The organism is Chitinophaga sp., assembly GCF_019236475.1.
GTDB lineage: Bacteria > Bacteroidota > Bacteroidia > Chitinophagales > Chitinophagaceae > Chitinophaga.
The window spans coordinates 173,015-230,685 of record NZ_JAFAIX010000005.1 but is presented as its reverse complement, the minus strand read 5'-3'; the positions used below and the strand labels follow the sequence as shown (position 1 = coordinate 230,685).

Sequence of the window (57,671 nt, the reverse complement as noted above, 5' to 3'; positions counted from 1 at the left end):
AGAAATCTTCAGAGCTACCATTCTTCTCTGGATATTGTTCGTATACTTCATAGAGCTTTGCATCTTTATCCGTTCCTTGCCGTAGGGTGTTATAGTAGTCCTCGTCCATCTTATCATCGATCTCCTGTAGGTTCTCTTCACCTGCTTTGGGTATCAGTCGCCTTACGGCTGCATGAAAGATGGTCGGGTAGTATTCTTTAAATTCAGTATTGTGTACCTCCCCAGCCGATTTGTCTATTTCCATCGTTTTCAAATCATCGTTCGTCCATTGCTTCGCTGTTTGTAGTGGGAAGTGAATGATCTTCCTGATCTCGTCTTCATTATTGTCTTTAACAGCTTGCTGAAAAGCAGTAAAGGCTATACGGAATTGCTGTTCGTCCGTAATTTTAGTGGCTGCACTATTACTTCGACTTTGTGATACCTGTGGGCGTGTCGAGGGGATCGTGTCTCCCGTTATTTTCTTTCCTACTTGCCCATTATCGCAGGATGTCAGCAAAGCCAATGTCAATACAACTCCATATGCCAGTGTAGCGCGCTTGCTTTTGTTCATATCAAAATCTTGGTATATAGATGAGACTCCGTTCCTCCATTCGCTTCAATATCACCGCAGATCCGCACTGAGCAGATACTGCCTCAGAATCGAATTTGCCATCCTTCACATATTTTCCTTTCGTGTACTGATTGGAATAGCTCCAGAGGTAAGGGGAGTTCATACTATGAAATTTAAAGTAGCCGAAGCCGTTATAGGCTTCTAGTTTACGCAGGATAAATGGCAGCTTCCAGCTACTTACTTTATCGAAACCCATTAGTTTCAGGGCATCTACAGCGCTTTCTTCAAATGTAAACGGTGGCTTATGCCCCACTTGTGGGCGATTTGCAGGTACCTGTACCGTATATCCCGTGAGTGGGTCCCCATTATGTAAATGTTTACTAAAACTGAAGCCGCATTCCAGGTAATGTACACAAGCAATGAAATACCATGGAATCCGACCGTTGGAGATAAACGACACATCACCTGGGAATTGGTTCACAAAGCCCAGTCCGAAAGGATTCGACTTTGAGGAGAACCCAAGCGAAAAATCTGGAAGTCCGCCAGGCTCTGGCTGGAAGGAAGGTTCCGGAGAAGTAGACAAGGGGTTGAGCCATTGTTGTGCATTTCCAGGAAATGCATTGAACAGCGGGCGACTTCTAAATAAAGACGAGCTACTGAAAGATCCTTGTTGTTCGAGCATGCCGCCAGCCTGTACCATCGTGGAGATATCGTCGTATCTTTTACGATTGGCGACCACTTTAGTATCTATGATTTTATCTACCTCTGCTACCTTTTCTTTTGTGATGGTACAGGTATCAAAAAGATGTTGGTACTCCACGTCCGAAGGCGAGGAAGGTACAGGCTTATGTTTAGCCTTCCCTTTGCCTTTTTGCTTGGGCTGTACAGTAGGTGATATGTGTTTCTTTTTCTTCATGTTGGCGTTAACAGGAATAACAGATGTACTGCCCGAAGGCAGTACACGCTGTGTGGATTAATTGATGTTCTGATAAGGAACGCATTAACTTCTGCCTGGCCAATCGTTCACATGTTCTGCATTACCCAATTTGAGGGTACGTGCAGAGATCACGAAACTCAGCGTCATGGGGTGGTTGCCCACCACGTTGATGCCTTCGTTGTATTGGATGATGTAGCTGTCAGTGAAGGTGAGTTCTTTCATTTTAGCATCTTCATCTGTTTTCTTGATGATGATTTTGCCGCTGAAAGGTTTATATTGATTATTCACCATAGACTCAATCACAGAAGTATCTTCAGTAGATTCTACTTCCACGTGAATAGTACCGCCGTATACGCCAGAAGAAGGACGACCTTTTGCGTCTACATCGCGGTTTAATGAGAAACTGCATTGCAGTACATCATATGTTTTTGAGCCTAATTGAATTTTTGCGTTAAATGCCATTGTATTCCGTTTTAAAATATTTCGAAAGTTGTTTGTATGCATGTATACACCATGCAGGCAAGCTGCAATGGGGTTTCATCATGCATTAAGATCAGGGGAGGAGTGGGGTTACGCCTTATCCCTGCCTGGCCAATCATTGATGTGCTCGGCATTACCGAGTTTCAATTTGCGAGCAGAGATGGTAAAGCGCAGTTTCATTGGATCTGATCCAACAACGCTGATACCTTCGGAATACTTGATGATGTAAGCATCTTCAAAAGATACTTCTTTCATTTTGGCATCTTCCTCAGATTTTTTAATGAGGACTTTACCAGCAATAGGTTTAAACTGATTGTTTACCATTGCTTCTACGATAGAGGTGTCTTCAGTGGATTCTATTTCCACGTCAATGGTACCACCATAAACGCCGGACGCCGGGCGGCCCTTGGCGTCAACATCCCTGTTCAGGGAATAGTTGCAACTGAGTACATCGTACTCCTTGCCTGCCATGTTTAATTTTGCATTGAATGCCATAATGATTAAAATTTATAGGTAACAAATAAAAAAACAATGGTTCGCCAAGCACAAAAAGGTGCAAGGAACGGGTCGAACAAAACTTCGTATGGTTACTTAATAAAACTGGTTCTTCTAATAAAACTGGGCTTTCTTCGGCACAAACAATTCTCTGCTGATGGTTCAGTTCTATTCGTAAAAATAAATAATTTTCTATTGATTAGGGCTTTCGTATAGGCATTTCATGCAGCGTTAACATACCATGTGTACTACATAAATTTCTCTCCGAAAGCGATCATTTTTGCGATCCATTTTTTCGCGTAATCATTCTCTGGTGAATGCACATACCCAATGGTACATGTTCTTACAGGCATGATCCGACAACGCTCTAATACCGTTCGTTTGATGGCGTGATAAGTAGGTGTCTTATTCAACTGCCATTCTTTCCAACTGGCTTCATCAAGGACGGACACGATGCGCGCAGATTTACCGGCATAACGTTGTCCTGGTGCAAACAGTCGGTCGAAAAAACCTGAGAGTTTGGCAGGAATGGAATCATGATCCACCGTACAGAACAGTACAATATGATTCGCCCATTTGACTTTCTCCGCGGCATCGAGCAGATCTGGTTCCAACGGAGTGATCTGGTTATTGAACTGTTTGTTGGGGAGGAATTTAAGGTCCATGATCGCTATCTCTTTCACTGTAGCGCCGACCTTTTCCGCTCCCTGCCTGTAGGCTTTCGCAAACTCGTGGGTAATTCCTGTCTTCTCTGTATCTCCGTGCAGCAGTAATAAATTCTTCATACTCTCCTAAAATAGGGCATTCAGAAGAAAAAATCAAGATGCTGGAGGTAGGCTTACTTCTGAGCTGCGTATTCCGTATTCCACGTGCGCTGTTCATCTTCTCCTTTATACCCATCCAGCTTCACAACAAAGCTTTTAGCAGGGAAATAAGGGGTAATATGAATATCCAGGTGGATACGATCTTTCTGTACGTCATCCTGTTCAAAACGAATTATTTTGAATCGTTCGATGAGGGCGTCTGGGCCTTGAATGCTGTCCAGGAACTTCACGATCTGCGCGCGCAGGTCATGTTCTGTTTTGGAGTTCCAGTTCTCAAAAGCACGACGGTTCAGGAAATCAAACAGCACTTTGGTGATATAGTCGAATACGCGTACAACAGAATATGTTTGTAGGCCGATATTATCGCCGTTGAAGAGGGTCTTCGCGGAGAATGCCATCACCTTACCGTATTCATTTACCATGGGTACCAGGCCGATACGTTCCAGTTGAGAAATTTCACTTTTCTTAAGATCGAAACGTACGCCGTCTGCTTCGTTCATGGCGCCATGTTTCTTACCCGCAGTCACCTGGCTCATTAAGGTGTAATACATTTTTCCTGCCAGCGATGCAGAACCCGGAACGTGCAGGTCATCTTCTTCGCCAGCCGCTTCCACTTTGCCGCGGCCTACCAACCAGTTACAAGTCATGATGACATTGGAACGATAGGCATCTCCGCCAGTAAGATTAGCAGAGGTAAACAAATCGATTACATCATCTGGTTGATCCAGATTAGCGAAGTCTGTTACCAGCATAGCCTTGTTGCTATGTGCAATTTTTGCCCACCTTTCTACTATTTTATTGGCGCCCAGATAACCTGGTATTACCAACAGGGAATAGTTGTCCCGCAGATCTAGGCGATCATAATTATGTTTGAGCTCTTCGGCCACATGCTCAATGAAACGAGGATTATCCAGGTCTGTGAGCTGCGACATAGAAGCATTTATAATATTCACATTGGTGAGTTTATCACTTTCTGTGTTCTTATAGAACTGATGTACCGTGCGGTAAGCCTGCTCCAGATTGCGGGTGGCTTCCAGCGCTTGCCCGATATTCTTTTGCAGTAGGGCTTCTGATTCTTCTGCACGGTGTTGGCTTTCATCTTTCAGTTCAGACACGGTTGCCTCTTTACTGAGAAGATCCTGCCAGAGTTGTATTTTTTTCAGGAGCTCTTTTCTTTCATTCACTTTATCCTGATCAGTGAGAAATATCTTTTTGCGCGCTTTACGCTCGGGGTTAAGGTTCTGCAATCCATCTACAATCGCTTCCAGAAAATCATATCCGCCCACTTTTACCAGTTTCTGCAAACTGTCTTCCAGGGACATGGGAGCTGCTGTCGAAGCTGCGTGCTGCAGTGCAGGGCGCTCTTGACGAGTATCCTGCATTCTTTCGTTTGATGATGACATGCGTTTGATTTTATAGCCACCAAACGGTGGTAAGGATTAATTCAGTTTTCAATCTATGGTTAAGTGCTGTCGGGTCCTATCGTAAACTATATATTCTGCTGCAATTCTTTTGCAAGGTTTTCCAATGCAGCGGCAAATGCCTGGCGGGTTTCTGGGTTTTCCAGTGTAGCCTTTAACGTTTTATTGGATTTAAGCTGCCGTATGATGTTCAGATACATTTCACTTTCCACATTCAGGTCTCGCAGTTGGTTGCTCTGCTGTATCATACTTTTTACGGAAAAATCACCCAGGTGATTAAAGTGTAATGTTTCATGAACAGTAGACCCGCCTTTCTGCTCGAAATCTACGCTCACTTTAGGTTTGAAGTGCTTAAATACTTCTTCTACAGTTTTTAGGCCTTCAACAATTTCTGGTTTAATGGGTTCCTGTTCGGTTAACTGCTGAACGAATAAAGTCTTGTTTGGAGAGATGTCAACAAACGCTTCTGACGTATCAATTCTTCGTTCATTTCCCCCGATTTCATAATTAAACATAATCGGTACTTTTTTTTGATGATAGATATTCAGTGTTATAAAACTAATGATTTTTCCGATGAACTCGGCACACCTAACTATTAATTTTTTAAACCTCGGTGATCTGCCAAACCAACTCTTCCATTCCATCCTTTAATAATAGTGCGATCTTTTTTCCAGGAGATACCTCCCCTGAGATGATTTGTCTGGATATAGGTCTTCTCAACTGATTCCTGATGACACCCGAAATCTGTCTTGCGCCATAGCGCGGTGTAAACCCACTGAGGGCAAGCATCTTCTTCGCCTCGTCTGATATCTCTAAGGTGATGTGTTGTTTCTGTAACGCCTCGAGTAGACTCTTTAATTGTATATCGAAAATTTTTATTACGTTCTCTTCTGTGATTGGACCAAAAGGTACGATCTCGGATAAACGCGCTAAAAACTCTGGCCTGAAATGTCGCGTCATCAATTCCATTAATTGATTCGACTGCGGCATTTTCGCATTGTTGAATTGCTCCGTGATCCAGTCACTACCAATATTTGATGTGAACAATATCAACGCATTGGAGAAGTCGCCTTCCTTTCCCAATCTGTCATGTATCAGTCCTTCATCCATTATCTGGAGGAAGATATCAAATACAGATGGGTGGGCCTTTTCAATTTCATCGAACAGCAACACGGTATATGGTTGCTGTCGAATCTTATTTACAAGTAATCCTCCTTCCTCATATCCCACATAACCCGGAGGCGCACCGTATAATAATGCTGCAGAGTGCTCCTCCTTGAATTCACTCATGTCAAAACGGATCATGGCCTTTTCATCATTGAACAAGAATTCAGCGATTGATTTAGCTAATTCCGTTTTACCTGTACCCGTAGGGCCCAGTAAAAAGAAGGATCCTATAGGTTGTCCCTTTTTGCCCAGCCCACTGCGCGATTCCAATATCGCTGCAGAAAGGGCTTTCAACGCATGATCCTGGCCTACCACTCTTTGTTTGAGCTGAGCCTCCATGTTCATCAATTTCTCCCGTTCCTGCGTCTGTATTTTGCCAATAGGAATACCTGTTTTAAATGCAATCACCGCAGCGACATCCTGCTTTCCTGTCTCCTCTATTTTTTCTTTCGCAAGATTACTCAACTTATCAAGTGTGTCTTTTAGATAGGAGTACAGACCTTCTTCGCCTTCTGGTGCCTCCGCATCCAGGCGGCCAAGCAATACAGGACTGAGCTTACGTCGCAGGCTAATGAGCGTATCTTTAGGTGATAGCTGTAATGCTTCCTGTAACTGCTGCAACTCTCTTTCTGATGTATCGTTCATCATACGGATGGCAGCCATCGTTCTATCTAACAAATCGAACGCCGCATCGGGCAGCCGCCTGTCTTTCATATATCGCTTGGCTAGGCGTACACATTCTTCTACCGTTCCTTGCTGCACTTTCAGCTCATGATGCGCTTCATATCGTTCGAGCTGACATTGCAGCATTTTTACCGCAGTATCAATATCTGGCTCTGAAACTTGTACCACTTCGAACCGGCGACTGAAAGCCTTTTCCGGTTCTATTATCTTCCTATATTCTTCTATGGTAGTAGCACCTATAACGGTGATCTCTCCACGCGCCAATTCCGGTTTCAATAAATTACCTGCCCCAGAACCAATGGAGCCTTTCGAATCAAGCAAGGCATGTATCTCATCTATAAACAAAATCACCTTACCGGATTGCTTAAGCTCCGCAATGATCTTCTTCAAACGATCTTCTATTTCCCCTTTATAGGATGCGCCAGCGATAAGGGCCCCCGTATCCAGTTCCAAGATCTTTGCAGTCTTCAAAGCGCCTGGCACTTCCCCCTTCACAATCTGTTGCGCAAGTCCATCAATAAGTGCAGTTTTCCCCACACCAGCATCGCCCGTAATGATGACATTCGGTTTTGACCGCCGACATAGTACCTCCATGACCATACGTAATTCCATATCTCGGCCTATGATGGGATCTATCTTTCCTTCACTTGCCTGCGCAGTACGGTCTATACAATATCTCGACAAAGCCCCTGTGCTTTTCTTCTCCCCAACAACGGTATCTTCTTCATTTATGGATTGATGGATGGTTTGGTCATTGAGATATACCTCGAGCAGCTCCCTTTCTTTTACTGGGAAAGATCTCATCTGCTCAGCAGGGAAACCAATATTCGGTTTGGAAAGTGCGGTGAGTACGCAAACGGGTGTAATCAAATCAAGACCCATCTTCAAACGTACGTCATCCGCTTCTTCGAATACCAATGCTACTTCCGGTGTGCTTTTTACATCTGGATGCAATTGCTTCGCATTGGGAAATTCATCCATGCGTATTTCCGCCCATTCCTGCAAGTATCCGGGATCCTTATCCAATGCGGTCAACATGGGCCGTAAACCGGTTTCTTTGTGCATCAGGCCTGCCAGCAGATGCGGCGGGCCATAACTGGCGTGATGCCGTTCCTTTGCTAAGGACTCGGCCACATGCACGGCATGCTTCACGGATTCAGAGAGATTGAGCATGTTCATAACTTCCAGTCGCTTTGCGAAATGTAGAAATAAGGTTTGCCGTTAGAGCTGAAATAATCGGCCGTTTGTAACTGTTTCTTCACTACTTCATTACACTTGCGTAAATAAGTAATGAATTTCTCGAAGTCCTGTTCATTCATACCCCGTTTCAGATCACTTACAGAATAACGGTTAAATGGCTCAAGGTCCTGTGGCATACCTGTTACCTTTTCAAGATATACCGGGAGCTTCATCCCACGAATGGCGGACTTGCTATGCATATCTTTCCACTGGCTCCGACCATACGAGATATAGGTATTCACCAGTTTACGACGGAAATCTTTGCGATCTTGCTGGAGATTATCGCCCGCCAGGCGTGATAGGAGATCAGACAATTGCAGTACCTCATCTTGGCTGAGGAGTATCTGGTATTCCATTGGAGAATTCTTGTCCACCAGTGGATCTTTCGTCTCCATATCAAAATAATACTTAAATGCATTATGTGGCAACTGCTCTCCGAGGTTATTCGGTAATACAATTTTTCCTGTATTGATCGAAGCCATCACCGGTAGCGTGATCTTTTCCTTTAACCGTCCAGAAATCATAAATACGCTATCCAGCGATTTGATGATCTGCTTATTATCGGTGTATACTTCACCAAGAAAGCGATTCAATGCCATCATCATTTCACGGTTTGTTTTTACCGCACCTCGTCCTGGGAAAACGATGGCGCCTGGTATCAGGCTTCCATCTGGATAGTTCAGGTAATAAGATACAGAATCCGTGTAGGCGGTATTGAATTGTTGTGTTACTGCCAGGCCTTCTCCTTTCACCATGCGGAGTTTCTTCTGATCGGCCTGCAATTGTGCGGCCCTTTCCAGCAGTTGTCTTGATTGTAATACGAAATTATTGAACGATGGATCGAACTTGTTATACACTTGAAATACGAGCATCCTGGCATCTACTTCTGCGAGTCCGCGAACTAACTGATCTTCAGATGGGCCGTTTGCATTCTTAACATTATTCCCGGTGCTACCAGCTACGATAATGATATTCGTTTGCATCGGGTAATGCTTCAGGATTTTCACCGCTTCGAGTAGCCCTTCATAGTAAGGCTGATCATAAACTAATCCATTACAACGTTGCGTGATGCTAGCTTGTTTATTGATGAAATCCACCAAACGGCTGAAGTTATCCGTAGGCTCAAAAACATTCATTCCCCGCGCCTGTACGCAACCCTCATTGCCGCGGTACACAACGGCGCCGAAACGGTAATTATAATTGGCGTATCCTTTCTTTCCAAACACATCTTCGAAATTCTGGATGGTATTGGTAATGCCTGGAAGATAATCACGCATAGCACTGCCGCCATCTACCACAAAGACCACATTCACATGGTTACCAAATCTGCGTAAATGGAGGTAATTATTGTAATCGATGCGGGAACCTTTGATGTTGATAACCGTATTGGAAGATTTGTCGAACACATTGCCGGCTACTGCTGACTTATACGGCATATTCAGCCCGAGGCCGCGTTGCTGTACCACAGGTACTGTGCGGAATACCGGGTTTCCTGGCTCCAGCAACGGATCATACTCAAAATTGCCGCCATCTGGTGAAACAGGTTTTAAGTGTTCTCTGAAATATCTTGCTGCAATGGAATCCTCATCGAATGATTTTGTTTTACCTGTTCCCACGTATAGGCGACTGCCCCAGAGATGTACTACATCGGCAGATACCCATCCCGCGGTATTGGCTGCGGCGCCGTCGGCCGTAAGCTGACTGGCATGGCCAACAAGGGCTTTCTTGCCATCTTCCGAAAACTTATAGATATAAATGAGATCATTCAGCTTCAATTTCTCCGCTGCTGGCGTTTGTAATTCAGGCGAGTTATATACAATAATAGAATCGTGTACGAAATAGTATTTGGGTTGCATGATAGGACCCGCGCCGCTGATGATTCCCACCGCCTTGTAAGGGAAGCGGGTACGTTCATCTACGAGGGCTTTTTGCCACATCAGCACTTTACTGCGAAGGATCCAGCCATAACTGACTGCTTTTCGTTTATCCCCTATGCGTGAGCCTTTCTTCAGGATGGAAGGGTCATACTTTACTAATCGTAAGTATCCGCTTCTCTCATCACTAACGAAAAAGGGTTGCATGAAATTGAGCTTCTTGAAAACAAGGGTGCCACCTGGAGTAGTAGTGGTGTAATTTCCTTCGCTATCGGAGAATACAATCCAGGCACCGGCATCAGTTTTACCGGAAGGGTCTTTAGTTTGCGGTGTTGGGTACCTGAAGTTGACAGGCATCTTCTCTATACGTTTACCCGAATAAAACTGGGCTTCCGCATGGAAACAAAACAATGTGGCGATTAACAATACGAGAACTCTCATCTGCTTTAACAAGATATGATTAGCAATTACTTTTCTGTTCTATGTTGCTGCACATTTACCATACTTACACATTTCTTAGGAGACATAGTCAAACCTACTTCATCTATCACGATATTCTTACTGAATGTAAGCCCAATGCAATAGGAGTAGAAGTCTGTCTTTTTGTTCCCGGTTTCATCTGCTGCCTGTGCGGAAGTCTTTTCACCATTGCAGAGATATTTCTTCACGAGATAATAATAATGCTGGTTGAAATTCTTTCCGCCGGCAATGGCCTGTAAATGCAGTTTGAAATCATTTTTCATGGCTTCACCACCTGCGCCTGGATCAATCATTTCTAAGTCGTCGAATGCAGTGATATTGAGCGTATAAAATACCGGTGCGGCACTTTTATCCGTTTTGAGTATCACATTATATCTACCTGGACTACGATACGTGTAAAAAGCGGTACGGCCTTTCGCATCTACACGGCCAGTTTCTCCGAAGCTCCACTCAAAGATGTTGGCATCTCCTTCGGCTTCCAGGCGTAGTTGCTCACCAACGGTACCGGCTGTAGGGCCAGTGATGCGCATACTATCGATTGTCACCACAGGTACAGTATCCTTCACTATTACTGCAAATTGCTGTTGCATTTTTCCATCTACTGTAAGTCGGACAAGGTAAGTGCCGGCTGTACGGAATTTGTAAAAACCGCTTTGTTCCTTTGTTTTATTACCATCGCCAAACTCCCACTGCCATTGCTTTGCGCCAGGCGTATTGTCTGTATATACTAGGCTCTCGTTGAGGAAAATCTCGCTTTTCAGTAGATGTGCGTTTATTTCACGATTACTGAAGAGGAGTTTTATCAACAGGAATACTACTGCTAGTACAAGTACAGCTACAACAATGTATATGTAGATACGGCTACTATTGCCGGTTTTAACTGATTTATTTTTAGTTGTACTTTCCACTAGTTCCTGCTTTGGTTGATAATCGCCTCCTGTATACCGCGTTTAGAGAGTTTGCAGCGGTCTAGGTCGCTGTTGAGTTTCTCTATGTTACGGTAATTCCCACGCAGCTCTTTTTTGTCGTAGAACATTACTTCGAGTAGTTGTGCTTCTTGAAGGAATGCTTTGTAGCGTACGTCGTAAGACTTGCGCTGATAGGCTGCCTTGATACTACCGATGGCATTCAGGATATCCGATTCCAGAAAGAGCGCTTGCACAGAGGGGTCAAAGTCCATGATCTTCTTATAGGTAGAATCCACTGCCGGGCGCATTTCTGCCGCCACCGACTCGAATTGTTTTTCCGAAGTGATTTTCTGCGCCAGCTTATCTTTCATGGCGCTATTGCCAACATCACTGCCGGAAAACAACAGCCATGCGAGGAGTACAATGGTGAAGAGACTAAGCAATAGCAGGAATACGAACTGCTCTTGCCGCTCTTTAATGCTAAGATGCGCCATATGATCTAACGTCTAATATCCGTTTAACTTTTTCATCGCCTTTTTGGTGGAGGTACCGCAAGCATCCAATTGTTCACGTAGACTTTCCATCTGAAAGCGGGTTTGTGACAGGGAATCTTTCAAGCTGGCCAATACCATTACATTCTTGGTCATCTTACCATACAGTTCATAGCTCGGGACCACTTCTAGCTGTTTACGCTCATCCAATAATCCACGGACACGATTATTATCTGACTGTACGCCGTTAATAAGCAATGCCTGATTGCTGAGCTCTTGCGCATCAGCATTGACATATTGCGCAAGGGACCTGAACTTCAGCAGCACATTGTCGAATCGAGTGGTCACTTCCTCCCGGTAGTAGGCCAGTTGATCATAGGAACGCGACTGCTCTCCCAGCAATTGCAGTTCATGCCTGCTGGTAAAGAAAAAGCATGCAACACCAACTAAGACAAACAGAATCAGAATAACGAAATGAATGATGAATTTAAAATAGGCTCTATTCAATTCGTGTAAATTGATCGGCTTCATTTGTTATGGCTCCACTTTAAGGATCGGTTCAACAATATGGTTTATACAGTATGGTTACACCAAAGCAACAGGGTTAAATGTTGCCGTGATTATGCGTTTTGTCGGGCTAAAAACGTATCATCTAATATTCATATATCACATAATCACGGGTCGAATATACTTACAAATACCATATGAAAAAATGTTTTTTATTGATTTTTTTTTAGTTTTATGATAAGTTAATATGTTAACCAATGGCCATTTCTTATTATAAAAAACCTTTTGATTTCTCTCGTATATTTTCTAATAATCCGCTGGAAAGCTGTGATAACGGGGCTTCCATCGCCCAACACATCGAACTGATTATCTTTACCCGTTTTGGAGAACACCGCTTTGATCCCGACTTCGGCTGCGAAGTGTGGGAACTGGACTTTCAATTGATAGTAAATCAATCCATGTGGGAAGATCGCATGTGCCAATCATTGTCGCAGGCTATAACCCGCCAGGAACAACGTTTGTACGGGATTGACTGCGAAATTAGGATCACTGACGTTGAGAAAGTTTTTCCACTGCGGAGAATAACGGAGATCAAAAAACGTGTAGACATTATTGTGAGTGGTAAATTGACAACAACAGGGGAGAACTATGTTTTTAACACTGCCTTGTTTCTCAGTCCATTATCTTCTGAATAAACCACTTTCATTGGTAGAATATTTTTTATGCAGTATCCATTACATTATAACTCCAAAGATAATATCCGTGCGCGCCTGATGCAGACGGCGGCAGACTTCTGGGGAATCCGCTCTACAACTGATTTAGATCCGCTTGTTCGCCTGCTGATAGAAGCCCTCTCCGGCGAATTATATAACCTCGCCAACGATCTTAAAAATACAGAAAGTAGGTTACTCAATAAACTGGCTGCCTTGTTAACACCAGACCTACTGACTGCGGCATTGCCCGCCCATGCATTGATGCAGGCAATCCCGTTGGAAGAAAGCGAACTCCTGCGAGAAGACCGTCACTTTGTATATAGTCCGAAAAAAGAAAGTGGCACTCAGGAAATTTTCTTCTCTCCAGCAATGCCAGTGCAGATCTACGATGCCCGCATCGCTTACATGGCAACAGGATCTCATCTTTATATGAATGATCCTCAACGTGGGAGAATGTTGGTAGGAGCAGGGAAACATCTTCCATTACAAACACTCTGGTTAGGACTTCGTATCAATGATCAATTGTCTGATCTAGATAATTTTACACTTTATTTCAATTGGCCGCACTTTGGGTTCGATAATGAATGGTACCAGTTGCTCGCACTTTGCACCGGAAAGATCAACGGCCAGGAAATTCAATTGCAACACGGCTTTCCATCTCGCCCTTCCAAAGGAAATGAGAATATCCTGCAACAGACATTAGCCTTTGACGTGATGCCAGTCATTACCCGAGATGTTATACATTATTATGATCCTCACTTCCTACATTTTTCTATCCGACCTCATGCATATGATAAAATGACCTACCCAGCGGTTTTCCATTCCGCTTTCGACGAACGTACCCTCCATAATATGCAGGAGCAGTTATTATGGCTGGAAATCAAGTTCCCGCCTGCCATTCAGTTGGATAACGTGGAAGTATACACGAATGCTATACCAGTAATGAACCGGCGATTACATCAGATCACCCATCGATTTAAAGGTATTGGTAATATCATCCCAGTGAAACCTGGCGTGCAGGAGTTCTTCCTCAGCGTCCATCAACTGAGCGACAGCCAGGGGAAACAATATTTTCCCGTTTCTTATAATAATGGTCAGGAAAACGAGCAAGATTCCTATTCTGTTCGACTAGGTGGCGCCGAACGCTTTGATAGTCGCAATGCCCGCGAAATCATCAATTACTTATTTGAATTGCTGCGCGATGAAAGTGCTGCGTTTTCAGCCTATGGGTATGATTTCCTCAACGATATTCTAAAGAATCTCCAGCAAAACTTAGCACTGGTAGAACAGAAGGCGCGCAAATCATTGCATGCACTGACGGAATCTACTCGCTACGTGATCGTAAAACCCTCTTCTCCAACCGAGACGATGCATCTTTCCTACTGGACCACACAGTATGATGTAGCGCATCAATTACGCAGTGGGATGCTCTTAACGCAGTTTGAAGGATCTGGTACTCGCGCGGACTCATTGGTGCTGCTTACAAAACCCGCTGGTGGCAGGCAGGCAGCCGACCGTGGTAACTTACTACAAGCCTACAAATATGGGCTAATGACGCGAGACCGTATTGTAACGGAAGATGATATACGAAATTTTTGTCGCCATGAATTGGGTGGACGTATTGCAGAAATAAAGGTGCAACGTGGAGTGATGGTATCGCCGCATCCCAAAGAAGGATTAAAGAAAACGACAGATATACTCATCAAACCTGCACAACCATTCGAACAAACGGAATGGGAGTTTACGCAACAATCGCTGTTACGTAAACTGGAATCACGTAGCGGATTACTGGTGACGTATAGAGTGATGTTGGCCTGATCATTTAATCCAGTAAGCTCCAGGAATTGCGCGCCCTCGTTTGTTCGATGGTGCGTTGTTCTGCTACTACTATGTTTTCCCTACGCTGACCGATGAATTCAAGGCTGCTCAGTTTATTCCATAATGCAGATAATACCTGTATGCAGTCCTGCACTTGTTGCATAGACTGGCGGATATTGTAATGGTCATAGACGATATCTACCGTTTTGGAGAGGAGGTCTTCGAAATTACCAGGAGTGACGTCTTTCCACTCATAAAAATATTTCAACATCTCTTCTTTGTCACGGGAACCTGGATAATTCAACCCTGTATAAAAAATATGTGCGAGATTAGAAAATACACCTATCATGACCACCGGTGGTTGTTGGTGTACCATGTTTCGATAAGAGAAGAAGGTCTGGGAGATGTAGTCCAGCATCCGTTCGCACAGGGCTTTTATGTTCTTGGCAAGATCCGTGCTTTGATCGCGGGCTGTCACTTTTTCGATGATGCGGAAACTGCTCATCTGTATATCATTCAACAGTATGCTCAATTGCTCATAATACCGTATTAATGCTGGATGGCTAACAATGGCGGTGCTAGGAGGAATATATTGATCATTGACAGACACGCGTCCGTTTTTACGAACCAGTTGACCAATCACCAAATGATGCAGGCTCATATCTGAGGCCGTTACCTGTTCTGCAGGTAGTACCACGAGTTCTACTCCGTTCAAGACATGTGGATGCCGGGGCGGTGTTTCCATGGGATCGGGTGCGCCCGCGGGGATGCGTTCATATGGATTTACACTGAGTACTACGCTATAATAATTCACCTGGTTTTCATCTTGGGGCTCTTCTTCTGCGAAAGAGTAGGAGCGCACCAATTGTTCCGCATAGGCTTCTGGTAGGATATGAATACGCACCCCACCAGCAGTAATGGCATTGCATTGACGCAGGCGGATTTCTACCTGACGGGTGACGCGCTCATTTATTTCGAAATCACAACTGAGTCGCTGACCGCGGAAAGGTGGCAGCAATCCGAAATCATAGTTATGTAAAAACAGGGAAGTGGTATCACGTATGGCATCAGTAAAGTGGTCTTCTGTTTCCATGAAGTGGCGGCGGGAGATCTTCATCCCGTCTATCCAATTGACAGCAGCGTGTTTGCGAGGAAATAACATAAGAATCTTTTAATTGATCACAAAATGACAACCCTGTCTTCGCCTCCAGCTTCTTGTTGCAGTCGGGTTACTCTGCGCGCAAAAATGATATGCTTTTCATTTACCTGGTTTTGTGCAATGCTTTCAGCAGGATCGATGAATTGCTTACGGGAGAAGAAACTTGGCTTGAGATAGAAGATCCAGCCGTAAGGTTCTTCGCCTGCGGCAAAGTGGATGCCATTCCGTGGGAACTTAATATTATAGTCGTCTATGAATTTCTTGAACCATACGCCAAAGTTCATTTCTGGTGGCGCTTTTACTTTTACTTTCAGCGGGGAAGGATCATTGACGGCTTTGAAAACCTCCACCTCCAGGACTTTCAGTTTGTCAATATCCACATCAAACATATCGAGTGGCTGTGTACCATGAGGATAATACCATACTGTATAAATTTCCGATGGAATACTGATCATGGCCATGTATGTCCACCAGAAGAGCAGCGGCACCATAAATACCAACACAGATGTAGCTGCGAGCCAGCCATATTCCAAATCATTCAGGCGGTTGAAAATCAGCTTATATAGATAGAAGCCAAGCAACATACTGATAACGCCCATCAGTATGGTCATTCCTTTTTTAGTTTCCAGTGCAGCCGGATTATGACGTGCCAGCAGGAATACCGCCAGGATACCAAACAAAAGGTAACTTAACTGCGATAGGAGGTACCCCCAGGGCATGAAATACAAGCCTAGTAAGCTAAATAGACCAGGTATGGCCAGCACGATACTAGTGAGTAATATAGTAACGATGAGCTTACGACTGCTCATCAGACGGTTCTTCTTATTTACAATGAGCATTACAGCCCCCATAATGGCGGCCACGAGCGGAAAGAAAATATAACTTACAAAGACAGACTTTACATCCATAATTTACGATATGGTCAACGGCGGTTAATCTAATTTTTCACAGGCAAGGGTCAAAATTTTAGGGTTTTGCCTGATTTTTGTGCTAATTTAAGGACTACAAATTAAAGAGAATAATTAATTTATGGAGGACTCCCCATCATTTAACGTCAACAATTTCCATACCGATTACAAGGCAGCCGTACTGGCGGCGGAGTTAGTGGAAGCCGGATTTGATTTCAATCGTTTATTTATATGGCCGTCAGGCAGCAACAGGCGCAATTTTGCGAAAGATGTACTGAGTGTGGAGTGGTATGCCCCTGATGGTGGATACAAGGATTATCTTTGTATTAAGAGTAGTAGAGAAGGGATGTATGATATGTTGCCCGAAGGAATTTTCCATACGGCTGTTCCTTATTCCTCTACTAGAAGTACCGAAGAGCTGATTGATCAGATAAAACTACATAAAGAGCAGGAAAAGCATGCGCGCAAATTCTTTCTCCCCCTGGAAGCGGAAATAAATCAATTCCGCGTACTCATCGAACTATACGAAAACAAAATCGATAAGAAGAATATCTACAACGACCTGGTAGAAATATTCCGACCAGGCTGGGAAATATTTGAATTATTAGACCAACAACAAGCAAATATATTCTTACATCTTATACCAACACTACACGATGCAAAAGGCAACCTGGAAAAGCTAGAGCAAGTATTGGGATTGATGTTGCAAATGCCAGTTAGTGTGAAAGTAACCAATGGACAAGTAAGAACTGCTGCTGTAGATAGCATCCTGGGTGAAAGTAGACTTGGTATTGACTTGGTAGCCGGAAATGCCTTCCTGGAAGGAGATAACGAGGTATTGATACAAGTGGGGCCAATATCTCCTACAGCGGTCATTCACTTAATGCCTGGTGAACGGCTGGAACAAATAGTGCGGTGGTTGGTCAGTTATTTTGTTCCTGCAGATATGGAAGTGCGTCTAGAAACGGAGATTTCAGAAAAACGGATGCAGTTGGAGGAAAGCGTGTTGGGCTATACTGCATTTATCTAAACGCTTCTAACTGCCGTCCATGCCCATCGGGCATGGGACGACGAAAGAAATAAAAAATCCACCTTACTTTTTCTTCTTAGACCAAATCTTTTTGGTTAATTCGAAAAAGTCTATTATTGGTTGCTGAGTACAAATATCTGCATAGTCATACCAATACTCATACGCCTCATGCCGCGAGCCCAGAACGATATCTTCCGATAAGAAACCTGCTGGAGGGGTATGTCTTTTTTTAACAATCTCCGCAGGTAAATATGGGTTGACTGCAATCGCATCTGTTAACAATTGTTCTGCGCTTTTTTGCTTTCCATCCAAAACGGCCAACAATAATTTTCCATATGAAAATTCGATGGAATGTTCATGCGGATAGGTATTTAATAGTGTTTTTGCAGCACTATAATCCCTTAGTGCAAAGAGACATTCCAGCTTCAAGTGCCTGGCTCCTTGGTTATCCGTTGGATTTAATTGAAGCATTTCATTAAACACTTCAATAGCTCTGTCAAATTCATCATTAAATTGCAGCTCTAGACCCCATAAATGGCATGCCCTCAGATATGGCCTGTTATTAGTCACATACCAGGAAAGCCGAGCGTTTTTTACCTTGAATTCTTTTGGAAAGCACTCTTTGCCTAGTCTGTATGACTTTTCAGCGACCAGATAGCTCTCAAACTCCTTTTCCTGGTTCCTAAAAGCGACAGACAAATGGTTGTAAGCATCCAGGTGATAGGGGTGCTCCTTTATGATTTGCTTTAGAATTAATTCAGAAAAAACATCATTTGTATCCAGCATCCCAATGGCGGCGGTATACTGTTCCAATGTTTTATCATTGTAAAAGTCTTGTGGATGAATGAATTCCCATTCATTCTCCATGGATTTCTCAACTCGTGGTTTAAGGACCATAACGATATTGGTAATTTTGTAACAAGATAGGGAACTTAAGTATGGAAACATGAACATATTGTCATATTTTTCCGCCCATGAATATGCATTTGTTTGAAAAACTGCAGCGCGACGGAAGTTTATCCCCAGCTTCCGCGGAAAAAATACATAGTGCCGCTGCAACAAAATTGTTTAGCCTCCACTGGGAACTGAAGACCATTCTTTACCTGGGCGTATTGTTGTTGAGCGGCGGTTTGGGAATCCTCGTGTATAAGAACATCGATACAATAGGCCACCAGGTGATATTGGCTGCCATCGCTGCCGCCTGTGCGGGATGCTTCTATTATTGTTTTAGACACAGAAATCCTTTCTCATGGCAAAAAGTGGCATCTCCTACACCGTTCTTTGACTATATCTTATTACTGGGCTGCTTGCTTTTTGTAACCTTTATTACCTATCTCCAAGGGGCCTACGCTGTATTTGCCCACCATTATGGAACGGCTACCTTCATCCCCTTAGTAGTGCTCTTATTCAGTGCTTATTACTTCGATCATATAGGCGTCCTGAGCTTGGCTATTACAAACTTTGCCGCATGGCTGGGCGTGAATGTTTCGCCCTATGCTTTGATCAACGGCTTCTCTTTAGAAGATACGCATCTCATCAATACCGGTGTCTTGCTTGGCATAGGTCTGATCCTTGCAGATTTCCTGAGCAACCATTATAATAAGAAAGCACACTTCGGGTTTACTTACCGCAACTTCGGTACGCATGTATTCATGGTTGCTTGTCTGGCTGGGATGTTTAGCAGTCGTACAGGATCTATGGGAGACAACAAGTACTTGTTCTGGTTCATGTTATTGGCAATAGGCTGCTGGTGGTTTCTCAAAGAAGCTTTCAGGCATAATAGCTTTTATTTCCTGCTCATCGTCTCACTCTACGCTTATATCGGACTGAGTTACGTCGTGCTTCGCCTGCTTTTCCAAGGAGATAATTTGGAAGGGATTTATGCAGGCTTTCTCTATTTTATCATCTCCGCCGTTGGGCTGATCATCTTCCTTGTAAAAGCCAATAAAAAGATCAAAAATGCTAGCGTATAATAAAACACAGTTGGATAATCTTGAGATTATCACAGCTACCGAAAAAGCTTTCAAACAGCAATACATCACCGGGGAGGAAAGGGATAGCATTGTCGCGGCGCATCCGGTGAACTTATATACACCGAATATATTCCTGCGCGTAGGCATCTTCATCCTTACCACGATCATTGCTGCATTTTCACTGGGATTACTATCCCTGATGTTGCTCCATGGGGGATCGGAAGAGATATACAGAGGGTTACTGATTATCTTTGGTATCCTATGTTATGGTGCCGCTGAATGGTTGATAAAAGAAAAGCATCACTATAAGTCCGGTGCAGACGATGCGCTCATTTACTTTAGTAGCATCTGCATTTTCTGCGGCATTACGTTGATGAATCATTATATTTTATCGGACCGTATAATGGCGCTTATTATTGTGATACTCGGCACTTACTTTACTCTTCGTTTTGCCGACATGATCGCCACAGCGGCTGCTTTCGTAGGAGTCATGTATCTGTTGTTCAGCTATCTTCATAATCCTTGGATAATGATGGTGGCATCGCTAGGTATCTATCTGCTCGTTATCAAGCTGAAAAATAAATACTATGCAAATAATAGTATTGTCTTACAAGCCCTTTCTCTACTCACCTTATATGCCGCGGGGAACTATTTCATCGTGAGGGAAGTGACAGAGCAAAATCAGCAAATCTTCTGGGTCAGCACTGTATTGATACCGCTTATTTACCTCTTCTTGGGTATCTATAAAAAAGACAGAACCCTGCTCCGTATTGGACTTATCCTCATCGCTGCGATGGTATTTACAATCAGGTATTATCACAGCATTGCGCCACTGGAAGTGGCGATGACCTTTGCCGGTGCAGGTATGATATTGATCGCGTATATGCTTCTACGTTACCTGAAAACGCCAAAGAATGGCTTTACTTCGGAAGAAATAGATGATGAACAAACAGGTGCTATACAATTAGAATCTTTAATTATTGCCCAGACATTTCACAAAACTGGAGCCCCAGAAAAAGATCATTTCGATTTCGGTGGCGGTTCTGGTGGTGGGGGAGGAGCGACGGGAGATTATTAAGGACATTCCAATATTTACCTAAGAAAAATTTTAAATAAAAATGACAAGGGCACTGAGTACGTCGGTGCCTTTGTCATTTTCTTTGAATCGCTATCCTAGCAAGTTCTTTCTTCAGTAAATGAATACCTTTGCTCCTTCCTTGTTCTGTAGATTGATCAATTAGAGAAAATATGAAGAAAGACCCTCAGTACATTTTTTTAAAAAGCATATTCGGGATCAGTAGTGTTCTTATTTTGGGTATTACATTATATCTCAGGGCAGGATTAAATAAGGATGAAATTCAAAAGATTACTGGTAGAATAGCCTATCTGGAAAAAACTTATGGTAGCTATCCTCTTGCTAGAGAGATGGGGAAATGCCGTTATATCAAGCTTGACAATTATGCTGATGTGTTTGAAATTTTTATAGGGAAAGATAGAGGGGACTTTACACCGGATCTTGAAAAGATGGATAGTCTCAGAGCCGGGGATGAAATCACGATTTATTTTGATAACCAGGTGGGGCCTCAAGATAATAATATCAATGCCGCGGTGAGGTTTATAGATAAAGGTAATGAAGTGGTGTTTATCAGAGGAACCTGGATGAAAGCAATTGCTGGCGCAGTTCTAGGAATCGCTATGATTGCGTTGATGCTGGTATGCATACTTAAAGTAAAAGGAAAATTAGTATAAGATGCTTTAGAAGTTCTGTGAAGAAGGGTAGATAGTAGGTATCCTTTGTCGGAATTTGGATAATAGAATAAAAAAAACGCATCAATATCGTGATACGTTTTATTATTCTATTACAGCCTTACTCAACATTTCTATAAAAGGTAGTGCCCCCTTGTAATCTAGACTATCATATTCCAACCCAAGCAACCGTATGTTGCTATAGTATTCCTGATGATGTAAATAATAATACTTCTCTGATTGTACAAACCACGCCTTCGGCCCCAAATGCTGCGCAAGAAACCATTTTTCGAGCAACCTGCCACTTCTACCATTGCCATCATTCCATGGGTGTATTTTTACAAATACAAGGTGAATCATGCTAGCAAAATAAAATACAGCCTGTATATCTAATGGCTGTTTCAAGAGTGTCTCAATATCGTTATATAACTTTCCCATTTCTGTATTCACAATAAATGGAGAAGCAGCTACATACTCGATTCTACCATCTTCGGTAGTAACATACATATTTTGATTTCTGAAACGTCCTTGCCAGTTTTTAGATACAATATGCTTAGCCAGAATTCCATGTACTTTTGAAATATTATCCTTAGTAGGAGGATGGTCTTTGGCAAATTGATAAGCAAGATATAAGTCGTCAATCTTTCTGGTATAGTCTGGTTGAAATGCAATACCAAACCTTTTATGTTTAATGTAAGAATCTAATTCAATAGGTTCCCCTTCAATTTTACTGGAGTAGACGGATGCGACTGAAGTGTAAAAACTGAAATCTGCATTGGATAATTCAGCATCCTCCAACTTTGAAAATGCTGTAGTGAGCGATCCTTCACCAACCTTATCCCTGAAGTTCTTCAACAGGTCATCATTTAATATTTGAAGCTGGTAAGTACTCATAATTATGCAAAGAATGGTTAAGGAAAACGGGTCTCTGTAAGAGTAGAAATATACAGATTAAATAACAAACAAAAAAGGCACCGCTCTCGCGATGCCTTTTTAAATCATTCCAGAACGCCAGTTCTGATCTGTACCCCAGATGGGAGTTGAACCCACACTCGCATTGCTGCGAACGGGATTTTAAGTCCCGCGTGTCTACCAATTCCACCACCAGGGTATCAAGGTGTTAAACCTTAGAGCGGAAGACCGGGCTCGAACCGGCCACCCCGACCTTGGCAAGGTCGTGCTCTACCAAATGAGCTACTTCCGCTTATCTTTTAAGAACTTTCCCAAGAGCCTTACCCAGTGTGGGTTTTTTCGTTGGGATTGCAAAGATAGGAATCTTTTTGAATTTACAAATTTTTTTTCAAATGATTCAAAGAAATTTATGCATTAAGGATTAAAAGTATAATTATACTTTACCATCCCCAACAGCTCTTTCCCTTTACCATAGCAGCTTTCCCGGTCAGGAAGGCCGTTCCCCTGGTAACTGTATTCCCATACAGTATAACTGGAATTAGCAGTATTAATGGACGTCATTTTCTTCAATTGCTTCCCTTCATACTCAAACATATAGTCCGGCAACATACGTTTCTTCGCTGCATTATAACTGTATATGTCCGTTAATTGACCATCCTGGTCATAGTTGTAATAGGTGCGTTTACCCACTGCCGGCTGCTCCTCCACTACACGTCCTTGCTCATCTGTCTTGAACTTCACTACCAATGAATCATTACTAACACTCTTTTTCCGTACCATCAACTGCAATCTACCTGCAGTGTCGTACTGATAATTACGGGTCTCTTCAAACTTTAACTTGCTGTCCAACGCCTGTGAACTGCTGTTCACCGCCAATAAACGACCACTCTCATCATAACGGTACTGGGTAATCGTAACGCTGGCAGTAGTACTGTCTACCGTCTTGGTCAATAAACCTTTACTGGAAAAACTGCTGATTAATACCTCATACCCGGTAGCACTGCTGTTGGTAATAGCCCGCAGTTGATGGTAGGTTGGACTTAACAACCGTACACATTTAAAGTCCCTGTCCACCTGCATAGAGGGGTCAAAGGTCTGTACCATCTGGGAAGATACCTTCTGTTGCTTCAGCAGGGCCAGATTGGCAATCGTACGCTGAGTATTCACTATGTCCTGGAAATAATATTGACTGCTTGCTACTTTGGCAATGCCCAGCAAACATACCAGTATGGTCATTAATCGCTTCATGTAGAGATGTTCGGCTTTTGCGTTTGCAAATTAAACGTAAAATTCAATTTAAAATTTTTCAGATGTTTGTTTTTCTGTCGCAAACGCTGTCTGAATTATTTTTATATTTTTGTCCCGCCAATAATCTAAATCTAAGTGAAAACGCAACCTTTACGTTCAGATAACCACTGCCTTAACTGCGGATATGTAGTACCCGAGAGATTTTGTAGCCATTGTGGACAGGAAAATACCGTACAACATGAGACTTTCGGTCACCTGGTAAAACACTTCGTGGCGGACATCTTTCACTATGATTCCCAGTTTTTCCTTACCCTCAAATACCTGCTTTTCAAACCAGGATTCCTCACCAGGGAGTATATGGCTGGCAGAAGAGTCAGATATGTAAACCCAATTAAATTATACGTATTTGTCTCTTTCGTCTTCTTCCTGACGGCTTTCAGCGTGTTTTCTAATAAAATCATCAATATTAATTCTGGTGAATCGAATTCCTTCAGGAAACATAAAAATAAACCTGTAGCGACCCATGTAACTGATTCTACAGGGAATCTGCAATCAGACAGTTCGGATGCCCCTAAAGATCCTAAAAAGAAATCGGCTCATATAACAGTTGCTACTAGTAATCAGCTTTCAGACAAAAGGGAGGAGGCAGACGATACTGACGATGCGGAAGCTGGCGCTTATAGGTATCATGCGAAGGTAGATACCAACGCTTCAATCAATAGTCCAACTCATACTGCTGCTGCTACACAAAAGAAAGCCCACGATACGCCACTAACAAAAGCACTCGCCGCGATACCACATGATTCGACCGCCGAAGAACCGGATGAAGACAGTATCCATAAGGACGAAGTAGCAAAAGAAGGAGATAAGGCTACCGCCGATGCGCTGGGAGAGGAAGGACACGGTCCAAGCAAAGACGAAATGTTACAAATGAGTCCTGGTGTGAAACAGTACATGGCTGGTCAAGCAGCCCTGGAGCCAGCAAAGCGAGACAATAAAATTCTAACCAGTTTCCATATTAGAGTACTTTTCATAGTAGACCTGTTTACAGGCAACCTTCGCAATCAAAGTGCTGTCGGGATGAAAATCAAAGAAAATCTGATTCATAACGCACCTAAAGTAATGTTCGTCCTGCTGCCATTATTTGCACTGCTCATGAAATGGAGTTTCCGAAAAGACAAGAAATTGCTCTATGCAGATCATGCGATTTTTGCATTGCACTTCCACGCTTTTATGTTCATTGCAATGCTGGTAGGCGCCTTACTTTTCTGGATATGGCCTTCATTCGATGGTTTCGGATGGTCCCTTTGGGCTTCATTCTTTTACCTAGTGCTGGGATTATATAACAACTACGGACGCTCATTCAGAAGAACCCTCTGGAAAGCTTCCGTAATCTGGTTAACTTACATCACATTGGTGGTGTCGGTGTTATTTGTGGTTGGGACGTTAATTTTTGCAGTATTTATGTAACTTCCATCTATGCAACCAGAACTAATTATCATACACCAACAAGTGGCGCCCTATGTTGCGCACATCCAGTTAAACAGACCCAAAGACCTCAACGCGCTGAACCTCCAACTTATGGGAGAACTCCGCGATGCACTCAAACAACTGGAGGCCGACAATCAAGTGCGCGCCATCGTGCTCAGTGGCGATGAAAGAGCCTTCGCCGCTGGCGCTGATATCAAACAAATGATGGGAAATTCCGCCATCGATATGTATAATATCGATCAATTTTCTACCTGGGATACCATCAAAAAGATTAAAAAGCCCATTATCGCTGCAGTAAGCGGCTTTGCCCTCGGCGGCGGCTGCGAACTTGCCATGCTTTGTGATATGATCGTTGCCAGCGAAACCGCCCGCTTCGGCCAACCTGAAATAAAACTAGGCGTGATGCCCGGCGCCGGCGGTACCCAACGCCTCACCCGCGCAGTTGGTAAAGCCCTCGCCATGGAAATGGTACTCACCGGTCGGTTTATTACTGCCCAAGAAGCCCTCCATGCCGGTTTAATCAATCGTATCGTACCCGTAGAACTCTTCCTCCAGGAAGCCATTAAACTGGCCGCAGAAGTTGCGGCGATGAGCCCCCTGGCCCTTAAAATGGCCAAAGAAGCGGTCCTCAAAGCATTCGACTCCTCCCTGGAAGAAGGCCTCGTTTTCGAACGCAAAAATTTCTACCTCCTCTTCGCCTCCGATGACCAAAAAGAAGGTATGAAAGCTTTCGTAGAGAAACGACAACCCGATTTTAAAGGCAAATAATAAAATAATATTAAACTTTTTATTATTTGATTTGTTAACCCTCCAGAAACCAGACAATCAGGATGGTGGTACCTGTTTGATCATGGTCATTCACCTTTTATGCTAAAACTTCATCCACATTTTGCCAGGCTGTTATTGGTACTATTGCTGCTGCCCGGCGCCGTTACCCATCAATCCTGCAATAGCCGTGTCCAACAGGTAAGAGCCATCGTTTTTTCTGAGGAACTCACCCCGCCAGAAATGGATACCATGCAAACCATCAAGGATACCATCCATGCGGAAGTCGTCAATTCCTGGCATTCATTCTATATCCTAAACGGCAAATACCCGGAAGACATTGAACTGTTGGATATGGAACCCCTGAGAACCAGACTTACCAAACTGCTGGGAGTTAAAATGCAAGAAGATTTCCTGGAACGCTTCGATGTAACACCCCCACTGGAAGTGGAAGATCATATCCTCTTCGATGAAGGCTATGAAGTCGGACATAAAGATGAAACCGCAGCAATAGCGGTAGATATGAGTGATGATATCATTTACGTAGGCATGTATATAGGCCACCATCTCCGCATCTTCAGTGAGAAAGGAGATACCCACTATCCCCAGAAATTCCAGGCCTGGATACAGCAATACAAGAAATAACAGGCTAACTATTTTCTTGCCTCTCGTCCCCAAAAGTAAAAGATTGTATCAAAAGGGCATGTTGGGCAATCATTCATCAATATTGCCCAATGGGCATGAAGGCAAAAATTCTACTGTCTGTTGTCCCTGCCCGCAGGGCAGGGACAACGAAAAAATAAAAAACCGGAATTGACGTCGACAGACGTCAATTCCGGTTTTTTGATACAGTTATTTATATCGGAAGATACTAATTAAACTTATTCTTCAACGCCGCCAACTTCGCCTGGAAATCATTCAGTGGCTCTTCTTTACGGGCAGGTTTATCTTTACGCTGCTCTTTACGAGGACCAGACTGCTGCTGTTGATGTCCACTAGCTTTCTCATTGCTATCTTTCATAGACAGTGAAATACGCTTGCGCATTGCATCTACCTCCAGTACAGTTACCTGCACTTTCTGATTGAGTTTCACTGCTTCGTTAGGATTGCTAATGAATTTGTTGGAGAGATGGGAGATGTGTACCAATCCGTCCTGCTTCACCCCAATATCTACAAAGGCGCCAAATGCAGTGATATTCGTAACTACGCCCGGTAATACCATGCCTGGTTTTACATCTTCTATTTTGTGGATACCTTCTGCATATTCGAAAATGCTGATCTCATCCCTTGGATCACGACTAGGTTTTGCCAGCTCTTTCAGGATGTCTTCCAGGGTAAGCAGCCCCACTTCTTCGTTGATATAATCTTTAGCATTGATTTTCTTACGCAGATCGTCCTTGCTCATCAGCTCCTGGATAGTACAGTGCTGCTTAGCTGCCATCTCGGCTACAATAGCGTAACGCTCAGGGTGTACAGCAGAGTTATCCAACGGGTTATCGCCATTTTCAATACGCAAGAAGCCCGCGCACTGCTCAAATGCTTTATCTCCCAGTCGGTGTACTTTCTTCAACTGCATACGGTTGCTGAATGCGCCGTTTTCCTTACGATATTTAACGATATTCTCCGCCAGGGATGGACCCAGACCGGAAATATACGCCAACAGATGCTTGGACGCAGTGTTCAGATTCACACCTACATTGTTCACACAGCTTACTACTACGCGATCCAGGCTCTGTTTCAGGTTCGACTGATTCACGTCATGCTGGTATTGACCTACGCCAATGGATTTCGGATCAATTTTCACCAATTCTGCCAGCGGATCGATCAATCTGCGACCAATAGATACCGCTCCACGAACAGTTACATCCTGGTCAGGGAATTCCTCACGAGCTACTTCAGACGCAGAATATACAGATGCACCGCTCTCATTTACCATGAAAACGTTGATCTTTTTACCGAAATCTATTTTCTTTACAAATTCTTCTGTCTCACGACCTGCAGTACCATTACCCACTGCGATAGCCGCGGTGTCATAACGATCAGCCCATTTTTTCAACAGCGCTTCTGCATCATCACGTTTGTAGTTCTTTTCCAGTGGGAAAATAACATCGTGATCCAGCATATTACCCTGGTTGTCAAGTGCTACGATTTTACATCCAGTTCTGTAACCTGGGTCAATGGCGATCACAGCTTTAGGCCCCAATGGAGCTGCCAGCAGTAACTGACGGAGGTTCTCCGCAAATACGTCGATGGCTTCGCCGTCTGCTTTTTCTTTCGCGCCAGCACGGAATTCATTTTCCAAAGACGGACGCAGTAAGCGTTTGTACGCATCTGTTGCGGCTTTGCCTACTTGCTCAGCAGCAGCGCCTTTACCAGTAACAAACTGTTTGTTCAGAATGTCCATGGCATCTTCTTCTACTGGTGCAATGGAACTGAACAGAATTCCTTCGCTCTCTGCACGGAGAATAGCCAACACCCGATGGGATGGCATCTCCCTTAAATCTTCTGCAAACTCGAAATAATCCTTGTATTTGTTTCCTTCTTCTTCCTTGCCTTCCACTACTTTGGAAGTCAACTTACCAGTGTGGGTAAAGAGTTTACGCAGTTTGTCCCTGCATTCCGCGTTCTCATTGATCCACTCTGCAATGATATCTCTGGCTCCTTTCAGTGCTTCTTCTGAAGTAGCTACCTGTTCGTTGATAAATGTTTCTGCTGCAGCAGTGTTCCCGTCTTGTTGGTCAAACAACAGTTTGGCCAGTGGTTCAAGACCTTTCTCAATTGCAACAGTGGCGCGGGTCTTGCGTTTTGGTTTGTACGGGAGATAAATGTCTTCCAGTTCTGCAAGTACCCACGTCGCTTCCAGTTTTTCCTGGAGCTCTGGGGTCATCTTTTCCTGCTCAGTAATGGTTTTGATGATGAACTCGCGGCGTTCGTCTACTTCTTTGTAACGCTTCTGCAAATCCTCGATCCTGCCAATCTGCACCTCATCCAAACTGCCTGTCACCTCTTTACGGTAACGGGAAATGAAGGGTACGGTAGAGCCTTCAGACAACAGATTCATCGTATTCTCCGCCTGCCTGGACGAAATACCCAATTCCGATGAAATAAGTGCAATGTGTTTCGGATTCATGTCTAATTCATTTTGGGATGCAATTCAATGCTGCAGGCAAATCAATCCTGCCCTCACAGCAAAAACAAATCGCTAATTTATAGCTCGCAAATGTAACTAAATTGGCCTTTTTCCCAAGAAAAAGAAATTCACAGTTTCTGGCTTGCTTATTGCTCGGTTCAGCCCTCTTTTGATGGACTTTTTTTATTTATTTTTACGGCAATATGGAAAAGATAGCCACTTTTGACAGATTACTCCAGATCATGGACGATCTGCGGGAAAAATGCCCCTGGGACCGGAAACAAACCATCCAGACACTCCGCCAGCTCACCATCGAGGAAACCTATGAACTGGCAGATGCCATCACAGATGAAGACTGGAAGGGAATTAAGGAGGAATTAGGAGATATCATGCTCCATATGGTGTTTTATGCTAAAATAGCGTCTGAAAAGCAGCTTTTTGATATAAATGATGTCATTAACGGAGTGTGCGATAAGCTGATCGCCCGCCATCCACATATCTACGGCGATGTTATCGTGGCCGATGAGGAAGAGGTAAAACAGAACTGGGAAAAACTGAAACTGAAAGAAGGAAAGAAATCTGTTCTCGGCGGTGTGCCTAAAGCCCTCCCTGCACTGGTGAAAGCCATGCGTATCCAGGAAAAAGCCAAACAAACCGGCTTCGAATGGGAAACCAATGACCAGGTATTCGATAAAATCCAAGAAGAACTGAAGGAACTGGAAGATGCCGTGAAATCCGGTAACCAGGACCACACAGAGGAGGAGTTCGGAGATGTGATGTTCTCATTAGTGAATTATTCCCGATTCCTGAATATCGATGCGGAAAACGCCCTGGAACGTACCAACCGTAAATTCCAACGCCGCTTCCAGCATATGGAGGAACTGGCCCTCTCCCAAGGAAGACGTCTCAACGATATGTCTCTAACGGAAATGGATACACTATGGAACCAGGTAAAAAAACTGGAAAAAGCTTAGTCCAAATATTTGTCTCTTGATCGACGCTAAAGAAATACGCCTCTTCTTCCTGCGGCACGGTTACCTGCTGATTATAGCGGCATGGCTGTTCACCTTCGCCTTCCTCTTCAGCAACTACTGGTCTTATTACTCCTCGCCACAGGGAGTGCAACACAGCCTGGAAAAAAGTATCCGGGAAAGAGAATCTGCATTCAATACACTGCTGAAAGATACAGCCGTCATTAATGAGCTGTTTAGCAGAACCTATTCCGAAGCCACTATCAAAAATATGGTGGATAAGGAATACCAAGTATTTGCATATGACTCCACCACTACGGAAGGCTCCTGGCTTACTTTCTGGAGTTCCAATACGGTCCAGTTGGATAATGTGCCCAATAATTTCCGTACAGGCGACTATTTCCTGAAACTGAAAAATGGCTATTATGAAGTGCTGGTTCGCCCGGTGATGGCGCCGAAAGGACATGTGCGCCACCTCGTAGGATTGATCCCTGTACGTATGGAATATGCCCTGCAAAACCATTACCTGGTCAATCATTTCTACGATAAGCCCGCCCTTGGTCGCGAATATCAGATTCATATTTTCCCGCAGCATTATATGGCTTCTGAACATATTGTGCTGCCCGTCATCAATAGCAATAATAAAACGCTCTTCTTCCTGGATTACGATAAATCCTCGTACTCCCGACCGCCGAACCTCTTCAGCGTTATATTCCGGGTGCTAGGCAGTATCTGTGTCCTCATTTTTATCAATCTGTTTGTTACCCTGCTGGCTAAAACCACCAATCCACTTTACGGCTTCCTCTTCTTACTGGCTGTGGTAGTTGGTCTACGTGTGCTCAGCTACGTATATGCCTTCCCATTCAATATGCGGGCGCTGAATATCTTCGATCCCAGCATCTACGCAAAAGACGAAATATTCCGATCCCTCGGCGACCTGGCCATCAACGTTATTCTCGCTTTCTGGATGATTGTTTTCTTCCGAGAACACGTGAAAACCATTAACCCGCCAGTGATCAAGAAACGCTGGCAACAAAGTCTGGTCATTATTTTCGCCAGTCTCGTGCTCTATGTGGTGGAACAATTCTTGGCAGATCTCATCCAGTCATTGGTAATTGACTCTCGTATATCCTTCGACGTTACTAATTTCTTCAGTCTAAATGAATATAGTGTCATAGGCTTTGTGGTATTGGGTTTCATCTCTTTTACCTTCTTGTTTTTCTCACAGATCATCAACTATCTGCTGAATGAACTGACCAACTTCCGCTATCGTACTAAATATATCTGGCTCGCTGCTGTAGGGATTCTCTGGATATTATTCCGACTGAACAATCCGGATATTCCTTTCACGGTGACCATGGTAATATGGCTCCTGCTGTACATCGTACTGTTGGACTTTATTGCAGACCGGTTCGAAAGTACAGTGGCCACGGTGCCTTTCCTCTTTTGGTTATTCCTACTGACGGTCACCACATCGGGAACCATCGTCTACTATAACAATCAGAAGGAAATCACTGCACGTGTGAGTTTGGCGAAAGATCTTTCCAAACAAAAAGACCCTTACTTAGAAATTCTCCTGAATGATATAGGTAAGAAAATGGAGCGCGATGAATACCTGCAGGCATTCTTTGATCACCGGGAAACCGTGCCTAGTAAGTCGGAGCTGGAAAATGACCTGATGCAGAAATATTTCCAGGGATACCTGAGTCGTTTCAACGTCACCTTTTATCCATATGACGAGAATGGTGATCCAATCTATGCATCAGATACGATCAGTTACATCACGTTCAACCGGCATATGCTGTATGACTCGGAAGCAGCTCCGGTGCAGTTGGGAGGTAACGACTTATATTATTACGAAAAGAGCTTCAAGCAATATAGTTACATCGGGAAGAAAGAATTTTATAGTCCTGTAGATCATGCTGGTGTTGGTTGGTTATTGTATGTCATTACTCCGAAACTAACTACCACAGATCGAATATATCCTGAATTGCTCGTAGAAGGGGAGATGACAGATGCAGGTAGAGAAAACGTGTCTGCCTACTCCTATGCCATATACGATAAAGGTATATTGGTCAGCAATAACAATGATTTTCCTTTTCCTATCCGGTTATATGCCCATGATCTGCCACCTTCGGATGTCTTTGAGCGCCGCGATAGAGGCCGATCTGAGCTGATTTACAAAGCCTCTCCAGATAAGGTAGTACTGGTAGTTAAGGAGAATAGGGCTTTTGTAGAATTCATTGCGCTCTTTGCGTGTATGTTCTGTTTGTTCCTGTTGATTATTGTCATCTATAAACTCTTTGACCTCCTCATCAAAGCGAGGATGCGTATCAGTAATCTACGTACGCTTGTCAAGATCAGTATCCGCAGGAAAGTACATGGAACCATTATTTTCATCGTTGTATTTTCCTTTATCATCTTGGGTCTTACCACTATCAAATTCTTTATTTATCGCTCAGAAGTGCAGAATAAAGAGAAGCTAAGCAAAGCGATGGGAGAGGTGGCCAATGATGTAGAAAAAGTTTTTGATAACCAACAAACCCACGATCAAGTAGGAGATATATACGATTCTCATCTATTAGTGCAACTCAGCAATTCCCTGGCGAATATCGCAGATGACCGCGCCCTTGATATCAACGTATATGATCGCGATGGCAATCTGCAAATCACCACGCAGCCGCTAATGGTAGAGAAGGGGCTCATTTCCAAGAAAATGGACCCGTTGGGATATTATCAACTCTATAATCAGCAGTGGATACAATTTATTCAGTACGAGAAAATCGGCACTATGTCGTTCCTTTCCGGTTATATGCCGCTCAGAAACGACAATGGGGAAGTATTTGCTTATCTGAATGTGCCTTATTTCGCTACCCAAACGGAGTTGAAGCAACAGATATCAAGTTTCCTAGTAGCGTTGATTACGTTCAATGCCTTTATATTCCTGATTGCAGGTATCATTGCATTATTGATTACAAACTCGATTACCCGTTCTTTCTCGTTGGTAACGGAGAAATTGCGTCACGTGAATCTCGGACAGCGTAACGATGAAATTGAATGGGATAAGGATGATGAGATCGGAGCATTGGTGAAGGAATATAACAAGATGGTGCGTAAGCTGGAAGTCAGTGCAGCCCGACTTGCCAAGAGTGAGCGTGAGGGTGCATGGAGAGAAATGGCGCGTCAGGTGGCGCATGAAATCAAGAATCCACTGACGCCAATGAAGTTGAGCATTCAATATTTACAGCGGGCAATCGTGGAAGATCGTCCTAACGTGAAGGAAATGTCCAAAAACGTGGCCAATACCCTCGTTGAACAGATAGAGCACTTGGCCAATATTGCGTCCGATTTCTCGGCTTTTGCACGCATTGGAGAGCCTAATAATGAAGTGGTGCTTGTGAATGAAGTGGTGCATAGTTTAACGGATCTATATCAGAGCGACCCGCATTGTGAGGTGATTTACCAGGAGCCAGACAAGAAATATTTTGTGTATGCAGACAAAACTCAAATGAACCGGCTGTTTACAAATCTATTGCAGAATGCGACACAGGCGATTCCTGAAGAGCAGGAGGGACGTGTATTGATTCGGTTCCAGGCTACCTATGATAAGTTCTTAATCGTGAGTATTGCGGATAATGGGGGCGGTATTTCTCCTGAAATCCAGTCTAGGATATTTGTACCCAACTTCACCACTAAATCCTCCGGAACAGGTCTAGGATTAGCGATGTGTAAGAACATTGTGGAACAGATGCGTGGCGAAATCTGGTTCGAAACCAAGTTGAACGAAGGAACTACCTTCTACGTAAAAATGCCTATCTACGAGGATTAGATAATATCGGGAGACAGCCAGGCCTTTGCCCACAGAGCTCTCGCAATATCTCCGCACACAGCGCTTGCGGCAGTCAGAGCGGAACTCTTCACGGGCATCATCTCCGCACTAGCCCCGCGCAGCGGCCACCCGTCAGGCTATCAACCGGCATAAAAAAACGAAAGGCGCTGAAACCTCAGCGCCTTTCGTTTAATAATTTTATAGCAGATTAAGCTTCTTTGTTACCAAAGCTGGCAGTAATCTTTTCCAACAGTTTAGTTTGTAGCATTTGCTCAGAGAGCGCCAGCATATTTTTAAAGGCAATGCCTTTGGAGATACCGTGACCGATTATAACGGGCTTGGATACACCGAGAACGGGGGTACCACCATATGATTCGAAATCAAATTTGTTGAGATAGTCGTCATTGATACCACGATTTTTAGCGATATCATAGAAAGACTCGGCCATTTTCAGGATAATATTCCCTGTAAAGCCCTCACAAACGATTACATCAGCTTTGCTAGTGAAAACATCTCTGCCTTCTACGTTACCGATGAAATTGATTTGTTTGTTTTCTCTTAAGAGCGGATAAGTCGCCTGTGCTAGCAGATTGCCTTTACCTTCTTCTTCACCAATATTCAGGAGTCCAATTTTTGGATTGGGTCTTTTTAAGATATACTCAGAATAGAGGGAGCCAAGTTGGGCGAATTGTGCTAGGTTTTCTGGTTTGCAGTCGGCATTGATACCCACGTCGAGCAGGAGGCCGTAGCTACCGTCTTCGCGGGGAACAGGAGTAGATATCGTAGGACGTTGCACACCCTCAATTCCCTTAATAGAATAATAGGTACCCACCATCATTGCTCCAGTATTACCGGCGCTAATGAAAGCGTCTACCTTTTCATTCTTTAATAAGTGGAAACCAATAGAAATAGAGGATTGTGGTTTCTCTTTCAGTGCCTTGGTAGGGTGTTCATTCATCCCAACAATTTGAGATGAATGAACAACTGAATATTTTGATTGGTCCAGTTGTGCTTCGGCGAGGAGTGGCGTGAGTTGTTGCTCGTCGCCAATCAGTACCAGATGCACATCTGATGCAACAGTGTCTAAATATAATTTTACTCCTTTTACTGCTTCTGTGGGTGCGAAGTCGCCGCCCATCATATCAAGCCCGATTCTCATGTAACTCAAGTTTGTTCTTGTTAGCTCGGGTAAAATAAGTAAAATTAATTATTTAGCTGCACTCTGTTTTTCCAACACTACTTTACCTTTGTAGTACAGTTTGTTTTCTACCCAATGAGCACGGTGTCTCAGGTGCACTTCTCCGGTTGCGCTGTCTGTGCTTAATGTATCCGCTACCGCCTTATAATGCGTTCTTCTCTTTGCTGATCTTTGCTGAGAATGTCTGCGTTTAGGATTTGGCATTTTATTTAATTTTTAATTGTCCTTAAATTTATCCAACCCTTTCCAGATTGGGTTATCTTTCTCTTTTGCCTGCTGGTTCATACGTTCCAGCATTTCTATCACCTTTGGATCACATCCGCTTTTGCCATCGGCAGTATCGGGATGTATGTGCTGCATCGGAATACTCAAATGTATAAACTCATAAATCAGGTCCGCCACATTTAAATGCGATTCCGTCCTCGATATATAAGAAACATCCGGATCTTCCTCACTCTCTGCCATTTCCTCCGGATTATCCACCAGTTTTACTACATGATGAAAATCGTCCCACAATTGCAGCTCGAAGGGCTCCCCACAACGATCACACGTTACCGTGGCCGTTCCTCCTATCTCAAACTTCAGCAGGAAGAAACTACTCTTCTTGTCCAGGCTCAGATTAATCGTCGCCTTCACATTGCTGAAGTCCCTCGGTCCCTCGTAGTTATCAAAGAAACTATCATCCACCTCATACTGAAATGAATGCACCCCAGGTTTTAATCCTACAAAGGCTATCTCATATTCTCGGAGTGGTTTCATAACAATATCCTCACTTTTAGAGGGATGCAAAGGTAATTAAATATTTGCAATTGCAAAAATTTCCTAAATTTGTTCACTATTGATATTATATTTATATATATATTTATATAGTAATAAAATATCAGCCATATTTCTGCTTTGCGGCACCTGGCGAGGATTACAAAGGTAGTCTTTTAAACCGGTATTCCACCCCCAATTTCGCAAAGTTTTATAATTGAAAACCCTTAGTCCCCCTATTCCATCAAAAAAACGATGAAGTCGATAGGAAAAAAAGCTAACAGAACAACTGCACCACCAGCGGGAAATACCACCAGTATTCCCGATCTGTTCGCTATGCCCATCAGCGCCTGGCTCCAGCAAACCAATGCCGGAATAATGGTGAATAACGAAAAATACCAATGCATATGGGTGAACGATGTCCTGAAACAACATATCGGCGATATCATCCCCTATAAAGCTGCCTGGTCTACCGTTATCAATATCCTGGCGCCACTACTCGCCGATCCAGAGGCGTTTAAAAAACAATTACGCACGCTCAGAAAAGATAAAAAACCTTGGTTCGGATGGGAACTTCCCTTCGCCGATGGCCACTATCGGGAAGTGACCCACTTGCCCCTCTTTGAAGGCTCCCAGTTTATGGGCAGCATCTGGCAAATCGTGGATATCACCCGCCGAAGAAGCGTGGAAGACGCCATCAGATGGAATGAGGAAAAATTTAGATCCGTTCTCAATAACCTGAACGCGGCCATGTGCGAAACAGACCTGGAAGGGAAAATTACCCGGGTCTATGAAAGCTTCTGCCGCCTCTCGGGATATAAAGAAGAGGAACTTATCGGCAAAAATATCACGGAAGTATTCGTGCCGGCAGAGAAAAGAACCTTTGCCAGAGCCCTCCGGAAAAAAAGATTAAACGATAATGTCCCGCTACTATACGACCTGGAAGTAGTCCTCAAAGACGGCTCCCGCCGATGGGTGCTCTGTAGCTCCACCAACGTATACGACCGCAATGGTCACATCACAGGCGGCGCGGCGGTTCACATGGATATTACCCGCCAAAAAGTACTGCAACAGGACCTGGAAAATGCCCGCGCCGCAGCGGAAGAAGCCCGCCAGGCCCAAAAAGAATTCCTCGCCAGCATGAGCCACGAAATCCGAACGCCCCTCAACGCGATCATCGGTATGGCCCACCTCCTCGAGGAAACACAACTGGACAACCAACAAAAGGAATATATCAACCTCCTGAAACATTCTTCCGGAATACTGCTGGGTATTGTCAGCGATATTCTCGATATTTCCCGCATCGAAGCCGGCGAATTACAGGTAAACCAACGGGAATTCCACCTGAGGGAACTGATTCAATCACTTAGACATACCTTTGAACTAAAACTAGGCCGCCGACCAGTGAAAATTACTGCGGAACTAGACCCTGCTATCAATACCTGGCTGATTGGAGATAATATGCTCCTGAACCAAATATTACTCAATTTGTTAGGTAATGCAGAGAAATTTACAACAGAAGGCCAAATCGCGATTCGAGTACAACAGGAAAGCTGGCTCAATAATAAAATGTGGATCAGCTTTCGTGTATGCGACACCGGTATAGGTATCAAAAAAGATAAATTGGAGCATATCTTCCGCAATTATAAACAAGCGGAAGGGGATATTCGGGAGAAATACGGCGGCACCGGACTCGGACTGGCCATCGCTAAGCAATTGGTGGAATTACAAGGCGGCACGATCGTAGTGGATGATGTACCAGGCTTTCAAACTGCTTTCTGCTTTACCCTGCCCTTCATGGATACCGGCAAACCACTGGCCGCCGGCAATCGCAATACAGGCAGAAAACTGCAACAACGCACTTTTGAAAATGCAAACATCCTGGTTGTAGAGGATAATCAAATGAACCTCCGCTACATCATGAGCCTGCTGCAGAAATATAAAATCAATTACAATGTAGCTACAAACGGACCAGACGCTATTTATTTCCTGGAATCCAGACAATATGACCTTATTCTCATGGATATCAGAATTCCTGGTATGAACGGCCTGGAACTGGCCCAGAAAATTAGGGCAGACGAAAACCTGCCAAACGTAGCCACCCCCGTGATCGCAACTACCGCCGTTGCTATGGAAAGCACCGCTACCATGGCCCGCGAAGCCGGCATCTCGGATATATTAACCAAACCTTATACTCCTGATCAACTGTTGCAGTTGTTCAACAAATATCTCAACGAAGACGAAACAGAAATTATAATGGAAGAAGTGCAGAATATCAGCGGCTATGATTTCAATCCCGACTTAAATGTCCAGTTCCTCAACGGACTGTATGAAAATAATATCTCCTATGCCGCCGATCTCTTCGAAATATTTATCCGTATCATCAAGGATGAAATGGCAAAAGTGGGGGAACAACTGGAAAAATCCGACTGGACTACCATGAAATTCAACCTCCATAAACTGAAGCCAAACTTCGCCATGGTCGGACTTACATGGATCACCGAAAAAATTCAAACCCTGGAAGGCATCCTCGTCACCGACCAGGATCAACGCAAGGACGAAATCACCCGCCTCTACAACGAGATTGTAAGTGAAATGAACAAATATTATCCGATAGTGAACGAGGAATACGAGAAAATGCGCAAATTCATCGAAACCAACGGCCTTTGATTTAATTAATAAGCTGCTAATATCTCCCTGACAGAACTGTAGTAGTTCCCTCCAAACAATAGGGTATGCACCAGCAACGGATATAACTGACATATCCCTATTCGCTGCTGCCAGCCCGGAGCTAAAGGATATATCGACTGATAAGCATAATAAAACCTGGTATCAAAGCCACCGAACAGTCTTGCCATGCCAAGATCCATTTCCCTGTGCCCATAATACACAGCCGGATCAAAGACACATGCCTTGCCATCAGCACCTATCAGGAAATTACCTGACCATAGATCGCCATGCAATAGTGCTGGCTTCTCCTGTGGAAATAACTTCGGTAATTGACGACATAACCGTTCCATTTGCTTTACTACACTGCTTTCTATGATGCCCTTGTCATATCCCAGTTTGGTGAGTGGCATCAATCGGTTAAAGGCATAAAATACCGACCAATTGGTATAAGGGGTGTTGTATTGCTTAATTGTTCCGATGTAATTAGGTGTAGGAAAACCAAATGTTTCGTGGGTTTGCATATGCTGACGGGCTAGTCCGGCCGCGAAATCTTCCCAGAAATCGCCAATTGCATTCCCTTTTTGTACAAATTCCATTAACAAAAAGGTCTTATTGCCGGCCGTTCCAGTGGCCATAGGGCGCGGTACAGCCAATGCCCTAGCTTTACGCAGCACTTCCAATCCTGCAAATTCCTGACGGAACATTTCAGGATACCTGGCGGCATCGTTTAGCTTAAGGAAAAAATACCCTTCGTTGGTGTTTATCCGGAATGTTTCGTTTATATCTCCGCCACCAACGCTTTTTGCCTCATTAATGTGTATTTTCACCTGCAGTTTTTCAGATATGGCTCCGCCAAGCAAAATTTGTAAAGATTCATCTATCATGCTCCTTCTTCTATGGAATTAAAAACCAAAATTAGAGTAAAGGTTATCCGTATTATACTAACACTGACGGCTATACTGTTGTTAAAAGGATTAATGGGCTGGAGTTCCCGGTTCGGATACTTCTACTTCAGTGGGTGGTATAAGTGGACCAGCGCGGTTTTCAGACAACTTACAGGTATAGTGCCTTTTAGTGTTGGCGACGTAATTTATACAGTGTGGATTATAACAGGAATATTTTATTTGTTAAAACTATGTTATAAACTGATTCGCGCGGAGTGGGGAAGGGCAGGTTATCAATTGCTGAAAGGCATTCATGCCCTGCTAAACCTCTATTTAGCCTTCCTCATACTCTGGGGTTTAAATTACGAAAGACAGCCACTGACACCGGATACAAAGCTTGTTTCTGGCCCTTATAATACGGATCAACTCTATCGTTTGTCGGATACACTGGTGCAACTGGTGAACCGCGACAAGCTCCTGCTGGGTGATACGCTGGAAGTCACTGGCGCTGACACCAGCAGCATTCCTGTTTTTAAAAGGGCTATTATGGCGTATGATGCTGCTTCCGGGAGATGGCCAGCTTTCAGGTATGAACATCCCAGCGTCAAAAAGGCGCTGTTCGGCGAGTGGCTGAATTATACAGGTACTACCGGTTATCTCAACCCATGGACCAATGAGGCCCAGGTCAACACGACCTCTCCGGATGTCATGCTCCCCTTTATTACCTGTCATGAAATAGCTCATCAGTTGGGCTACGCGTCAGAAGAAGATGCCAATTTTGTAGGCTACTTAGCCGCTACTAGTACTACGGATAGCCGTTTCCGTTATTCCGCTAACCTAGAAATGTTGCTGTACAGCGTTCGCCAATTATCTTGGAGAGATACCACCCTGGCCCACGAAGTATGGCATAAAGCAGTACCCGGAGTAAGAAAGGATTATAAGGCGATCGTGCAGTTCTATAGAAGGTATGAAGGGAAATTGGATGACTACAGTAGCATGTTCTATGATCAATACCTGAAGGCTAATAAGCAACTGAAGGGAATTCACTCCTATAGTGAAGTAACCGCTTGGCTGATTACCTACTTCGATATAAAATAAGACCAAGCTTTTCTCTTTTTTGTCGCCCCTGCCCGCTGGGCAGGGCGACAAAAAAAAGAAAATGGGATAACGTCGCAGACGTTATCCCATTTTCTTTTTTTTGATAGGCAGTGATGCTGCGCTGAGCATTTGGCCAGCCCATTGCATTATGTAAAGCCTGTCACACGAGGCCTGGCTGTCTCCCTAATTCATCATCAGCACATTCACACTACGCTGCAGGATATTAAATGCTATCTCCGCCATCAAGTTCTCCCGATCCAATGTAGGATTGACTTCCGTGATTTCAAAACAGCAAATCTTCCGATGCTGCATAAACTTCGAAATCAAGTCTTCTGCTTCTCTTTCACGTAACCCATTGCTCACCGGCGTTCCAGTACCCTTGGAAATGGAGGAATCCAGACTATCCACGTCAAACGAGACATAGATGTAATCACAATCACTCAGATAGCGGAAAACAGACCTGGAAATCGCTTCCGGTCCCTTTCTGCGCACTTCGCTGGTGGTGATCACCTTCATGCCATACTGTTTGATCAGATGGTCTTCTTCCTTTTCATAATCCCGCAGGGATATGAATACAATGTCCTCCGGTAATACCTTCGGCGCGATCTTACCAATATTTTTCAGGGCATTCCAGCTCTTGGCGGTCTGCTCATCAATTTCATGCACCTTACAGTCGATGTTATCTTCCGCAATAGCAGTGGCCAGCGGCATCCCGTGCATATTGCCGGAAGGCGTAGTATATGGCGTATGCAGATCCGCATGGGCATCGATCCATATCACGCCCAGCTTGGACTTAGGATGCGCCATCTTCAAACCCGCAATAGTGGCACCTGCGGTACTGTGATCTCCGGATAATAACACCGGGAACCAGTTGGCTTTCACAGTTTCAGAAACACTCTTGCTGATACGCTCATACATCGTGAGCAAACCTTTGATTCTTTTGGCGTAAGGCGATTCAATGGGTTCAAACAGCAGCTTGTTCTCAGTTTCGATGGCTTCTGTAGGAAAGTGAACAAAGAAGTTACTCATGAAATCCAGGGCGGCAATCTTTATCGCTTCCACGCCCAGACTGGCGCCGCGAGTACCTGCTCCTATCTCTGATTTTACTTCTATTATCTTGATATTCTTCATAAAAAGGGAATATGCTATATGGCAAGCTAAGGGATTTTACCTGAACCCCCAAAGCAGAGAGTCGCCCTGGAGGCAAAAAAGAAGATCGGTTTAATAAACTATATCCAATGTGGTAGCGTTATTGTAGCGATTTATTCAATAATCCCATCGATCTGGTATACAACATTGAATTTTATGAAGGGCATTTTTTTAGCTCCTTATTTATGGATAATTTGTGCGTATCACACTAAAACAACCAAACTTACATGGATTATCAAATCACAGAAGAACACCTCATGATACAGAAAGCCGCTCGCGACTTCGCTGTAAATGAGCTCTTACCCGGTGTAATAGAGAGAGACGAAAAACAACAATTTCCTGCAGAACAGATCAAGAAACTGGGAGAACTCGGGTTCCTTGGAATGATGGTAAGTCCTAAATACGGCGGCGCCGGTCTGGATACCATTTCCTATGTGATTGCAATGGAAGAAATTTCAAAAATAGATGCTTCTGCATCCGTAGTGATGAGCGTAAATAACTCCCTCGTTTGCTGGGGCCTCGAAACTTTCGGCACAGAAGAACAAAAACAAAAATACCTCGTTCCCCTGGCCAAAGGTGAGATCATTGGCGCCTTCCTTCTTAGTGAGCCGGAAGCCGGTTCAGACGCTACTTCCCAGCGTACCACCGCAGAAGATAAAGGAGACCATTATCTCCTCAATGGAACTAAAAACTGGATCACCAACGGTAACTCTGCCAGCGTATACCTGGTAATCGCCCAAACACACCCGGAAAAAGGTAGCAAAGGTATTAACGCCTTTATTGTAGAGAAGAAAAGTCCTGGTGTAACCGTTGGCGCGAAAGAAAATAAACTCGGTATCCGCGGTAGCGATACCCATAGCATCATGTTCCAAGATGTAATCGTGCCAAAAGAAAACCGCATCGGCGAAGATGGTTTCGGTTTTAAATTTGCCATGAAAACATTGGCTGGTGGTCGTATCGGTATTGCTTCCCAAGCCCTCGGTATTGCCAGCGGCGCCTATGAACTGGCTTTGAAATATTCTAAAGAAAGAAAAGCTTTCGGTAAAGAAATTTCCCAGCACCAAGCTATCCAGTTCAAACTGGCAGATATGGCTACCCGTATCGAAGCTTCCCGCCTGCTTTGCATGAAAGCAGCCTGGGAAAAAGATCATCACCTGGATTATACCCTCAGCGGTTCCATGGCCAAAGTATTTGCTTCTGAAACTGCCATGTGGGTGACCACAGAAGCCGTTCAAGTACACGGTGGTTACGGATTCGTGAAAGAATACCACGTAGAACGCCTCATGCGTGATGCTAAAATTACCCAGATCTACGAGGGTACTTCCGAAGTGCAACGCATCGTTATCGCAAGATCAATCCTGCAATAATCTGCCATAATTGCCCAAACGCTTCTACCTATCGTCCCTGCCCAGCGGGCAGGGACGATGAAAAAAATAAAAACGAGCGGAGTGACGTCGCAGACGTCACTCCGCTCGTTTTTAAGCCATATCTGGCATATCCAGCCAATCTTCCCTATTTTTGCCAAATGGCAATTAATCTTACGGCATATAATCAAGTCCTGGCCGAACTGGCCCCTTATAAAGCAAGACTGGTAGCAGTTTCCAAAACAAAACCTGTAGAAGATGTAGAAGCCCTCTATGCAGCAGGGCAACGTATCTTCGGAGAGAACTATGTACAGGAACTAGTTGATAAACAGGCCGTACTCCCTGTGGATATCGACTGGCACTTCATCGGACACCTGCAATCCAATAAGGTAAAGTATATCGCGCCGTTTGTAAAAATGATTCATGCAGTAGACAGCGGGAAACTGTTGACAGAAATACATAAACAAGCACAAAAAAATAACAGGGTCATTGATTGCTTGTTACAGTTGCATATTGCAGCAGAAGAAACTAAATTTGGACTTGATGAAGCCGAGCTGTACAGCCTGCTGGATACCTGGCAGCAAGAACAGGAACAATTCTCAGGTGTACGCATCGTAGGACTGATGGCCATGGCCACCAATACAACAGACGAAAAACAGATTCGAAAAGAGTTCCACCAGCTCCATGAAATTTTCGACGCTGTAAAAAATAAATATTTCAGCTCACTGGACTATTTCAAAGAACGCTCCGTAGGCATGAGCGCAGATTATCCTTTGGCATTGCAAGAAGGCAGTACCATGGTACGTATCGGCAGTCTGCTCTTCGGAGAAAGAAACTACAACAAATAACATTTTTAAGGTTTAGCTATGAAGAAATTATGGAGCTGCCTGGTGGCAGGAATATCCCTCGCCGCATGTAATGTAGGCGCCAAAAAAGACCTGCAACCAGGTACCTGGCAGGCGAAACTGCATCGTAAAGATGGTGCGGAGATTGTTTTCAATTTTGAAGTGAAAGATACGGCTGGTCATAAAGTACTCTTTGTACTGAATGCAACGGATCGACTGCTGGTGGACGATGTGAAGGTAACGGGAGATTCCGTCTTCATCAAAATGCCATTCTTCGACTCTGATTTCAAAGCGCAATTACAAGCAGATGGTAAGATGACCGGTACTTGGACCCGCCATCTGGCCGATAAAGATGTGAGTGTGCCATTTTCTGCCACACCTAATACTACGGAACGTTTTCATGTAAATACGCCTGCTAAAGGCTCCGTGAATGGCCGCTGGGCTACTTGGTTCCTGGGGAAAGATAAAGACTCTTCCTACGCTATTGGCGAATTCAAACAGCAAGGCAATACGGTGCATGGCACCTTCCTGACCACCACCGGCGATTACCGTTTCCTGGATGGCGTTGTAGATGGCGATAGCCTGAAACTCTCTACCTTCGATGGTTCACATGCTTACCTGTTCACTGCCAAAGTAAGCGGAGATTCCATTGTGGGCGGTACTTTCTTCGCTGGTATTGGCGATGGAAAGGAAAGTTGGACGGCTGTTAAGAACGACACGGCCAAACTGCAAGATGAAGCGACCCTCGCTACATTGAAGCCAGGCGCAGGTCCGCTGACCTTCTCCTTCCCAGATATGGATGGTAAAAAGGTGAGTTTACAGGATGAGCGTTTCCGCGGAAAAGGCGTCGTTATCACGCTGATGGGCTCCTGGTGTCCTAACTGCATGGATGAAACGAATTATCTGAGCGACTGGTACAAAAAGAACAAGGATCGTGGTATAGAGGTACTGGGGCTCGCTTACGAGCGTACTACCGATTTCGAAAAATCAAAGAAATCACTTTCCAGTTTCCTGAAACGCTTTGATGTACAGTATCCGGTCCTAATCACCGGCGTAACGCCCGGCGATCCTGAGAAAGGAGAGAAAACTTTACCGCAGTTGACGGGCATCAAAGGATTCCCTACTACCATATTTATTGATAAAAAAGGTAATGTGAAAGAAGTGCATACTGGCTTCAATGGACCTGGTACCGGGGAACATTATGAAGAATTCAAATATAATTTTAATAGATTAGTAGATCAGCTCTTAGCAGACTAGGGGAGTGGGTCAGGGAGCAAAAAGGGACTTTTTAAATAAATTTATTATTTTCGTTTCTTTCAAAAAGTTTTGAAAAACAAAAAATCCTGATTATTTTACTGCTCCGTTTGACTTTATAAATTCCATTATCTACTCGCTTATCTTATCCACATAGCCGGAACGATGTCAACGCTGATATTGTTCCGGCTGTATTTTTTGATATAAAGATTGGTTATATCCCGTAATAACAGTGAAGCACTGAAGCCTATAGGTAATGCTGGTACTCTAGTAAAGCTATAACGGCAACGTCTATACGATATTTAGATTTAACAAAAATTTTAATGTTGATTGAATCACAATTGAATCACTAATTCAGCCTATGTAGTCTATTGGGCCATTCTTGGCCTGATATTTGAAAAATTGCCCCTTACGCAGTGCAGTTGAACTAAGTACTGTAATCATTTGTTAAACCATTAAAACCAGTGATTATGTCTACTATTAAATTTTTAGCAGGAGCCTTAGCCGGTCTTACTGCTGGTCTCGTAATAGGTGTTCTCACAGCCCCCGACAGTGGAGAAGGTACTCGCAACAAAATCAAGTATAGGGCTGGAAAATGGCGTAGAAAAATCAATAAAATGGTAGGAAAAGGAAATGGGGAGCTCGATGAACTCCGCGATGTGTTTGAACAACAGGTTACCGGCCTGAAAGATGATGTTCGGGAAAAAGTATTAAAACTGATTAACGAAAGTCAGAACACCTACCACAACTTTAAGAAAGAAGTATTGTCATAGCGCATTACGAACAGTGATGAAAAAGCAAAAAGAAACAGGCTGCAACTACACGCTGCAGCCTGTTTTATTTATAACAAGGAAAGCTTTACTGTGCTGTTTCTCCAGTTTCCATAAAATGCTTGAATCGACGAATGTCTTTCACAACCATCCTCTCAAATGCAGGATTCAATAGCCATGCTAATCCGCTGCCAATCTGCCCTGCAGGGGCTCTATAAGTCAACATCACATCAACGGCTGTACCTCCACCGGGAATATCCGTAAACGTTACTCTTCCGGCCGTAGCTATACTAGAACCTGGTAATGATCTCCATCCCAAAAATTGCCCAGGATATTCCTTTACGATTTCTGCATCCCATTCCAATGTACCAATGCCGCCAGGCCCTTTCACAATCCAGTGAGAATGTAACGGATCTTTTTCTTCCACCGACTGTAAATGCTTCATAAAGATGGACAGGTTGCTTAGTTGTCGCCAGAAATAATATACTTCCTCACGTGGGTTATCAATGAGAACAGCGGTCCTGATATTCACGGCCCTTGTATGCCGGTCGGGATGCCGCTTTCCCGTTATGCCATTTAATAAACTATTGCCTGAAATGCCACGGTACAGGAGATAACCCGCTCCCAGCAGCTTCAGCAGACTGTTGACAGGTTTCTTATCTACGCTGCTAATGGCAGAACCCAATAGCCAGGCACCCGTGAATATAGATACAATGCGCCCTTCAGGACTAACATTGATGATGCTGGAACTATTATAAAGCAGCCCTGCCGCAGGATGAACCTGCCCATTGATCTGTTTGTTTGCTATCATCATACAATTGCTGGTTTATAATACTCCCACTAAAATCTTGCAATAAATTAACATTTTGATAGCTACTAGTATAGATATGTTGTTTATTTCTCTCTATGTGGAACTAAAGTCACGCTGCGCAAAATATTACACAGTCCGGCAGTAATAATTTTTATATCTTCCGCAGCATAAACTATGAACAAATGAAAAGCATATTAACCACGTTATTACTTTTGTCTACCCTTGTAACCCAGGCACAGAAAGAGATTGCGCCGAATAAATGGGTGAAAATGTTCAATGGAAAGGATTTGAAAGACTGGGATATCAAAATCACCGGTTATGATTTGAATGATAATTTCGGTAATACCTTCCGTGTAAAAGACGGACTCCTCACGGTGAATTATGACCAATATCAACAGTTTGATGATAAATTCGGTCACATTTTCTATAAGAAGAATTTCTCTGCCTACTTGATTGTTGTGGAATATCGTTTTACTGGCGAGCAGGTAAAAGGTGGTCCAGGTTGGGCTTATCGCAACAGCGGTGTGATGCTACATGGTCAAACAGCTGCTTCCATGGGAAAGAACCAAGATTTTCCTATTTCCCTGGAGGAACAATTACTAGGTGGGAATGGGAAAGACGCGCGTACTAATGCCAATCTTTGTACACCAGGTACCAATGTGGTAATGAATACTAAACTAATCAAAGATCATTGTATTTCTTCTACTTCGAAAACCTATCATGGTGATCAATGGGTACACGTAGAAGCGCTGGTAATCCGCGATTCCGTCATCAAACATATTGCTGGTCAGGATACAGTAATCGTATATAATCAGCCGCAAATCGGTGGTGGCAACGTTTCTAATTACGATCCCGCTGTGAAAACGGATGGAAAATTGTTGACAGAAGGTTCTATTTCTTTGCAATCTGAAAGTCATCCTGTTGCATTCAGAAAAGTAGAATTGTTCGATTTGTCGCCATACGTAAATGATCCTAAGAAATTAGCTTACGTAATACAACTCTTGCAAAAAAGGAAATTCAATAAGTAAAAGATATGGTTCCCGCCCTGCGGCGGGAACCATATAAAATCAAAGCAGCCCTACATTTTATTACTACCCGTCGATCTGTTATCTCCACTAATAATACCTGATAAGCCAGATAATAAAAATTCCCTACCGTTTATCATCTGCATGCCATAAGCCCTTTTAAAGCCAGTATATTTATACTGTACATCTATATACTGTGACCAACAAGCCCCGATATACTGAGCATTATTCATCTTAAGCGAATTCATAAAACCAAAATAAATATATCCCCATGTTTAAGTTCATTCACCTAATCTGTACGATAGGCGCGTTATTTATTTTTTCAGCATGTAGTAAGACAGGGCCTGCGGGGCCTATAGGTCCACAAGGTGCACAAGGCCCTGCTGGTCCAACTGGCGCCACTGGCTCACAAGGAAATGCCAATGTAAAGAGTGGTAATTTCACGTTAACGAATACCCAGTATGCACTTGATATTTGGTCCTATCAAACCGGCCCTGGTAGCGCCGCCGGAATAAGTGCTAAAATGGCCACAGTAACCCTCGCTGATATTACGGCAGATGTTTTTAATAAAGGGACAATACTGCTTTATATTAAGGAACCTGCAGTTTTTGGTGCGAATCCATCTGTCTGGACCCCTCTTCCATGGCAGATTTCCAGCTTCAACCCTGGTTACTTGATCAATATCAACTATAACTATGATATAGGAAAATTAAGGATATACTATATGAACCTGCCTACAGACCATGCACCTACCACTCCAGTGCCACTTATAAGCACAGTAACAGTGCCTAATTTTGATTTTAAATATGTTATCATTGGCGGTAATCCCAATGCCCGCGCATCGGCCCCTGTGGACTATAATAATTACGAGGCAGTAAAAAATTATTATCACTTACCAGATTGATATCAATTTCTCTCTGCCCGTCGATCCCGCCCGGTGGGGCGGGATCGACAGATATAAAACGGGCGAAGCCCTTCGAAACCGCAGGTTTCGAAGGGCTTCGCCCGTTAAACAAATAAAAAATTATTTCAGCATCAACTGACTAATATACTTCACCGGCGCACTACCATAACTCAAAAACTTCTCATTAAAAGCCTTCAATTTATAATCGTTCCCCATCTTCTTTTTATAAGCTTCGCGCAGGTCAATAATCTCTTTATACCCCGTAAAGTAAGAAGTAAGCTGCACGCTCGTAACACTCACCCTACGCCATTTACCTTCTGCTTCCGCCTGTTGCTGGAAAGCCTCTTTCGTCAGCAAGTGCAACGCGTCTTCCTTACTCATGTTATTTACATGCACACTGTAATCCAGGATGGTATTGCAAACCGTACGCAGATTCCATTTATACCACATGAGCCACATTTCAGGCTCATTATTGCCATAACCATTTTCCAGCATCATTTGCTCTGTGTAAACAGCCCATCCTTCAATCATAGCGCCATTACCCATGAGCGACTTAATCAGGCTAGGTGATTGATTCGCATACACCAATTGTGTATAATGACCAGGGATGGCTTCATGTATATCCAGGATCTGCATGATATAGTGATTGTATTCACGCAGATAGCTTTCTGCTTTTTCTTTTGGCCATCCAGCCAAGCTGCCTACATTGTAGTAAGTATTACCACCCTTGTCATACGGGCCAGGAGCGCTGATAGACGCACCGGCAACTCCCGCCATATATGCAGGTTCTTTACGAACAACTAATGGTTTGGTAGGGTCCAAGTAAAGCAGGTCTTTTTCTTTAATGAATTTCACCAGCTCTGGAATTTGTTTCTCAATGGCAGCTTGGAACTCTTCTGGCTTCACATGGCGAACGCTCAACGTATCGATCATACGACCAATCAATTCCAGAGAATCCGTTGGAATAGGGGTATTACCAAAATATTTTGGCCATAATTCCCTGCTGATGCGGATCATTTCTTTATGTACAAATTGCTTGCGTGCCACAGCGGAGTCGAATATTTGCTGCGCAGAGAAAGCGGATTGTATCTGATAGTTGAATTTTTGTTCATAGAGTGCTTTGCCTAGTCTGAAACTGCGTGGATTCGCAGGTTTCAGTGCGCCGAGCCAAGTCGCATAATCATGCATGGCTGTTGCTGCAGTTTTAGCGCGGGCAATCATTTCTTTTTTCTCTTCGGCAGGGATATTGGTTTTATTGAGCGAGTCAACGAAATCTTTTTCCAATACTGGTGCACCGCCATTGTTCTGATCTATAGCCAGTTGCTGTAGTTCAGGGACTGGATTATTGATTTGCGCTTTGGCTGCTGCGTAGTATGCAGGTACATTCCGCAGTCTTGCATAAAAGCTTCGCAGTCTTGTTTCCAGTGGTGCATAATTTTCATTTAAGATGGTGGCGAAAGTATTGCTGACATTGAAACTGGAAGGGTCCCATTGATTGGATTTCAATTCATTGATACCCCAAACATTGGATTTCAGATAATTTTCGATCAGTTGATAATCAATTTTATTGGCGTCAGTCAGTTTATCAAGTGAGTAAGCTTTGAGTGAATCGAGATGACGGGCGCTGAAAGCGAGACTGGCTACATTGGCGGCGCTATCAGGCACAATGAGCACGCTGTCGTATTTGTGATAACCTACTTCTGTAGCCCATCCTGGGTTTTCTTTCCAGAGGTCATCAATGAAATGTTGTGAATAATTAGCAAAGGCAATATTGAGGGTACTGTCTGTACCGCTGCTGCTGCCGCCACCCTGGTGGCAGGCAGTGAATGCTGCCGCAGTGGCGGCACATAGTAATAGTTTTCTCATATGGGTGTAGTTGCGTTGTAAGATTACGTAAGATACTATTTTGATAGGGGAATAGCGGCCATATTTACAAGGATGGTATTTTTTTCATAGCTTTGCAGGGCATTTAATATAAAAACCGCAAAACTTTGAGCCATGTAATATCACAGGCATATTAATTCAAGCCTTTAGTCGTTCCATCTTCGGATCGGCCTGTGATTTTATTGTTGATTAAAACCCCTTATCATGGCAATTTCAAGAAAGTATGGCCGTACCTGGCATTACCCGTTTTCACCGGGAACTACCAGCGATGACCGTATTCAATATAACTACTGGGATCAGCTTAAAACAATCCCACAACTGGTACATACCGAAAAACTAGACGGAGAGAATAACTGCCTTTCCAAATACGGTGTGTTCGCGCGCTCACATGCTGCGCCTACCACTTCCGCCTGGACGGCCTCTATTCGTCGCTTCTGGGAAAGCATCAAGAATGATCTGGGAGATATGGAAATCTTCCTGGAGAACCTCTATGCTGTGCATTCTATCGAGTATCGCAACCTAGACCATCATTTTTATGTTTTTGGTATCAGGGAGCAAGACCGCTGGCTGAGTTGGGAAGAAACCAAATTTTACGCGGCCATGCTGGACCTGCCAGTAGTACCGGAATTAGCGATACTCACGCCACCGGCTACACGAGAACAGTATGAAAAGGAAACCTTGGAGTTGGTGTCAGGCCCTGGCACCTTCGATCCGCATGATGCGGCGGGTGGTTACCCAGTTACGATGGAAGGTATTGTTACCAGGAACACCGACAGTTACGCGGTGAGTGAATTTGCAAACAATGTATTTAAGTATGTCCGCAAAGGACATGTAAAAACAGATGAGCACTGGACCAGACACTGGCGCCGTGCAAAACTGAATTATGAAAATGGAAATTATGTGGACTATAGATAAAGATAAATCATGGCAGCACCTACACGATACTTGGTATTGGGTGAGTAGGATGGAAGATGTGCCACAAGATCCGCATCACCATGCAGAAGGGGATGTGGCTATTCACACCCGAATGGTGCTGGCGGCGTTGGAGCAGTTGCCAGCCTATCAGCAGTTAGAACCGCAGCAGCAGGAATTGCTGTGGGCGGCCGCACTATTGCATGATGTGGAAAAATACAGTACTACGGAAATATTGCCAGATGGACATATCACTTCCCCCGGACATGCGCGCAGAGGGGAAATGACCAGTCGGAATATCCTGTATGAAGAAATACCTACTCCTTTTTTTATACGGGAACAAATAGCAAAACTCGTTCGTTATCACGGGCTGCCGTTGTGGGTGTTCGATAAGCCTGATCCCATAAAAGCATTGATCAGTGCGAGTTTGGATGTAGATGTCCGTCTATTGTCCATCCTGGCCCGTGCAGATGTCTTGGGCCGTACCTGTACAGACACCGCGGATTTATTGTACCGCATTGATTGTTTTGAAGCGTTGGCGAAAGAGCAGCATTGCTGGGGGATGTCCCGGAATTTTGCTACTACAGCAGCGAAGATGAATTATTTTATGAAGACGAATGTTGATCCGGACTACGTTCCTTACCCAGAGAAGGGGAGTCGGGTGATCGTGATGAGCGGATTGCCTGGATCTGGGAAAGACACTTATGTACAGCGGCATTTCAAGGATATGCCAATGGTATCGCCGGATGAAATCCGCCGTAAGCATGGTATTGCGCCTACTGATAAAAGCGGCAATGGCACAGTAATCCAGGAAGCGAAAGAACAGGCAAAGGTTTATCTGCGCCAGGGAAAAGATTTTGTATGGAATGCTACCAATATCACACGGCAGATGCGAGAGCAACTGGTGGGACTTTGCATGACCTATCATGCAGAAGTGAAAATCGTGTATGTAGAAGTGCCTGCAGCAGTATTGTTTGCCCAGAATAAACAACGCGAATATGCGGTGCCGGAGAAGGCGTTGCATCAGTTGATACGCAAGCTGGAAGTTCCTTCCCTCACGGAGGCGCATGAGGTGGAGTACATCGTGTCTCCCTAAAAAAATTGCTTGTATCAAAAGTGAAATTTCGTGCCTGTCGCCCCTGCCCAGCGGCGACGAAAAATGAAAAGAGGAATTGAGGCCGCAGACCTCAATTCCTCTTTTCATTTTTGATATAGACTCGAATCTTTTACGCCATCCGCGTGAAAAAACTAGAATTCGTTCTTCCACATCATACTTTCCACAGGTCTTATGGTACGGCCGTTATATTTCGCGTTGCCTTTTTTGTTATAGAAAGTTTCCACATCTCCCTCTACCACAAAATAAATCAACTGTCCGATTGGCATACCGGCGTATACGCGGACAGGTTGAGCACAGGAGATTTCCAGTGTCCAGGTATTGCAGAAGCCTACATCCCCTTTACCGGCAGTGGCGTGAATATCGATACCGAGGCGGCCTGTGCTGGATTTTCCTTCCAGGAAAGGCACGTGGGCATGCGTTTCCGTATATTCCAGTGTAACGCCCAGGTATAAAGTGCCTGGTTGGAGCACATATCCTTCCTCCGGAATCTCAAAATGTTCAATCTCGTTATGCTGGCGTGCATCCAATATGCGATCCCGATAGGTGGCCAGATACTTGCCCAGGTGTACGTCATAGGAGTTGGTACCAAGATATTTCCTGTCGTATGGAGATATCACGATGGTGCCTTTCTCGATTTCCTCCAGTATGCGCTTGTCAGACAAAATCATGTGCTAGGTAGTTTGCTTTAGCTGTTAGTAATTTGGATTGGGTAGGAAAAAGCGGTTAAAGAAAAGCTAATATGTGCCGGAAATACGCTTTTATTCACCCTTTTTCTATTAATTTGGCAAGATATGCCATTAATACGTACCATACAAATTGATCCGGACACCAGACTAGGGTTGTGGAAAATTAGTGAAGAAGAAGATTATTTCCGGAGCAAAATAACCATCAGTAGAGATATTCATCACCCGCATAAGCGGCTGCAACACTATGCAGGACGTTTATTGTTGATTACCCTGTTTCCGGATTTTCCGATACATGAGGTCATCATAGGGGATACCCGAAAACCAATGTTACAATGTGATAGCTTCCATTTTTCTATTTCTCATTGTGGCGATTATGCCGCCGCGATCGTTAGTCGTAAAGCCGCGGTGGGAATAGATATCGAAAGCGTGCAACCTAAAATTGGAAAGGTGGCGCATAAGTTCTTATCGCCCATAGAGCAGGCTTTCATTGATCCTGTAAATGCCTTGAAGCATCAGACCGTCTGCTGGAGCGCCAAAGAGGCCATGTTTAAATGGTATGGCCTTGGTAGCGTTGATTTTAGGGAAAATATGATGCTGGAACCTTTCCCTTTTATGCCAGCAGGATTTATTCAGGCCGATTTTGTGAAGCCGGATACAAATACGCGATTATATTTGCAATATATATTAGAAGAGGACTTGTGCCTTGCCTGGACACATCCTGTAGGCTAAGAGACTGATCGTCAAACTAATTTTAAATAGTTTCGTTATCTATGAAGATATTTTTACTCGGTTTTATGGGAGCCGGCAAATCCTATTGGGGGAAACAACTCGCTGAACATTGGCAGCTACCCTACTATGATCTGGATGAGGTGATCGTGGAGGCAGAAGAAATGGCCATCAGCGATATCTTTGCCACCAAAGGAGAAGATTACTTCCGGGAAAAGGAAAGTATGCTGCTGCGCGAACTCTCCAAGCAGGACAGATTCCTGATCTCCTGCGGCGGAGGCACTCCCTGCTTCCAGGATAATATGGACTTCATGAACGAAAAAGGTACTACCATCTGGATAAATCCTTCTGTTCCTGCCATGGTAGAACGCCTGACGCGTAAAAAATCGAAACGCCCTCTAATACAGGATCTTGAAGATGACGACCTGATAGACTACGTGGAAATGAAACTGGCCGAAAGACGCCAGTTCTACGAACAGTCCAGACACATCATCTCTTCGGATCATATTACGCTGGATACATTTACCAAAAATATAGATCATGCATAAGAGTTTTTTAGTTTGGGCAGCAGCTTTGGGAGCGCTGGCAGTGGTTTTGGGCGCATTCGGCGCACATAAACTGAAAGAGCTGGTTCCTCCTGAAACTGTAAGTACTTTTCAGACAGGCGTTACCTATCAGTTCTATCATGTATTTGCCCTGCTGGCAACAGGTATCTTGTTTGCCTATGCCCCTGGGTCCCAGATGCTCTGGGCTGGCAGATGCTTTATTATCGGCATCTTCCTCTTCTCCGGGTCTTTATACTTGCTCACCATGTTGAAGGCCACAGAAACAGTAGGCCTTTCCAAACTGGGCATCATCACTCCAATAGGCGGCGTCTTTTTCATCGTCGGTTGGATACTGCTGCTGCTCTCCATATTGAAAATCAAAGCGTAAAAAATTTTCGAAAATGCTTTGTGCAAAATAACCGCACAAAGCATTTTTTTATTCAAGTATATTCACGATGCGGAAATATGTATGGGTGCTGACGATATGCCTCTGCGGCGGACTTTCAGCTGTTGCACAAACCGCCGGTAATGTGTCCGGCAACTGGTACGGTATACTGAAAACCAACCAGGAAAAACTTAGGATTACAGTTAACCTCTCCCAACAAGCAGGCGCCCTTACTGGTACCATCGCTTTCCCGGATAAATCTGACCAATCAAAAAAATTCGATTCCGCTAGCCTGAAAGATGGTATTCTCTTTTTGCGACTGAAAGAATATGATCTGGTGTTTGTGGGAAAAGCCCAGCCAGCAGCAAATAATCTCACAGGTCGACTCATCTGGGGAAATATTAAAGAGAATGTAACGTTAACTCATAAAGAAATCAAAGCGGAAGAACTATACGCACGGCCCCAGGAACCTAAACCTCCTTTTCCTTATCACACAGAGGAGACAACGTTTCTGAATGAACACGATAGCGTAAGATTGGCAGGAACTTTGACATTGCCTGCTGGAGCTATTGGCGATTGTCCTGTTATCGTGCTGATTTCCGGCGCAGGCCAACAGAACCGCGATAATGAAATTGCCAACCATAAGATGTTTCTCGTAATGGCAGATTATTTCGCCAGACATGGTATAGCCACGCTCCGTTATGACGACAGAGGCGTAGGAGGATCAGGGGGAGACGCGGATACAACGGATATCCAGGGTTACGCAAGAGATGCGGCTGCAGCGGTACGTTACCTGAAGGGAAGAAGAGAAGTAGACAAACATAATATCGGACTACTAGGCTTCGGCGAAGGTTCCATCGCGGCGGAAATTGTAGCTGCTGATAATCCTGCTATCTCTTTTGTAATTTCCATGGCAGGAATGGGCGTTACTGGTAGAGAATACGTGGATCAAAAAATGATCGCTATAGGTAGAGCATACGGACAATCCGATGCCGAAATCAAAGAGCATCTTAAACAAACAAAACCTTACTGGGACGCATGGGCAGCGGATGTTCCCTATGAACAAGCGAAAGCCAATGCAGAAAAAGTACTGGAACAGGCATACGAAAATTTACCAAAGGATTATAAACAAGGCGTTACCAAAGAACAATTTGCACAAGCAGATAACGTAAGTCCGGAAATGTTGTCTATATTACGTTATAAACCTGTCACAAACTTGAAGCGCATCAAATGTGCATTCATGGCTATCAACGGAAACAACGATCTGACGGTAAATGCAGATAGCAATCTGAAAGCGCTGGAACAAGGTTTGTTAGAGAATGGAAATGTCATGGTAACTGTCCGTAAATTTGCAGGACTAAACCATTTGTTTCAGCAATGCAAGTCATGTACAGAAGAAGAGTATGTTGAGCTGGAGCAAACCATCGACCCATTGGTGCCTGAGTTCATTACCCACTGGGTATTGCAGTTGATACCGGCAGGCAGGTAGTCCCAAGTTATTAGAGAAATTATGTCCAAGAATAAACTGAAAACCGAAAAACCAGAAAGTAAAAAAGCCAAAGCTACACCAGCCCCGAACCCGGATGTATTGAAGAAAGATAAGGAGCCTGATGTGAAAGTGAAAGAGCTGGTCAAAGATGAGCGTACCCATAAAGTAATGGGTGTGTTCTTTCTATTACTCTCCCTGTACTGTTTCATCGCATTCACTTCCTACATTTTTTCGTGGGAAGAGGATTTTGATAAAGTAAACCGTTACTCTACAAAAGAATTATTCTTTGGAGATGTGAAAGTGGATAACTTGTTAGGCCGACTGGGAGCTTATGTTTCACATGGTTTCTTTTACAAAGGCTTTGGAGTGGCCTCCTACCTGTTTTGTTATTTCTTCTTCATTTTAGGCGTGAATTTTATTGTTGGCCGTCGGGTATTTAGGGTATGGCGCAATATCAAGTATATTTTGTTCGGGTTGCTGTTCATCAGCATGACGATGTCATTCATTTCCTTCGGCGCTGAATTCCCTTGGGGCGGAGCTGTTGGAAATGCCCTCAACAAATGGGGGACAGGCTTCGTAGGGAAAACAGGTACTGCATTGTTCCTATTAGTAACAGGATTGTCTTGGTTGATTTGGAAATTCAATTTCGATATCAAATGGCCAGAAAGAAAACCCAAAGCACCTAAACCTGCACCTGTGTCAATGGCTGCTGCAACGGCTACCGCCGCGCCAGTCGTTCCCCCAGTAACAGAAAAAGTTCAGCAAGCACCTGTAACCGCCGCGAAAGGAAATGGCCTGAAAGAGGATACTGGTGTAATGGTGATCCCGCCAGGAGAGCCAGAAGAGGAAGAGGAATTGCCAGCTATGCACCTAGTAGAAAAAGAGGATATCACGGTTATTCCGGCACATATTCCGCATAGCGTACCACTTGTAGCACCGGAGCCGGAAATAATGGCTCCCGCTGAAGAGGAAGAAGAAGATTATACAGATGAAGAGCTGGAAGCCGCTGGTCCCATGCTCTATATAGACGATACCCTGGAACAGCCACGAGAACTCGAAGTAACCCAGGAACCCGTTGCCAGGAAAAAGAATACTACACCGGAAGTAGCCTTCGAAATCAAGCCTACTTACAATGATGAGGAAGAAGAGGAAGTAACACCGGTTCATACAGCCGTGTCCGTAGATCCTTTTGATCCCGCACTAGACCTCAGTAGTTATAAATTCCCTGGATTGGAACTCTTGGCCAATCACAGTGCGGATAAGATCATTGTACAGGATACCGGTGAACTGGAGAAAAACAAAAACCAGATCATCGACACACTGAAGAACTATGATATTTCCATACAGAAAATCTCTGCTACGGTAGGTCCTACCGTGACGCTTTATGAGATCGTTCCAGCCGCGGGCGTACGTATCTCCCGTATCAAAAATCTGGAAGATGATATCGCG

General features: G+C 44.0%; 52 protein-coding genes and 2 tRNA genes (2 of these 54 running past the window's edge). 26 read left to right on the top strand and 28 right to left on the bottom strand.

Annotation, left to right across the window (positions count from 1 at the left end; genetic code table 11):
* From JO154_RS08250 to JO154_RS08195, 12 genes are all read right to left on the bottom strand, one after another.
* A protein-coding gene (locus JO154_RS08250) for a hypothetical protein (protein ID WP_291943627.1) crosses the window boundary here: on the bottom strand, positions 1-550 show its 5' portion. Its footprint begins 77 nt before the window's first position; only the first 550 of its 627 coding nucleotides appear in the window; it begins with the start codon at positions 548-550; the stop codon falls past the left edge of the window.
* Position 551: 1 nt separating this feature from the next.
* Positions 552-1,466: a hypothetical protein gene (locus JO154_RS08245; RefSeq protein ID WP_291943624.1), complete on the bottom strand. Its 915-nt coding sequence runs from the start codon at positions 1,464-1,466 to the stop codon at positions 552-554.
* Positions 1,467-1,550: 84 nt separating this feature from the next.
* The gene (tssD, locus tag JO154_RS08240; protein WP_291943621.1) at positions 1,551-1,949 is read right to left on the bottom strand and encodes a type VI secretion system tube protein TssD; all 399 of its coding nucleotides are present in this window, start codon (positions 1,947-1,949) and stop codon (positions 1,551-1,553) included.
* Positions 1,950-2,057: 108 nt separating this feature from the next.
* Positions 2,058-2,462 (bottom strand): type VI secretion system tube protein TssD, encoded by a 405-nt coding sequence (tssD, locus tag JO154_RS08235; protein WP_291943619.1) that lies wholly within the window; start codon positions 2,460-2,462, stop codon positions 2,058-2,060.
* Positions 2,463-2,710: 248 nt separating this feature from the next.
* The gene (locus JO154_RS08230; protein ID WP_291943618.1) at positions 2,711-3,247 is read right to left on the bottom strand and encodes an NAD(P)H-dependent oxidoreductase; all 537 of its coding nucleotides are present in this window, start codon (positions 3,245-3,247) and stop codon (positions 2,711-2,713) included.
* Positions 3,248-3,300: 53 nt separating this feature from the next.
* Positions 3,301-4,689 carry a DUF5458 family protein gene (locus JO154_RS08225; protein ID WP_291943616.1) on the bottom strand — a complete coding sequence of 463 codons (1,389 nt, stop codon included), beginning with the start codon at positions 4,687-4,689 and terminating at the stop codon, positions 3,301-3,303.
* A gap of 86 nt (positions 4,690-4,775) precedes the next feature.
* The gene (locus tag JO154_RS08220) at positions 4,776-5,222 is read right to left on the bottom strand and encodes a hypothetical protein (protein WP_291943614.1); all 447 of its coding nucleotides are present in this window, start codon (positions 5,220-5,222) and stop codon (positions 4,776-4,778) included.
* Between the two features lie 88 nt (positions 5,223-5,310).
* Positions 5,311-7,737: an ATP-dependent Clp protease ATP-binding subunit gene (locus tag JO154_RS08215; RefSeq protein ID WP_291943612.1), complete on the bottom strand. Its 2,427-nt coding sequence runs from the start codon at positions 7,735-7,737 to the stop codon at positions 5,311-5,313.
* Entirely contained in the window at positions 7,734-10,112 is a 2,379-nt protein-coding gene (gene tssR / locus JO154_RS08210; RefSeq protein ID WP_291943610.1) for a type VI secretion system protein TssR domain-containing protein, read from the bottom strand. Before tssR ends, JO154_RS08215 begins: the two co-directional genes overlap by 4 nt.
* Before the next feature lie 26 nt (positions 10,113-10,138).
* Positions 10,139-11,059 (bottom strand): PKD domain-containing protein, encoded by a 921-nt coding sequence (locus JO154_RS08205; RefSeq protein WP_291943608.1) that lies wholly within the window; start codon positions 11,057-11,059, stop codon positions 10,139-10,141.
* Positions 11,059-11,553, bottom strand: coding sequence for a type VI secretion system TssO (tssO, locus tag JO154_RS08200; RefSeq protein WP_291943606.1), 495 nt, complete (start codon positions 11,551-11,553; stop codon positions 11,059-11,061). Before tssO ends, JO154_RS08205 begins: the two co-directional genes overlap by 1 nt.
* A gap of 12 nt (positions 11,554-11,565) precedes the next feature.
* Complete coding sequence (locus JO154_RS08195) at positions 11,566-12,081, bottom strand: hypothetical protein (protein ID WP_291943604.1); 516 nt, start codon at positions 12,079-12,081, stop codon at positions 11,566-11,568.
* Between the two features lie 233 nt (positions 12,082-12,314).
* Here JO154_RS08195 and JO154_RS08190 point away from each other — a divergent pair, with 233 nt between their 5' ends.
* Together JO154_RS08190 and JO154_RS08185 are read left to right on the top strand one after the other, a co-directional pair.
* Positions 12,315-12,752, top strand: a complete 438-nt coding sequence (locus JO154_RS08190) for a GPW/gp25 family protein (protein WP_291943601.1) — start codon at positions 12,315-12,317, stop codon at positions 12,750-12,752.
* A 27-nt stretch (positions 12,753-12,779) separates the two neighbouring features.
* A complete protein-coding gene (locus JO154_RS08185) occupies positions 12,780-14,588 on the top strand; it encodes a type VI secretion system baseplate subunit TssF (RefSeq protein WP_291943599.1) in 1,809 nt (602 codons plus the stop codon).
* 4 nt (positions 14,589-14,592) lie between these two features.
* Here JO154_RS08185 and JO154_RS08180 read toward each other — a convergent pair whose 3' ends face one another.
* Together JO154_RS08180 and JO154_RS08175 are read right to left on the bottom strand one after the other, a co-directional pair.
* Complete coding sequence (locus JO154_RS08180; RefSeq protein ID WP_291943596.1) at positions 14,593-15,750, bottom strand: hypothetical protein; 1,158 nt, start codon at positions 15,748-15,750, stop codon at positions 14,593-14,595.
* A gap of 17 nt (positions 15,751-15,767) precedes the next feature.
* Positions 15,768-16,655 carry a TssN family type VI secretion system protein gene (locus tag JO154_RS08175; protein WP_291943593.1) on the bottom strand — a complete coding sequence of 296 codons (888 nt, stop codon included), beginning with the start codon at positions 16,653-16,655 and terminating at the stop codon, positions 15,768-15,770.
* Positions 16,656-16,776: 121 nt separating this feature from the next.
* Here JO154_RS08175 and JO154_RS08170 point away from each other — a divergent pair, with 121 nt between their 5' ends.
* Positions 16,777-17,685 (top strand): type VI secretion system baseplate subunit TssG, encoded by a 909-nt coding sequence (locus tag JO154_RS08170; RefSeq protein WP_291943591.1) that lies wholly within the window; start codon positions 16,777-16,779, stop codon positions 17,683-17,685.
* 63 nt (positions 17,686-17,748) lie between these two features.
* On the opposite strand, the gene JO154_RS08165 is transcribed toward JO154_RS08170, so the two are convergent.
* Positions 17,749-18,582, bottom strand: coding sequence for a tetratricopeptide repeat protein (locus JO154_RS08165; RefSeq protein WP_291943589.1), 834 nt, complete (start codon positions 18,580-18,582; stop codon positions 17,749-17,751).
* 77 nt (positions 18,583-18,659) lie between these two features.
* Here JO154_RS08165 and JO154_RS08160 point away from each other — a divergent pair, with 77 nt between their 5' ends.
* The 3 genes from JO154_RS08160 to JO154_RS08150 all read left to right on the top strand — a co-directional run bounded on the left by JO154_RS08160 (position 18,660) and on the right by JO154_RS08150 (position 21,407).
* Positions 18,660-19,658, top strand: coding sequence for a DUF2157 domain-containing protein (locus JO154_RS08160; RefSeq protein ID WP_291943588.1), 999 nt, complete (start codon positions 18,660-18,662; stop codon positions 19,656-19,658).
* Complete coding sequence (locus JO154_RS08155; protein WP_291943586.1) at positions 19,645-20,736, top strand: hypothetical protein; 1,092 nt, start codon at positions 19,645-19,647, stop codon at positions 20,734-20,736. The genes JO154_RS08160 and JO154_RS08155 overlap by 14 nt, the downstream gene beginning before the upstream one ends.
* A gap of 170 nt (positions 20,737-20,906) precedes the next feature.
* On the top strand, positions 20,907-21,407 hold the full coding sequence (locus tag JO154_RS08150; RefSeq protein WP_291943584.1) for a hypothetical protein: 501 nt from the start codon (positions 20,907-20,909) through the stop codon (positions 21,405-21,407).
* Positions 21,408-21,509: 102 nt separating this feature from the next.
* On the opposite strand, the gene JO154_RS08145 is transcribed toward JO154_RS08150, so the two are convergent.
* The 4 genes from JO154_RS08145 to JO154_RS08130 form a co-directional block, all read right to left on the bottom strand.
* Entirely contained in the window at positions 21,510-22,298 is a 789-nt protein-coding gene (locus JO154_RS08145; protein WP_291943582.1) for a Fic family protein, read from the bottom strand.
* Positions 22,299-22,429: 131 nt separating this feature from the next.
* Positions 22,430-22,515, bottom strand: a tRNA-Leu gene (locus tag JO154_RS08140).
* Between the two features lie 20 nt (positions 22,516-22,535).
* Positions 22,536-22,608 (bottom strand) — tRNA-Gly (locus JO154_RS08135).
* A 122-nt stretch (positions 22,609-22,730) separates the two neighbouring features.
* Positions 22,731-23,564, bottom strand: a complete 834-nt coding sequence (locus tag JO154_RS08130; RefSeq protein ID WP_291943580.1) for a hypothetical protein — start codon at positions 23,562-23,564, stop codon at positions 22,731-22,733.
* Between the two features lie 135 nt (positions 23,565-23,699).
* Here JO154_RS08130 and JO154_RS08125 point away from each other — a divergent pair, with 135 nt between their 5' ends.
* The 3 genes from JO154_RS08125 (at position 23,700) to JO154_RS08115 (ending at position 26,465) form a co-directional block, all read left to right on the top strand.
* Positions 23,700-25,034: a DUF3667 domain-containing protein gene (locus tag JO154_RS08125; protein WP_291943579.1), complete on the top strand. Its 1,335-nt coding sequence runs from the start codon at positions 23,700-23,702 to the stop codon at positions 25,032-25,034.
* 9 nt (positions 25,035-25,043) lie between these two features.
* Positions 25,044-25,823 (top strand): enoyl-CoA hydratase-related protein, encoded by a 780-nt coding sequence (locus JO154_RS08120; RefSeq protein WP_291943576.1) that lies wholly within the window; start codon positions 25,044-25,046, stop codon positions 25,821-25,823.
* A 99-nt stretch (positions 25,824-25,922) separates the two neighbouring features.
* Positions 25,923-26,465: a hypothetical protein gene (locus tag JO154_RS08115; protein ID WP_291943573.1), complete on the top strand. Its 543-nt coding sequence runs from the start codon at positions 25,923-25,925 to the stop codon at positions 26,463-26,465.
* 226 nt (positions 26,466-26,691) lie between these two features.
* Here the strand turns inward: JO154_RS08115 and JO154_RS08110 are convergent, their stop codons facing one another.
* Positions 26,692-28,950: a Tex family protein gene (locus tag JO154_RS08110; RefSeq protein ID WP_291943570.1), complete on the bottom strand. Its 2,259-nt coding sequence runs from the start codon at positions 28,948-28,950 to the stop codon at positions 26,692-26,694.
* A gap of 203 nt (positions 28,951-29,153) precedes the next feature.
* On the opposite strand from JO154_RS08110, the gene mazG reads away from it, so the two are divergent.
* Both mazG and JO154_RS08100 read left to right on the top strand, forming a co-directional pair.
* Positions 29,154-29,924, top strand: a complete 771-nt coding sequence (gene mazG / locus JO154_RS08105) for a nucleoside triphosphate pyrophosphohydrolase (protein WP_291943567.1) — start codon at positions 29,154-29,156, stop codon at positions 29,922-29,924.
* Positions 29,925-29,940: 16 nt separating this feature from the next.
* Entirely contained in the window at positions 29,941-33,750 is a 3,810-nt protein-coding gene (locus JO154_RS08100; RefSeq protein WP_291943565.1) for a HAMP domain-containing sensor histidine kinase, read from the top strand.
* Between the two features lie 208 nt (positions 33,751-33,958).
* On the opposite strand, the gene plsX is transcribed toward JO154_RS08100, so the two are convergent.
* Genes plsX through JO154_RS08085 form a run of 3 tightly spaced genes read right to left on the bottom strand, consistent with a single transcriptional unit; the run spans position 33,959 to position 35,707 of the window.
* On the bottom strand, positions 33,959-34,909 hold the full coding sequence (plsX, locus tag JO154_RS08095) for a phosphate acyltransferase PlsX (protein WP_291943563.1): 951 nt from the start codon (positions 34,907-34,909) through the stop codon (positions 33,959-33,961).
* A gap of 48 nt (positions 34,910-34,957) precedes the next feature.
* Positions 34,958-35,152 (bottom strand): 50S ribosomal protein L32, encoded by a 195-nt coding sequence (gene rpmF, locus JO154_RS08090; protein ID WP_073079237.1) that lies wholly within the window; start codon positions 35,150-35,152, stop codon positions 34,958-34,960.
* Between the two features lie 12 nt (positions 35,153-35,164).
* Positions 35,165-35,707, bottom strand: coding sequence for a DUF177 domain-containing protein (locus JO154_RS08085; RefSeq protein ID WP_291943561.1), 543 nt, complete (start codon positions 35,705-35,707; stop codon positions 35,165-35,167).
* Between the two features lie 252 nt (positions 35,708-35,959).
* On the opposite strand from JO154_RS08085, the gene JO154_RS08080 reads away from it, so the two are divergent.
* The gene (locus JO154_RS08080) at positions 35,960-38,374 is read left to right on the top strand and encodes a response regulator (protein ID WP_291943559.1); all 2,415 of its coding nucleotides are present in this window, start codon (positions 35,960-35,962) and stop codon (positions 38,372-38,374) included.
* 5 nt (positions 38,375-38,379) lie between these two features.
* Here the strand turns inward: JO154_RS08080 and JO154_RS08075 are convergent, their stop codons facing one another.
* A complete protein-coding gene (locus JO154_RS08075; RefSeq protein WP_291943557.1) occupies positions 38,380-39,258 on the bottom strand; it encodes a fructosamine kinase family protein in 879 nt (292 codons plus the stop codon).
* Positions 39,259-39,270: 12 nt separating this feature from the next.
* On the opposite strand from JO154_RS08075, the gene JO154_RS08070 reads away from it, so the two are divergent.
* The gene (locus JO154_RS08070) at positions 39,271-40,356 is read left to right on the top strand and encodes a DUF3810 domain-containing protein (protein WP_291943554.1); all 1,086 of its coding nucleotides are present in this window, start codon (positions 39,271-39,273) and stop codon (positions 40,354-40,356) included.
* Positions 40,357-40,539: 183 nt separating this feature from the next.
* On the opposite strand, the gene JO154_RS08065 is transcribed toward JO154_RS08070, so the two are convergent.
* Entirely contained in the window at positions 40,540-41,487 is a 948-nt protein-coding gene (locus JO154_RS08065) for an arginase (RefSeq protein WP_291943551.1), read from the bottom strand.
* 245 nt (positions 41,488-41,732) lie between these two features.
* On the opposite strand from JO154_RS08065, the gene JO154_RS08060 reads away from it, so the two are divergent.
* The 4 genes from JO154_RS08060 to JO154_RS08045 all read left to right on the top strand — a co-directional run bounded on the left by JO154_RS08060 (position 41,733) and on the right by JO154_RS08045 (position 45,741).
* Positions 41,733-42,872: an acyl-CoA dehydrogenase gene (locus JO154_RS08060; RefSeq protein WP_291943548.1), complete on the top strand. Its 1,140-nt coding sequence runs from the start codon at positions 41,733-41,735 to the stop codon at positions 42,870-42,872.
* Positions 42,873-43,030: 158 nt separating this feature from the next.
* Positions 43,031-43,717: a YggS family pyridoxal phosphate-dependent enzyme gene (locus JO154_RS08055; RefSeq protein ID WP_291943545.1), complete on the top strand. Its 687-nt coding sequence runs from the start codon at positions 43,031-43,033 to the stop codon at positions 43,715-43,717.
* 18 nt (positions 43,718-43,735) lie between these two features.
* Entirely contained in the window at positions 43,736-44,971 is a 1,236-nt protein-coding gene (locus JO154_RS08050; protein ID WP_291943542.1) for a peroxiredoxin, read from the top strand.
* 467 nt (positions 44,972-45,438) lie between these two features.
* Positions 45,439-45,741, top strand: coding sequence for a YtxH domain-containing protein (locus JO154_RS08045; protein WP_291943540.1), 303 nt, complete (start codon positions 45,439-45,441; stop codon positions 45,739-45,741).
* Positions 45,742-45,826: 85 nt separating this feature from the next.
* On the opposite strand, the gene JO154_RS08040 is transcribed toward JO154_RS08045, so the two are convergent.
* Positions 45,827-46,552, bottom strand: a complete 726-nt coding sequence (locus JO154_RS08040) for an SRPBCC family protein (protein WP_291943538.1) — start codon at positions 46,550-46,552, stop codon at positions 45,827-45,829.
* Between the two features lie 179 nt (positions 46,553-46,731).
* On the opposite strand from JO154_RS08040, the gene JO154_RS08035 reads away from it, so the two are divergent.
* Both JO154_RS08035 and JO154_RS08030 read left to right on the top strand, forming a co-directional pair.
* The gene (locus tag JO154_RS08035) at positions 46,732-47,577 is read left to right on the top strand and encodes a DUF1080 domain-containing protein (protein WP_291943536.1); all 846 of its coding nucleotides are present in this window, start codon (positions 46,732-46,734) and stop codon (positions 47,575-47,577) included.
* A 268-nt stretch (positions 47,578-47,845) separates the two neighbouring features.
* Positions 47,846-48,478: a hypothetical protein gene (locus JO154_RS08030; protein ID WP_291943533.1), complete on the top strand. Its 633-nt coding sequence runs from the start codon at positions 47,846-47,848 to the stop codon at positions 48,476-48,478.
* Positions 48,479-48,598: 120 nt separating this feature from the next.
* Here the strand turns inward: JO154_RS08030 and JO154_RS08025 are convergent, their stop codons facing one another.
* Positions 48,599-50,344 (bottom strand): DUF885 domain-containing protein, encoded by a 1,746-nt coding sequence (locus JO154_RS08025; protein ID WP_291943531.1) that lies wholly within the window; start codon positions 50,342-50,344, stop codon positions 48,599-48,601.
* Positions 50,345-50,566: 222 nt separating this feature from the next.
* Here JO154_RS08025 and JO154_RS08020 point away from each other — a divergent pair, with 222 nt between their 5' ends.
* Entirely contained in the window at positions 50,567-51,277 is a 711-nt protein-coding gene (locus JO154_RS08020; RefSeq protein WP_291943528.1) for an RNA ligase family protein, read from the top strand.
* Positions 51,246-52,370 (top strand): AAA family ATPase, encoded by a 1,125-nt coding sequence (locus JO154_RS08015; RefSeq protein ID WP_291943526.1) that lies wholly within the window; start codon positions 51,246-51,248, stop codon positions 52,368-52,370. Before JO154_RS08020 ends, JO154_RS08015 begins: the two co-directional genes overlap by 32 nt.
* 152 nt (positions 52,371-52,522) lie before the next feature.
* Here the strand turns inward: JO154_RS08015 and dcd are convergent, their stop codons facing one another.
* On the bottom strand, positions 52,523-53,059 hold the full coding sequence (dcd, locus tag JO154_RS08010; RefSeq protein WP_111590785.1) for a dCTP deaminase: 537 nt from the start codon (positions 53,057-53,059) through the stop codon (positions 52,523-52,525).
* Positions 53,060-53,182: 123 nt separating this feature from the next.
* Here dcd and JO154_RS08005 point away from each other — a divergent pair, with 123 nt between their 5' ends.
* The 5 genes from JO154_RS08005 to JO154_RS07985 form a co-directional block, all read left to right on the top strand.
* Positions 53,183-53,806 carry a 4'-phosphopantetheinyl transferase superfamily protein gene (locus tag JO154_RS08005; RefSeq protein WP_291943523.1) on the top strand — a complete coding sequence of 208 codons (624 nt, stop codon included), beginning with the start codon at positions 53,183-53,185 and terminating at the stop codon, positions 53,804-53,806.
* Between the two features lie 41 nt (positions 53,807-53,847).
* Positions 53,848-54,351 (top strand): shikimate kinase, encoded by a 504-nt coding sequence (locus JO154_RS08000; RefSeq protein WP_291943521.1) that lies wholly within the window; start codon positions 53,848-53,850, stop codon positions 54,349-54,351.
* The gene (locus tag JO154_RS07995; RefSeq protein WP_291943519.1) at positions 54,344-54,736 is read left to right on the top strand and encodes a DUF423 domain-containing protein; all 393 of its coding nucleotides are present in this window, start codon (positions 54,344-54,346) and stop codon (positions 54,734-54,736) included. The genes JO154_RS08000 and JO154_RS07995 overlap by 8 nt, the downstream gene beginning before the upstream one ends.
* Before the next feature lie 67 nt (positions 54,737-54,803).
* Positions 54,804-56,222 (top strand): alpha/beta hydrolase, encoded by a 1,419-nt coding sequence (locus tag JO154_RS07990; protein ID WP_291943516.1) that lies wholly within the window; start codon positions 54,804-54,806, stop codon positions 56,220-56,222.
* Positions 56,223-56,243: 21 nt separating this feature from the next.
* Positions 56,244-57,671, top strand: partial view of a DNA translocase FtsK gene (locus JO154_RS07985; RefSeq protein ID WP_291943513.1) — the 5' portion only. 1,242 nt of this gene lie beyond the right edge of the window; the window shows 1,428 of its 2,670 coding nt (coding positions 1-1,428); it begins with the start codon at positions 56,244-56,246; its stop codon lies beyond the right edge, outside the window.

Bases quoted from the DNA above. Each gene is read 5' to 3' on its own strand.
- JO154_RS08225 (WP_291943616.1), bottom strand. From the start codon at position 4,689: ATGTCATCATCAAACGAAAGAATGCAGGATACTCGTCAAGAGCGCCCT.
- JO154_RS08185 (WP_291943599.1), top strand. From the start codon at position 12,780: ATGCAGTATCCATTACATTATAACTCCAAAGATAATATCCGTGCGCGC.
- JO154_RS08160 (WP_291943588.1), top strand. From the start codon at position 18,660: ATGAATATGCATTTGTTTGAAAAACTGCAGCGCGACGGAAGTTTATCC.
- plsX (WP_291943563.1), bottom strand. From the start codon at position 34,909: ATGAGAATCGGGCTTGATATGATGGGCGGCGACTTCGCACCCACAGAA.
- JO154_RS08230 (WP_291943618.1), bottom strand. From the start codon at position 3,247: ATGAAGAATTTATTACTGCTGCACGGAGATACAGAGAAGACAGGAATT.
- JO154_RS08030 (WP_291943533.1), top strand. From the start codon at position 47,846: ATGTTTAAGTTCATTCACCTAATCTGTACGATAGGCGCGTTATTTATT.
- JO154_RS07995 (WP_291943519.1), top strand. From the start codon at position 54,344: ATGCATAAGAGTTTTTTAGTTTGGGCAGCAGCTTTGGGAGCGCTGGCA.
- JO154_RS08180 (WP_291943596.1), bottom strand. From the start codon at position 15,750: ATGTTATTTCCTCGCAAACACGCTGCTGTCAATTGGATAGACGGGATG.
- JO154_RS08005 (WP_291943523.1), top strand. From the start codon at position 53,183: ATGCCATTAATACGTACCATACAAATTGATCCGGACACCAGACTAGGG.
- JO154_RS08070 (WP_291943554.1), top strand. From the start codon at position 39,271: ATGGAATTAAAAACCAAAATTAGAGTAAAGGTTATCCGTATTATACTA.
- JO154_RS08075 (WP_291943557.1), bottom strand. From the start codon at position 39,258: ATGATAGATGAATCTTTACAAATTTTGCTTGGCGGAGCCATATCTGAA.
- JO154_RS07990 (WP_291943516.1), top strand. From the start codon at position 54,804: ATGCGGAAATATGTATGGGTGCTGACGATATGCCTCTGCGGCGGACTT.
- JO154_RS08080 (WP_291943559.1), top strand. From the start codon at position 35,960: ATGAAGTCGATAGGAAAAAAAGCTAACAGAACAACTGCACCACCAGCG.
- JO154_RS08150 (WP_291943584.1), top strand. From the start codon at position 20,907: ATGAAGAAAGACCCTCAGTACATTTTTTTAAAAAGCATATTCGGGATC.
- JO154_RS08025 (WP_291943531.1), bottom strand. From the start codon at position 50,344: ATGAGAAAACTATTACTATGTGCCGCCACTGCGGCAGCATTCACTGCC.
- JO154_RS08170 (WP_291943591.1), top strand. From the start codon at position 16,777: ATGGAGGACTCCCCATCATTTAACGTCAACAATTTCCATACCGATTAC.
- tssD (WP_291943621.1), bottom strand. From the start codon at position 1,949: ATGGCATTTAACGCAAAAATTCAATTAGGCTCAAAAACATATGATGTA.
- JO154_RS08055 (WP_291943545.1), top strand. From the start codon at position 43,031: ATGGCAATTAATCTTACGGCATATAATCAAGTCCTGGCCGAACTGGCC.
- JO154_RS08220 (WP_291943614.1), bottom strand. From the start codon at position 5,222: ATGTTTAATTATGAAATCGGGGGAAATGAACGAAGAATTGATACGTCA.
- JO154_RS08130 (WP_291943580.1), bottom strand. From the start codon at position 23,564: ATGAAGCGATTAATGACCATACTGGTATGTTTGCTGGGCATTGCCAAA.
- JO154_RS08120 (WP_291943576.1), top strand. From the start codon at position 25,044: ATGCAACCAGAACTAATTATCATACACCAACAAGTGGCGCCCTATGTT.
- JO154_RS08085 (WP_291943561.1), bottom strand. From the start codon at position 35,707: ATGAAACCACTCCGAGAATATGAGATAGCCTTTGTAGGATTAAAACCT.
- tssO (WP_291943606.1), bottom strand. From the start codon at position 11,553: ATGGCGCATCTTAGCATTAAAGAGCGGCAAGAGCAGTTCGTATTCCTG.
- JO154_RS08045 (WP_291943540.1), top strand. From the start codon at position 45,439: ATGTCTACTATTAAATTTTTAGCAGGAGCCTTAGCCGGTCTTACTGCT.
- JO154_RS08110 (WP_291943570.1), bottom strand. From the start codon at position 28,950: ATGAATCCGAAACACATTGCACTTATTTCATCGGAATTGGGTATTTCG.
- JO154_RS08155 (WP_291943586.1), top strand. From the start codon at position 19,645: ATGCTAGCGTATAATAAAACACAGTTGGATAATCTTGAGATTATCACA.
- JO154_RS08215 (WP_291943612.1), bottom strand. From the start codon at position 7,737: ATGAACATGCTCAATCTCTCTGAATCCGTGAAGCATGCCGTGCATGTG.
- JO154_RS08015 (WP_291943526.1), top strand. From the start codon at position 51,246: ATGAAAATGGAAATTATGTGGACTATAGATAAAGATAAATCATGGCAG.
- JO154_RS08040 (WP_291943538.1), bottom strand. From the start codon at position 46,552: ATGATGATAGCAAACAAACAGATCAATGGGCAGGTTCATCCTGCGGCA.
- JO154_RS08035 (WP_291943536.1), top strand. From the start codon at position 46,732: ATGAAAAGCATATTAACCACGTTATTACTTTTGTCTACCCTTGTAACC.
- JO154_RS08060 (WP_291943548.1), top strand. From the start codon at position 41,733: ATGGATTATCAAATCACAGAAGAACACCTCATGATACAGAAAGCCGCT.
- mazG (WP_291943567.1), top strand. From the start codon at position 29,154: ATGGAAAAGATAGCCACTTTTGACAGATTACTCCAGATCATGGACGAT.
- JO154_RS08195 (WP_291943604.1), bottom strand. From the start codon at position 12,081: ATGAAGCCGATCAATTTACACGAATTGAATAGAGCCTATTTTAAATTC.
- JO154_RS08165 (WP_291943589.1), bottom strand. From the start codon at position 18,582: ATGGTCCTTAAACCACGAGTTGAGAAATCCATGGAGAATGAATGGGAA.
- JO154_RS08145 (WP_291943582.1), bottom strand. From the start codon at position 22,298: ATGAGTACTTACCAGCTTCAAATATTAAATGATGACCTGTTGAAGAAC.
- JO154_RS08175 (WP_291943593.1), bottom strand. From the start codon at position 16,655: ATGGATGTAAAGTCTGTCTTTGTAAGTTATATTTTCTTTCCGCTCGTG.
- JO154_RS08190 (WP_291943601.1), top strand. From the start codon at position 12,315: ATGGCCATTTCTTATTATAAAAAACCTTTTGATTTCTCTCGTATATTT.
- JO154_RS08245 (WP_291943624.1), bottom strand. From the start codon at position 1,466: ATGAAGAAAAAGAAACACATATCACCTACTGTACAGCCCAAGCAAAAA.
- JO154_RS08020 (WP_291943528.1), top strand. From the start codon at position 50,567: ATGGCAATTTCAAGAAAGTATGGCCGTACCTGGCATTACCCGTTTTCA.
- rpmF (WP_073079237.1), bottom strand. From the start codon at position 35,152: ATGCCAAATCCTAAACGCAGACATTCTCAGCAAAGATCAGCAAAGAGA.
- dcd (WP_111590785.1), bottom strand. From the start codon at position 53,059: ATGATTTTGTCTGACAAGCGCATACTGGAGGAAATCGAGAAAGGCACC.
- JO154_RS08000 (WP_291943521.1), top strand. From the start codon at position 53,848: ATGAAGATATTTTTACTCGGTTTTATGGGAGCCGGCAAATCCTATTGG.
- tssR (WP_291943610.1), bottom strand. From the start codon at position 10,112: ATGAGAGTTCTCGTATTGTTAATCGCCACATTGTTTTGTTTCCATGCG.
- JO154_RS08065 (WP_291943551.1), bottom strand. From the start codon at position 41,487: ATGAAGAATATCAAGATAATAGAAGTAAAATCAGAGATAGGAGCAGGT.
- JO154_RS08050 (WP_291943542.1), top strand. From the start codon at position 43,736: ATGAAGAAATTATGGAGCTGCCTGGTGGCAGGAATATCCCTCGCCGCA.
- JO154_RS08115 (WP_291943573.1), top strand. From the start codon at position 25,923: ATGCTAAAACTTCATCCACATTTTGCCAGGCTGTTATTGGTACTATTG.
- tssD (WP_291943619.1), bottom strand. From the start codon at position 2,462: ATGGCATTCAATGCAAAATTAAACATGGCAGGCAAGGAGTACGATGTA.